Source organism: Micromonospora sp. CNZ280, assembly GCF_011759515.1.
In genome coordinates this window covers 630,055-686,962 of sequence record NZ_JAAOYP010000005.1, presented here as the reverse complement: position 1 = coordinate 686,962, position 56,908 = coordinate 630,055, and the positions used below count along the sequence as shown (strand labels likewise).

The 56,908-nt window shown below is 73.0% G+C and carries 53 protein-coding genes and 1 pseudogene (2 of these 54 running past the window's edge); 35 read left to right on the top strand and 19 right to left on the bottom strand.

Annotated elements, in window-relative coordinates; translation table 11 throughout:
* Positions 1–399, top strand: partial view of a DUF3592 domain-containing protein gene (locus tag FHX32_RS33670; RefSeq protein WP_158289791.1) — the 3' portion only. It extends 135 nt beyond the left edge of the window; the window shows 399 of its 534 coding nt (coding positions 136–534); its start codon lies beyond the left edge, outside the window; it ends in the stop codon at positions 397–399.
* A gap of 38 nt (positions 400–437) precedes the next feature.
* Here FHX32_RS33670 and nhaA read toward each other — a convergent pair whose 3' ends face one another.
* The gene (gene nhaA, locus FHX32_RS33665) at positions 438–1,757 is read right to left on the bottom strand and encodes a Na+/H+ antiporter NhaA (RefSeq protein ID WP_109899279.1); all 1,320 of its coding nucleotides are present in this window, start codon (positions 1,755–1,757) and stop codon (positions 438–440) included.
* Between the two features lie 119 nt (positions 1,758–1,876).
* Positions 1,877–3,094: an FUSC family protein gene (locus FHX32_RS33660; RefSeq protein WP_233257695.1), complete on the bottom strand. Its 1,218-nt coding sequence runs from the start codon at positions 3,092–3,094 to the stop codon at positions 1,877–1,879.
* 64 nt (positions 3,095–3,158) lie between these two features.
* Between FHX32_RS33660 and FHX32_RS33655 the strand changes: the two genes are divergently transcribed.
* Positions 3,159–3,785, top strand: coding sequence for a universal stress protein (locus FHX32_RS33655; protein WP_158289790.1), 627 nt, complete (start codon positions 3,159–3,161; stop codon positions 3,783–3,785).
* A gap of 231 nt (positions 3,786–4,016) precedes the next feature.
* Positions 4,017–5,684 carry a tachylectin-related carbohydrate-binding protein gene (locus tag FHX32_RS33650; RefSeq protein ID WP_167192081.1) on the top strand — a complete coding sequence of 556 codons (1,668 nt, stop codon included), beginning with the start codon at positions 4,017–4,019 and terminating at the stop codon, positions 5,682–5,684.
* A 121-nt stretch (positions 5,685–5,805) separates the two neighbouring features.
* Here FHX32_RS33650 and FHX32_RS33645 read toward each other — a convergent pair whose 3' ends face one another.
* The 3 genes from FHX32_RS33645 to FHX32_RS33635 all read right to left on the bottom strand — a co-directional run bounded on the left by FHX32_RS33645 (position 5,806) and on the right by FHX32_RS33635 (position 9,927).
* Positions 5,806–8,232: a M14 family metallopeptidase gene (locus FHX32_RS33645; protein WP_167192079.1), complete on the bottom strand. Its 2,427-nt coding sequence runs from the start codon at positions 8,230–8,232 to the stop codon at positions 5,806–5,808.
* A 303-nt stretch (positions 8,233–8,535) separates the two neighbouring features.
* Entirely contained in the window at positions 8,536–9,177 is a 642-nt protein-coding gene (locus FHX32_RS33640; protein ID WP_486481462.1) for a LysE family translocator, read from the bottom strand.
* A 3-nt stretch (positions 9,178–9,180) separates the two neighbouring features.
* Positions 9,181–9,927, bottom strand: coding sequence for a metallophosphoesterase (locus FHX32_RS33635; protein WP_167192077.1), 747 nt, complete (start codon positions 9,925–9,927; stop codon positions 9,181–9,183).
* 94 nt (positions 9,928–10,021) lie between these two features.
* Between FHX32_RS33635 and FHX32_RS33630 the strand changes: the two genes are divergently transcribed.
* The 4 genes from FHX32_RS33630 (at position 10,022) to katG (ending at position 14,567) form a co-directional block, all read left to right on the top strand.
* A complete protein-coding gene (locus FHX32_RS33630) occupies positions 10,022–10,627 on the top strand; it encodes a CGNR zinc finger domain-containing protein (RefSeq protein WP_109906233.1) in 606 nt (201 codons plus the stop codon).
* 236 nt (positions 10,628–10,863) lie between these two features.
* The gene (locus FHX32_RS33625; RefSeq protein WP_167192075.1) at positions 10,864–11,889 is read left to right on the top strand and encodes a DUF7507 domain-containing protein; all 1,026 of its coding nucleotides are present in this window, start codon (positions 10,864–10,866) and stop codon (positions 11,887–11,889) included.
* Between the two features lie 169 nt (positions 11,890–12,058).
* Positions 12,059–12,337 carry a hypothetical protein gene (locus tag FHX32_RS33620; protein WP_208419795.1) on the top strand — a complete coding sequence of 93 codons (279 nt, stop codon included), beginning with the start codon at positions 12,059–12,061 and terminating at the stop codon, positions 12,335–12,337.
* A gap of 31 nt (positions 12,338–12,368) precedes the next feature.
* Positions 12,369–14,567, top strand: a complete 2,199-nt coding sequence (gene katG / locus FHX32_RS33615) for a catalase/peroxidase HPI (RefSeq protein WP_167192071.1) — start codon at positions 12,369–12,371, stop codon at positions 14,565–14,567.
* A 57-nt stretch (positions 14,568–14,624) separates the two neighbouring features.
* On the opposite strand, the gene FHX32_RS33610 is transcribed toward katG, so the two are convergent.
* The 3 genes and pseudogenes from FHX32_RS33610 to FHX32_RS33605 form a co-directional block, all read right to left on the bottom strand.
* Positions 14,625–14,786 carry a hypothetical protein gene (locus FHX32_RS33610; protein ID WP_167191115.1) on the bottom strand — a complete coding sequence of 54 codons (162 nt, stop codon included), beginning with the start codon at positions 14,784–14,786 and terminating at the stop codon, positions 14,625–14,627.
* Between the two features lie 62 nt (positions 14,787–14,848).
* Positions 14,849–15,295: pseudogene (locus FHX32_RS35615) on the bottom strand (low temperature requirement protein A); the annotation flags it as partial.
* Positions 15,208–15,669 carry a low temperature requirement protein A gene (locus FHX32_RS33605; protein ID WP_167192069.1) on the bottom strand — a complete coding sequence of 154 codons (462 nt, stop codon included), beginning with the start codon at positions 15,667–15,669 and terminating at the stop codon, positions 15,208–15,210. The pseudogene FHX32_RS35615 and the gene FHX32_RS33605, both read right to left, overlap by 88 nt.
* 298 nt (positions 15,670–15,967) lie before the next feature.
* On the opposite strand from FHX32_RS33605, the gene msrB reads away from it, so the two are divergent.
* A complete protein-coding gene (gene msrB / locus FHX32_RS35610) occupies positions 15,968–16,432 on the top strand; it encodes a peptide-methionine (R)-S-oxide reductase MsrB (RefSeq protein WP_167192067.1) in 465 nt (154 codons plus the stop codon).
* On the top strand, positions 16,429–16,737 hold the full coding sequence (gene msrA, locus FHX32_RS33595) for a peptide-methionine (S)-S-oxide reductase MsrA (RefSeq protein ID WP_199236116.1): 309 nt from the start codon (positions 16,429–16,431) through the stop codon (positions 16,735–16,737). The genes msrB and msrA overlap by 4 nt, the downstream gene beginning before the upstream one ends.
* Positions 16,738–16,786: 49 nt before the next feature.
* Here msrA and tnpA read toward each other — a convergent pair whose 3' ends face one another.
* Entirely contained in the window at positions 16,787–17,203 is a 417-nt protein-coding gene (gene tnpA / locus FHX32_RS33590; protein ID WP_167192065.1) for an IS200/IS605 family transposase, read from the bottom strand.
* 23 nt (positions 17,204–17,226) lie between these two features.
* Here tnpA and FHX32_RS33585 point away from each other — a divergent pair, with 23 nt between their 5' ends.
* The 4 genes from FHX32_RS33585 (at position 17,227) to FHX32_RS33575 (ending at position 20,378) form a co-directional block, all read left to right on the top strand.
* Complete coding sequence (locus tag FHX32_RS33585) at positions 17,227–18,462, top strand: RNA-guided endonuclease InsQ/TnpB family protein (protein WP_167192063.1); 1,236 nt, start codon at positions 17,227–17,229, stop codon at positions 18,460–18,462.
* Positions 18,423–18,719, top strand: a complete 297-nt coding sequence (locus FHX32_RS33580) for a peptide-methionine (S)-S-oxide reductase (protein WP_486481479.1) — start codon at positions 18,423–18,425, stop codon at positions 18,717–18,719. The genes FHX32_RS33585 and FHX32_RS33580 overlap by 40 nt, the downstream gene beginning before the upstream one ends.
* Positions 18,720–18,833: 114 nt before the next feature.
* Positions 18,834–18,968 (top strand): hypothetical protein, encoded by a 135-nt coding sequence (locus tag FHX32_RS35605; protein ID WP_255562308.1) that lies wholly within the window; start codon positions 18,834–18,836, stop codon positions 18,966–18,968.
* Positions 18,969–19,199: 231 nt separating this feature from the next.
* A complete protein-coding gene (locus FHX32_RS33575; protein WP_167192061.1) occupies positions 19,200–20,378 on the top strand; it encodes a low temperature requirement protein A in 1,179 nt (392 codons plus the stop codon).
* A gap of 41 nt (positions 20,379–20,419) precedes the next feature.
* Here the strand turns inward: FHX32_RS33575 and FHX32_RS33570 are convergent, their stop codons facing one another.
* Positions 20,420–21,121, bottom strand: coding sequence for an alpha/beta fold hydrolase (locus FHX32_RS33570; protein ID WP_208419660.1), 702 nt, complete (start codon positions 21,119–21,121; stop codon positions 20,420–20,422).
* 159 nt (positions 21,122–21,280) lie between these two features.
* Between FHX32_RS33570 and FHX32_RS33565 the strand changes: the two genes are divergently transcribed.
* Positions 21,281–22,672, top strand: a complete 1,392-nt coding sequence (locus FHX32_RS33565; protein ID WP_167192057.1) for a hypothetical protein — start codon at positions 21,281–21,283, stop codon at positions 22,670–22,672.
* Between the two features lie 55 nt (positions 22,673–22,727).
* Here the strand turns inward: FHX32_RS33565 and iolD are convergent, their stop codons facing one another.
* The 5 genes from iolD to FHX32_RS33540 form a co-directional block, all read right to left on the bottom strand.
* The gene (gene iolD, locus FHX32_RS33560; protein WP_167192055.1) at positions 22,728–24,572 is read right to left on the bottom strand and encodes a 3D-(3,5/4)-trihydroxycyclohexane-1,2-dione acylhydrolase (decyclizing); all 1,845 of its coding nucleotides are present in this window, start codon (positions 24,570–24,572) and stop codon (positions 22,728–22,730) included.
* Positions 24,572–25,468 carry a 5-deoxy-glucuronate isomerase gene (iolB, locus tag FHX32_RS33555; protein WP_167192053.1) on the bottom strand — a complete coding sequence of 299 codons (897 nt, stop codon included), beginning with the start codon at positions 25,466–25,468 and terminating at the stop codon, positions 24,572–24,574. Before iolB ends, iolD begins: the two co-directional genes overlap by 1 nt.
* A gap of 76 nt (positions 25,469–25,544) precedes the next feature.
* Complete coding sequence (locus FHX32_RS33550) at positions 25,545–26,432, bottom strand: Cgl0159 family (beta/alpha)8-fold protein (RefSeq protein ID WP_167192051.1); 888 nt, start codon at positions 26,430–26,432, stop codon at positions 25,545–25,547.
* Positions 26,429–27,412 (bottom strand): 5-dehydro-2-deoxygluconokinase, encoded by a 984-nt coding sequence (gene iolC, locus FHX32_RS33545; RefSeq protein WP_167192049.1) that lies wholly within the window; start codon positions 27,410–27,412, stop codon positions 26,429–26,431. The genes FHX32_RS33550 and iolC overlap by 4 nt, the downstream gene beginning before the upstream one ends.
* A 228-nt stretch (positions 27,413–27,640) precedes the next feature.
* A complete protein-coding gene (locus FHX32_RS33540) occupies positions 27,641–28,900 on the bottom strand; it encodes an RNA-guided endonuclease InsQ/TnpB family protein (protein ID WP_208419659.1) in 1,260 nt (419 codons plus the stop codon).
* A gap of 42 nt (positions 28,901–28,942) precedes the next feature.
* On the opposite strand from FHX32_RS33540, the gene FHX32_RS33535 reads away from it, so the two are divergent.
* The 13 genes from FHX32_RS33535 to FHX32_RS33475 all read left to right on the top strand — a co-directional run bounded on the left by FHX32_RS33535 (position 28,943) and on the right by FHX32_RS33475 (position 42,661).
* Positions 28,943–29,680, top strand: coding sequence for a GntR family transcriptional regulator (locus FHX32_RS33535; RefSeq protein WP_109900027.1), 738 nt, complete (start codon positions 28,943–28,945; stop codon positions 29,678–29,680).
* Positions 29,681–29,833: 153 nt separating this feature from the next.
* Positions 29,834–31,231: an extracellular solute-binding protein gene (locus FHX32_RS33530; RefSeq protein WP_167192047.1), complete on the top strand. Its 1,398-nt coding sequence runs from the start codon at positions 29,834–29,836 to the stop codon at positions 31,229–31,231.
* The gene (locus FHX32_RS33525) at positions 31,206–32,153 is read left to right on the top strand and encodes a carbohydrate ABC transporter permease (protein WP_208419658.1); all 948 of its coding nucleotides are present in this window, start codon (positions 31,206–31,208) and stop codon (positions 32,151–32,153) included. The genes FHX32_RS33530 and FHX32_RS33525 overlap by 26 nt, the downstream gene beginning before the upstream one ends.
* Positions 32,150–33,031: a carbohydrate ABC transporter permease gene (locus FHX32_RS33520; protein ID WP_208419657.1), complete on the top strand. Its 882-nt coding sequence runs from the start codon at positions 32,150–32,152 to the stop codon at positions 33,029–33,031. The genes FHX32_RS33525 and FHX32_RS33520 overlap by 4 nt, the downstream gene beginning before the upstream one ends.
* Positions 33,031–34,227 carry an ABC transporter ATP-binding protein gene (locus FHX32_RS33515; RefSeq protein ID WP_167192045.1) on the top strand — a complete coding sequence of 399 codons (1,197 nt, stop codon included), beginning with the start codon at positions 33,031–33,033 and terminating at the stop codon, positions 34,225–34,227. Before FHX32_RS33520 ends, FHX32_RS33515 begins: the two co-directional genes overlap by 1 nt.
* Positions 34,228–34,229: 2 nt before the next feature.
* Entirely contained in the window at positions 34,230–35,438 is a 1,209-nt protein-coding gene (locus FHX32_RS33510) for a CehA/McbA family metallohydrolase (protein WP_167192043.1), read from the top strand.
* The gene (locus tag FHX32_RS33505; protein ID WP_208419656.1) at positions 35,429–36,340 is read left to right on the top strand and encodes a TIM barrel protein; all 912 of its coding nucleotides are present in this window, start codon (positions 35,429–35,431) and stop codon (positions 36,338–36,340) included. Before FHX32_RS33510 ends, FHX32_RS33505 begins: the two co-directional genes overlap by 10 nt.
* Positions 36,337–37,482 carry a Gfo/Idh/MocA family protein gene (locus FHX32_RS33500; RefSeq protein WP_167192041.1) on the top strand — a complete coding sequence of 382 codons (1,146 nt, stop codon included), beginning with the start codon at positions 36,337–36,339 and terminating at the stop codon, positions 37,480–37,482. Before FHX32_RS33505 ends, FHX32_RS33500 begins: the two co-directional genes overlap by 4 nt.
* On the top strand, positions 37,482–40,229 hold the full coding sequence (locus FHX32_RS33495; RefSeq protein WP_167192039.1) for a glycoside hydrolase family 38 N-terminal domain-containing protein: 2,748 nt from the start codon (positions 37,482–37,484) through the stop codon (positions 40,227–40,229). Before FHX32_RS33500 ends, FHX32_RS33495 begins: the two co-directional genes overlap by 1 nt.
* Positions 40,230–40,485: 256 nt before the next feature.
* Positions 40,486–40,803, top strand: coding sequence for a hypothetical protein (locus FHX32_RS33490; protein WP_208419655.1), 318 nt, complete (start codon positions 40,486–40,488; stop codon positions 40,801–40,803).
* A 114-nt stretch (positions 40,804–40,917) separates the two neighbouring features.
* Positions 40,918–41,421 carry a winged helix-turn-helix transcriptional regulator gene (locus FHX32_RS33485; protein WP_167192037.1) on the top strand — a complete coding sequence of 168 codons (504 nt, stop codon included), beginning with the start codon at positions 40,918–40,920 and terminating at the stop codon, positions 41,419–41,421.
* A gap of 54 nt (positions 41,422–41,475) precedes the next feature.
* The gene (locus tag FHX32_RS33480; RefSeq protein ID WP_167192035.1) at positions 41,476–42,174 is read left to right on the top strand and encodes an SDR family oxidoreductase; all 699 of its coding nucleotides are present in this window, start codon (positions 41,476–41,478) and stop codon (positions 42,172–42,174) included.
* Between the two features lie 322 nt (positions 42,175–42,496).
* Positions 42,497–42,661: a hypothetical protein gene (locus FHX32_RS33475; RefSeq protein WP_167192033.1), complete on the top strand. Its 165-nt coding sequence runs from the start codon at positions 42,497–42,499 to the stop codon at positions 42,659–42,661.
* Positions 42,662–42,765: 104 nt separating this feature from the next.
* Here FHX32_RS33475 and FHX32_RS33470 read toward each other — a convergent pair whose 3' ends face one another.
* The 3 genes from FHX32_RS33470 to FHX32_RS33460 all read right to left on the bottom strand — a co-directional run bounded on the left by FHX32_RS33470 (position 42,766) and on the right by FHX32_RS33460 (position 45,501).
* On the bottom strand, positions 42,766–43,188 hold the full coding sequence (locus tag FHX32_RS33470; protein ID WP_167192031.1) for an MmcQ/YjbR family DNA-binding protein: 423 nt from the start codon (positions 43,186–43,188) through the stop codon (positions 42,766–42,768).
* A 213-nt stretch (positions 43,189–43,401) separates the two neighbouring features.
* Complete coding sequence (locus tag FHX32_RS33465) at positions 43,402–43,995, bottom strand: hypothetical protein (RefSeq protein WP_167179506.1); 594 nt, start codon at positions 43,993–43,995, stop codon at positions 43,402–43,404.
* A gap of 696 nt (positions 43,996–44,691) precedes the next feature.
* Positions 44,692–45,501 (bottom strand): SAM-dependent methyltransferase, encoded by an 810-nt coding sequence (locus FHX32_RS33460; protein ID WP_167192029.1) that lies wholly within the window; start codon positions 45,499–45,501, stop codon positions 44,692–44,694.
* Between the two features lie 289 nt (positions 45,502–45,790).
* Here FHX32_RS33460 and FHX32_RS33455 point away from each other — a divergent pair, with 289 nt between their 5' ends.
* Positions 45,791–47,017, top strand: a complete 1,227-nt coding sequence (locus FHX32_RS33455) for a helix-turn-helix domain-containing protein (RefSeq protein WP_167192027.1) — start codon at positions 45,791–45,793, stop codon at positions 47,015–47,017.
* 90 nt (positions 47,018–47,107) lie between these two features.
* On the opposite strand, the gene FHX32_RS33450 is transcribed toward FHX32_RS33455, so the two are convergent.
* Positions 47,108–49,021 (bottom strand): Xaa-Pro dipeptidyl-peptidase, encoded by a 1,914-nt coding sequence (locus FHX32_RS33450; RefSeq protein WP_167192025.1) that lies wholly within the window; start codon positions 49,019–49,021, stop codon positions 47,108–47,110.
* A 315-nt stretch (positions 49,022–49,336) separates the two neighbouring features.
* Here FHX32_RS33450 and FHX32_RS33445 point away from each other — a divergent pair, with 315 nt between their 5' ends.
* The 7 genes from FHX32_RS33445 to FHX32_RS33415 form a co-directional block, all read left to right on the top strand.
* Entirely contained in the window at positions 49,337–50,191 is an 855-nt protein-coding gene (locus FHX32_RS33445; RefSeq protein ID WP_167192023.1) for a carbohydrate ABC transporter permease, read from the top strand.
* Positions 50,188–51,486, top strand: coding sequence for an ABC transporter substrate-binding protein (locus tag FHX32_RS33440; RefSeq protein WP_167192021.1), 1,299 nt, complete (start codon positions 50,188–50,190; stop codon positions 51,484–51,486). Before FHX32_RS33445 ends, FHX32_RS33440 begins: the two co-directional genes overlap by 4 nt.
* Entirely contained in the window at positions 51,486–52,496 is a 1,011-nt protein-coding gene (locus FHX32_RS33435; protein ID WP_167192019.1) for an ABC transporter ATP-binding protein, read from the top strand. The genes FHX32_RS33440 and FHX32_RS33435 overlap by 1 nt, the downstream gene beginning before the upstream one ends.
* Entirely contained in the window at positions 52,493–53,374 is an 882-nt protein-coding gene (locus tag FHX32_RS33430; RefSeq protein ID WP_167192017.1) for a carbohydrate ABC transporter permease, read from the top strand. Before FHX32_RS33435 ends, FHX32_RS33430 begins: the two co-directional genes overlap by 4 nt.
* Before the next feature lie 17 nt (positions 53,375–53,391).
* Positions 53,392–53,859: a hypothetical protein gene (locus FHX32_RS33425; RefSeq protein ID WP_167192015.1), complete on the top strand. Its 468-nt coding sequence runs from the start codon at positions 53,392–53,394 to the stop codon at positions 53,857–53,859.
* A gap of 143 nt (positions 53,860–54,002) precedes the next feature.
* Positions 54,003–54,500: a GNAT family N-acetyltransferase gene (locus tag FHX32_RS33420; RefSeq protein WP_167192013.1), complete on the top strand. Its 498-nt coding sequence runs from the start codon at positions 54,003–54,005 to the stop codon at positions 54,498–54,500.
* Between the two features lie 171 nt (positions 54,501–54,671).
* Positions 54,672–56,908: the 5' portion of a sialidase family protein gene (locus FHX32_RS33415; protein ID WP_167192011.1), read on the top strand. The gene runs 151 nt beyond the window's last position; the window shows 2,237 of its 2,388 coding nt (coding positions 1–2,237); its start codon is at positions 54,672–54,674; the stop codon falls past the right edge of the window.

Below are 56,908 nucleotides of genomic sequence, written 5' to 3'. Positions count from 1 at the left end.
TTCGCCGCCGCGCTCGGGGTCGCCCTGGGCGGCGCGCTGCTCGCCGTCGGCATCGACTCCTGGCACGACCATCGGGTGCTCGACGCCCGCGGCGTGGTGACGAGCGGTCAGATCGTGGAGGTCCGCGGCGGAAAGACCACCCACCTGACGGTGCGCTTCACGACGGCCACCGGCGAACGGGTCACGGCCGAGGTCACCGACCCCGGCACGACGACCCGGCAGGAGGTGGGAGCACCGATCAGGCTGCGCTACGACCCGGACGATCCGGCCGGCCGGGTGGCCGACGCCGACGACGGCACCGCACTCGGCACGCGATGGATCCTCGTGGTCGGCGGCGTGGCGCTGCTGGCGGCGACCGGGTGGGCGATGTGGCGACGTCCGCGCCGCGCTGATCGGTGACGGCTGCCGCGTGACGCGGCGACCCGGCCGTCCTCGGCTCAGCGGATGTCGGGCCGGTCCGGGTCCGGGTCGTAGACGTCCGGCACCCCGTCGTGGTCACGGTCGACCGACTCGGCCTCGCACACCTGCCGGTGCACCCGGCTGCGGGCGCGCAGCACCACCGAGGCGAGCAGGGCCGAGAGCAGGGACCCGGCGAGCACGGCGACCTTGACCTGGTCGTCGCGTTCGCTGCCCGCCCCGAACGCCAACTCGCCGACGAGCAGGGAGACGGTGAAACCGATGCCGCCGAGCAGCGAGAGCCCCAGCGCGTCGAGCCAGTTGAGGCCCTCCTCGGGGTCGGCCCGGGTGAACCGGGAGACCAGCCAGGTCGCGCCCAGGATGCCGATCGGCTTGCCGACGACCAGCCCGACCACGATGCCGACCGCTACCCGGTCGGTCAGCGCGGTGGTCAGGCCGGTCAGGCCGCCCACCGCGACCCCGGCGGAGAAGAACGCGAAGACGGGCACCGCGACGCCGGCCGAGATCGGCCGGAACCGGTGCTCGAAGTGCTCGGCCAGCCCCGGACCGGCGGCCGGTCCCCCGGCGGCCTCGCTGCGGATCACCGGAACGGTGAAGGCCAGCAGCACCCCGGCCACGGTGGCGTGCACGCCGGACTCGTGCATCAGCACCCAGGTGGCCGCCGCCAGCGGCAGCAGCAGCCACCAGGACCGGACCCGCCGCTGGACCAGCAGACCGAAAACCACCAGTGGCACCAGCGCACCGAGCAACGGCAGGATCGACAGGTCGGTGGTGTAGAAGACGGCGATGATCACGATGGCGATCAGGTCGTCGACCACCGCGAGGGTGAGCAGGAAGGTCCGCAACGCCGGCGGCAGGAAGCGGCCGACCACGGCCAGCACCGCCAGAGCGAAGGCGATGTCGGTGGCCGTCGGGATCGCCCACCCCCGGCCCGCGTCGGCGCCGGCGATCAGGACGTAGAGCAGGGCCGGCACCAGCACCCCGCCGAAGGCCGCCGCCACCGGCACCGCCGCGCGCCGCGGGTCCCGCAGGTCACCGGCGACGAACTCGCGCTTGAGTTCCAGCCCGGCGACGAAGAAGAAGATCGCCAGCAGACCGTCCGCCGCCCAGGTGCCCAGGCTCAGGTCGAGGTGCAGCGCGGCCGGGCCGAGCCGGAGGTCCCGCAACGCCTGGTACTGCTCCGTCCAGGGCGAGTTCGACCAGATCAGGGCCAGCAGCGCCCCGACGAGCAGGAGCGCGCCGCCCACGGTCTCCCGCCGCAGGATCTCGGAGATGCGGCTGGTCTCGGCCCAGGAACGGCGGGCGAACAGGCTGGTACGGCGCCGAGTGGCGTCGGTCACGAAATCTCCTCGTCGGCAGGGGTCGCGTCATCCATCGCCGACCAGACTTCCCGGCACACCAGAGGCACAACGTTATCCGCTGGCCGAGCGGACGCGTACAGCGGAGGCCCGGCAGTCCGCTAGTACCCGGCGGCGGCCCGCCGAACCATCCGGCGTGCCTCGTCGCGGGGCACCCCGGTGGCGCGCAGCAGGTCGTTGGCGGCGGTCCGCAGCTGGGAGACCACGATGGTGCCGGAGAAACCCAAGCCCTGCCGGCACGCCGCGCCGGCCTGCCGCACCGCCCGCAGCACCCGCTCGCGTGCCCGCACCGGCTCCTCGGCCTCAAGGAACTCGCGGTGCAACACCCGCACGGCCTCGCCGAACCGCTCAACGGCGGCCGGCAGGTCGGCCGGGACGGGCTCCTCGTCGCGCAGGGTGGTGCCGATCCGGCGCACCATGGCCCGGCTGTTGCGCAAGGCCCGGTCCATGTGCACGACACCCCGCCGGTAGGCGGCCAGCGTCCGGCGACGGCGCCAGCGCACCGGAGAGAACCGGACCACCTCCTCGGCGGCGGTCACCGCATCGCTGAGCTGCCGCAGCTGCGGCTCGGCGTCGCGCATCCGGTCCAGGACCAGGTCCACGCCGCGGACGTCGACGCGGGCCAGGGCCTCCGCCGTGGCGGTCATCTGCCGTGCGAAGGCGTCCAGCGCGGGATCCGCGACCCGGCGTACGGTGCGCATCGGGTTGAGGGGAGCGAGCACCAGCACCACCAGCAGGCCCACCCCTCCCCCGACCAGCGCGTTGAGGGTCCGCGGCCACGCCAGGTCGGGCGTGCTGGGGGTGACGGTGGCAACCAGCACCGCGGTACCGCCGGCCTGGGTCATCAGCGCCCCGGGGCCGCGGGCCGCCGCGGCCAGCGCCGCGGCCAGGAAGACGATGACACCGGTCTGCCACGGTCCGGTACCCACGGTCTCGACCAGCAGATCGCCCACGAAGATGCCGAGCACCACCCCGACGACCAGCTCGACGGTGCGCCGGGTCCGGTTGCCCAGCGCGGCGGCGATCACCCCGACCGCGGCGGCCGGGGCGAAGGTCGGATCCTGGTTGCCCAGCACCAGCCGGGCCGCCAACCAGGCCAGCGACGCGGCCAGGCCGGCCTGCACCGCCACGATGAGATAGGTCCGCAGCCGGCGGCGACCCGCCCGGCCCGCGCGCACCGCCCGGCCACGCAGCGCCGTCGGCGCCAGTGCCCCCGCCGCGAACCGCATGGCCGGGCATACCCGGTCCGGACGGTCGCCGAACCCGTCACCGCGGACGCCGGTGTCCACCGTGCCCGACCGCTGCGGTGGCGTAGCCACCGCCGCCGGGGGTAGACACCGGCATGACCACGCCGCCCGCGCCGCCCACCCTGCCGGAGCGGCCATGACTGAGCTGGGCTGGGCCCTGTTGGCGCTGGTGGCCTGGCTGGCGACGGGGCTGGTCACCGCGGCGGTCTTCGTCACCCGCGGCGGGCACCGCAACCTGCTCTGGTATCTCGTCGGTGGGCTGCTCGGCCCGCTCTTCGTGCCGATCGCGGTCGAGCGTGGTCGGGCCGCCCCGCAGCGGATCGACGTCCGCTCCCGTGCCCCGGCACCCACCGGGCCCGGCCTGCGGGTACTGGTCGGCCTGGACGGCTCGCCCGACTCCGACCGGGCGCTGCGCGCCGTCGCGAACGCGCTGACCGGCACCACCAGCGAGCTGGTCCTGGTCACCGTCACCGACCCGGACCTGGTCGACCTCGAGGCGCACGCGGAGCGCCAGCGGGCCCGCCGGATGCTGGACGAGATAGCGAGCGCCCTGCCGGACGGGCTGGCCGACGCGAGCACGGAGGTCGTGGCCGGCCACCCCGCCGACGCCATCCTGGCCGTCGCCGACGCCCGCGACGTGGACCTGCTGGTGATCGGTCGGCGGGGACCCGGGCTCGACGAGAAACTGCTGGGCAGCGTGGCGGCGGAACTGGCGCAGCGCAGCAGCCGTGCCATCCTGCTCGGCAGCCTGCCCGGCCGGTGAGGCGGCGAGCCCGGCGCGGGGGTCGTTTCCGGGCGAGAGGTGCGGGTAACCCGGGTCACCCGCACCCGGCGGAGCCCCGACGGCGGGCGGAGCAGCTGCCGGGACCAGGACCGTCTCCTGGAGGTCTTCGGCTCCCGCGTGCTGCCGCCGCGCCCGGTCCAATCCTCCGCCGGCGGTCCGGTTGCCGACTGAGCCACCGCTCCACCGCCACCGGCGCACTACGCTCTGCGCGTGGCCGTGACACCGTGGGTGGGCGTGCGCCGGATCGCCATCGTTCCGGCGCTGAACCGTCAGGTGGACCGGGAGCCGCCTGCCGACTGGGAGTACCAGGTGCGCAGCCGCGTCTTCTACGACCCGGAGCCGGGCACCGGCAGGGACCGTTCGTTCCAGCACTACCTGCACGCCCTCTCGTACGGCAGGGCACACCTCGACGGCGAGGTGTTCCCGCGGGTGTGGGCCGAGGACGCCGAGGTCAACATCCCGGCGATGCGGTCCCTGCCACCCGGACACGGCTACCAGGCGCTGCTCGCGGTGCTGCCGCACGAGGCCGGCGAGCACCGCGGCGGGCACGCCTTCGGCGGCATCTCCCCGGTGAACGGCATCAAAGGTTGGGCCCGGGTGGCGATGTTCAGCAACCCGTTGCTCCGCGACGACCAGCGCCAGCCGATCGGCGTCTGGGGGCAGGAGCTGTTCCACCTGCTGTGCGATCTCTGGGAGCATCCGGGGCTGCCCGGATACGACCCGATGGACGGCGACGGCGCCCGCCGGAGCACCCACGCCAGCGCCACGACCAAGCGCCTGTTCGGCTGGCTGCCCACTGGCGTCGTCGACCACGCCGAGGGGCGGCTGGACACCAACCTGCACGCGATCGGCCTGGTGCAACCACCGCCGCCGGACCGGGTCACGGCGGTCCGCGTGCCGTCCCGGCGCGCGACCAACCGCTTCTTCTTCGTGGAGGGGCGGCTGCGGACCGATCCGTTCGACGGGATGGTGCCGGCCGAGGGGGTCCTCGTCTACGAGGTCAACGACACCGTCAAAGTCACCCTGCGGACCGGCCCCGCGCTGTCGACGGGACAGACGTACGACGACCCCGACGAGGGGCTGCGGGTGACCGTCACCGACGACCTCACGGGTGGTTTCGCGGTCTCGGTGTTCCACGCCCCCGACCCGACGGTCCCGGGCCGCCTGCTGCGCTACGTCGACGCGTCGCAGACCGGCGGCGGCGACGTGTCCAACCCCCAGGTCATCGGCCTCGGCGGCTGGCAGCAGTTCCGATTCCTCTTCCCCGGCGCCGACAACGTCATCTACGCCGTCGACCAGGCCGGCCGCCTCCTCCGCTACGTCGACGCCTCCCAAACCGGCGGCGGCGACGTCTCCAACCCCCAAGTCATCGGCCAAGGCGGCTGGCAACAGTTCCAGTTCCTCTTCCCCGGCGCCGACAACGTCATCTACGCCGTCGACCAGGCCGGCCGCCTCCTCCGCTACGTCGACGCCTCCCAAACCGGCGGCGGCGACGTCTCCAACCCCCAAGTCATCGGCCAAGGCGGCTGGCAACAGTTCCGATTCCTCTTCCCCGGCGCCGACAACGTCATCTACGCCGTCGACCAGGCCGGCCGCCTCCTCCGCTACGTCGACGCCTCCCAAACCGGCGGCGGCGACGTGTCCAACCCCCAGGTCATCGGCCTCGGCGGCTGGCAGCAGTTCCGATTCCTCTTCCCCGGCGCCGACAACGTCATCTACGCCGTCGACCAGGCCGGCCGCCTCCTCCGCTACGTCGACGCCTCCCAAACCGGCGGCGGCGACGTCTCCAACCCCCAAGTCATCGGCCAAGGCGGCTGGCAACAGTTCCGATTCCTCTTCCCCGGCGCCGACAACGTCATCTACGCCGTGGTTCCCTGATCGGCTCGACTCACCCGCATCGGCGTCCGCGCCGCCCCCGCCGCGCCGACGACGCGGCGGGGGTGTGCGGGGTCGGCAACCCCCGCACACCCCCTGTGCGCGATGTTCGACTGTCCACGGCCTACGGCAGGACCGCGGTGCCCCTGCGGTAGTTCTTCCCGTTGCCGTCCGGCTGGTAGTTGTTCTCGACGTTGCCCGCCGAGTCCACCGAGAACCAGTGCACTTGGGTGCCGGCCGGGACGGTCAGCGTCTCCCCGCCCTCGCGGATGCCGGCGGAGCCGTACAGGGTGGAGGCGTACGTCGGGGCAGCCTGGTCCAGGGTGTAGAAGACCGCCGCCGGTTCACTGGTCTCGAAGGTCACGTTGACCATGCCCGGCGTGGAACTGGGCGCGACCGTCAAGGTGCTCTCCGGCCGCTGCTTGTCCTTGGCGAAGTCCCGGGCCACCCGCATCAGCTCGACCAGCCCGTTGGCGAACTCCATCGCCTCGGCGTGCGCCTCCTCCCACTCCGGCTGGAAGGACGTGCCGACCTCGAAGTTCCACGCGTAGATGCCGTACTTGTACCAGAGCATGTCTCCGGAGTTGCCGGCCGCCGAGTAGAGCACGTCGGAGATCGGGCCGGTGCGCGCCGGGGTGACCGCCATGTTCCGGTGCCGCTTGATGGCGCTCAGGATCCGGGCGGAGGCGCCCCAGAACGCCGACTCCTCGGCGAGCGTCGGCCGCGGCGCCGACACCCGGCCCGGCAGCGCGTACGCACCCGGCGACCACATGAAGTAGTTGCCCGAGGAGTGCAGATTCATCGAGAACCGGATGTTCGGGCGGGCGGCCAGCCAGTCCAGGTTCCGGTTCTCCGGCTCGGACAGCTCGCTCGGGCCCGCGTAGGTGCCGCTGGTGCAGCTCGACGACGCGCCCGAGTAGCCGTCGAAGAGGCTGTACTCGGTGTAGTTGCGGTTGTTGTCCACACCCCACGAGTTGCGGGCCAGGAAGTCCGCCGAGCCGGTCAGCGGGCAGTGGTTGGTCATGTTCTTGCGCTGCAAGTTGAAGTCGTAGAACGAGTAGTGCCCGCCGTCCGGATTGATCGACGGCGCGATCCAGATGTCGAGGTTGTTCAACAGCTGCTTGGTCTGCCCGTCGTGGCCGTAGTTGCGCAGCAGCCGCTCGGCGGTCTCGATGGTGACCAGCGGCGGCACCCACTCCCGGGCGTGCTCCTGGGCGTAGGCCAGCACGCCGAGCTTGGATCCGTCGCGGTGCTTGCCGATCCGGATCGCGTACACCGGGTGCGGCTCCCGGGAGACGCTGGCCGGCGCGCTCAACCCGTCGGTGAGCTGGGTCCGCGCGGCCGGCGCGACCACCCCGGTGCCCGGGCTGCCCCGATAGGTGTACGCCCGCAGCAGCGAACCGGCGCCGGCGTTGAGCGCCGCCACCACCTGCGTGGCGGTGCTGGTCACCGCGCCGGCGGAGTCGGTGCCCAGGGTCACCCGCACCGCCGAGCCGGTGACGCTCACCGACAGCGGCGTGTTCGGCGCCCCCGGGTCGGCGAGCTCCACCGAGACGGCGTTGCCGCCCTCGTGCCCCCAGGCCAGCGAGTCGACCGCGACCCGGCTGGCGGTGGCGGTGCCGAGCACCGCCTGCGCGTGCCGCCGGTAGCCGTTGGTCTTGTACGGCAGCTCGACGATCTCGGCCAGGTCCGGGAACTCGGCGGCCAGCTGGTGGATCCGCGCGTACAGCTCGGTGGGGGTCAGGTAGCTGGTGACGAAGTCCTTCTGGTAGCCGGGCCCCTCCGGGCCGTCGCCCGGGGTCGGCAGCCACTCCTTGACGGTGGCGATGGCCACCTCCCCGGTCGGGCTGGTGATCCGGATGCGGTCCGGCCGGGTGGTCACCGTCGCGGCGCCGCGGTGATACAGGTAGACACCGGCGTCGACGAAGCGGGAGATGGTCTGCGTACCGCCGGAGCCGAACGCGGTGCCCGGGCCGCTGTCCCGCTCGACGGTGAGCGGCGTGCTGGCCATCTGGCCCTGCGCCCACTTCGCCTCCACGGACAGGATCTGGCTGGTGCCGGAGGTGTAGTAGTCCGCCCGGATGATCTTGACGTCGGAAACGTCCGGCGCGGTCGGGTCGGACGCGGCGGCGGCGAACTGCCGGTTGTCCGCGGCGTGCTCGGCGATGATCGCCGCCCGCTCGGCCACCCGGGCCTGGGCGTCGGCGGGCCGGTGCAGCACCTCGCCGAGCCGGAACCCGGCGGCGGTCAGCGCCGCGCCCTCGCTGGCCGTGACGACCGCGTGCGCGACCACGCCGTCCTCGGTGCGGGCGACATGGTGGTCGAGGTCGACGCCGGTCGCGACGAGCGCGTCCAGCTGGTCGGTGTCGGCAAGCAGCACCTCGACGACATTCGCCTCCTCGTCGCCGACCCGGACCAGGTCGACCGAGGGAGCGGCCGGCGGCGCGGTGGCCGAGGCCGGGCTGACCAGCAGCACCACGGCCATGGCCCCGGCCAGCGCGGCGGGGAGCGGAAGGCGGCGTCGCCACCGGGGACCTAGAGGATCACGCATCTGTCGACCCTTCTGTTTCTCGGCACGGGTGACCGAAATGAGCTGGCCGAGGGGCCCCGCCCGGGGTACGCGGCTCCGCCCCGTCGGTCGCGCGCCGCGCCCGCGGCGTCACGACCCGGTGAAAGGAAGGTGATGGTGTCCGGTTGCGGCGGACCGACGCTGCCCGCATCGCCGAGTTGCGGAAGCGCCGTCGATCTGGTGGACGAGTGGCTGTTCCGGTCGCAGTCGGTGGACTGAGGCAATCCTCAGTGTCGACAAAGTGGTCTGTCAATCCTCCGGTTAAGGTCCGGCGCCGGGTACCGGTCAGTTCAGCGCGGACCGTACGCCCAGCCCGACGAGGACGACGCCGGTGACCCGGTCCAGCGCGCGGCGCACCCGTTCGGTACGCAGCAGCCGCGCGGCCGCGCCGGTGACCGCCGTCCAGCCGGCCAGCCAACCGGTGTGCAGCACGGCGTGCGCGGTGGCCAGCAGCAGCATCGGCACCAGCACCGGCCGCGACGGGTCGAGGAACTGCGGGGCCAGCGTCAGGTAGACGGCCGCCGCCTTCGGATTCAGCACGTTGCCGAGCAGGCCCTGCAGGTACGGATGGCGGACCCGGCCGGCGAGCCGACGCCATCCGGCCCGCGTGGTCGGCGGTTCGGGCGCGGCGGGCCGCCGGCGGGCGGCGGAGACCAGCAGCCAGCAGCCCAGCCCGACGAGATAGCCGGCGCCGGCCAGCTTGACGACCCAGAACGCCTGCGACGAGCGCAGCACCAGCGCCGCCAGCCCGGCCGCGGCCAGCGCCGCGTGCAGGTAGATCCCGGTCACCGTACCGAGGATCACCCACCAGCCCTGGCGCCGGCCGCCGGCGCCCACCCGCGAGACGACCAGCGCGAAGCTGGTGCCGGGGGTGAGCGTGATCGGCGCGACGGCGAGCGCGAAGCCCAGCATGGCCACCCCGGTCACCGGTCAGACCACCACCCGGTAGTGGGTCGTCAGCAGCCCGGTGTCGTCGTACACGTGGAAGGCGATCCCGGGCGGTTGGAGCTGGTCGGTCAGCCTCCCCTCGCCCTCCCACGGCATCCGCAGGGTGGAGACCACCCCGGGCGCGATCCGCAGCGGGCGGCCGGCGAAGGTGCTCGCCGCGGCCGTGTGGAAGTGGCCGGTCAGCACGGCGACGATCTGCGGATGGGCGGCCACCAGCTCGGCGAGCGGGTCCGCGGGCAGCAGCCGCATGTCGTCGATGACCGGGTGGTGCAGCGCGACCGGCGGGTGGTGGAAGGCGAGGAAGACCGGGACGTCGGCCGCCACCGAGGCGAGCTGCTCGCGCAGCCAGCCCATGGTCTCCTCGTCCAGGTGGCCGTCGTCGCGGCCGGGGATGCTGGAGTCGGCGAGCAGGAAGGTGGCGCCGCCGACGTCGTGCCGGCTGTTGATCGGCCCGTCGCCGCCGTCGGCCTCGCCCAGCAGTCCCCTGCGGTACGCGTCGCGCACGTCGTGGTTTCCCGGGCAGACCAGCACCGGTCGCGGCGAGGCGAAGAGCTTGGCGGCCAGCTCGTACTCGGACACCTGCCCGTGGTCGGCGATGTCCCCGGTGATCAGGATGGCGTCCACCGGACGGGCCAGATTGTGCAGGTGGTCCATGACCCGGGCGGTCCGCTCCGCCGAGCGCGGGTGGTCGTCGAGGTGGGTGTCGCTGAGGTGCGCGATGGTCAGCACGATGCCCCCTAATGGGTTGCGGCGCTCTTGGCGTTAGGGACGCTACACTGGCCCTCTGAAGATCCACAAGACGGCACGCGACGACGGAGGTTCGATGTCTGTCCAGCTCACGCTCGCCCTGGCCGGCACCATCCGGCACGACGGCAACGGCGGCGTGACCGACGACCTCGCCGAGACCGCCGGGCTCGCCCGCTGGCTACGCGACCAGGCCGAACCGCTGCGCGGCTACGACCACGACCTGGCGCCGCCGGCCGACCTGCCCGACGAGCAGACCCGGCTCGACGTGGTCGCGCTGCGCCGGGCCGTCCGCACGCTGCTCGCCCGGGCGGTCGCGCCGGAACCGCCCAGCCGGGCCGACCGCGCCTCGCTGCTCACGCCGGCCGAGGCGGTGCGCGAGCTCAACGCCGCCGCCGGCCGGCTGCCCACCAGCCCCCGACTGCACTGGCCGGACGACGCGGCGCCGACGCTCACCCGGCACTCGGGCCCGGCCGAGCCACGGCTGCGGCTCACCGCGACCCTGGCCCGCGCCGCCATCGACTTCCTCGCCGGGCCCGAGCGGGCACAGTTGCGCGCCTGCCCGGCCCCGCGCTGCGTGCGGTACTTCGTCAAGGAGCACGCACGCCAGCAGTGGTGCAAGCCGTCCTGCGGCAACCGCGCCCGGGTCGCCCGCCACTACCAGCGCCAGCAGGCCGGACGGTAGCCGCGGGCCGACCCACCGGAGGTCACCGCGGCGGGGCGCTGACTGACCGCTTACTCCGCGCACCGTACCGGCGAATCCCCTGTCGGGTGCGGGATTCGGCGCATCACTGAGTCCGTGGACAGCTGTCCAGGGCGGGTCCGTCCACCATGCGAGGGATTCCCGCCCGCTCGACGTGACGGGTCCCGGCAGCGTTCGTTGCCCCCGGTACCAACCATCCACGTACACGGGGGATCTACATGAGCACGACATCTGCGTCGCGCAGACGGATGGGCATCGGCACGCAACTGGGCGCCGTCGCGGTGCTGGCCGGCGGCCTGCTGCTCACGGCCGGCTCGCCCGCGGTCGCCGGGCCGAAGCCGGAACCGAAGCCGAAGTTGGAGCTGACCAAGACCGGAACGCCGGCCAAGGACCTGGAGGCCGGCGACAAGGTCACCTACACCTACACGGTGACGAACAAGAGCACCGGCACGGACCACCCGATCACCGGCATCACCGTCGCCGACGACACGGTCACCGGCATCGTCTGCAAGGGTCACTCCGGGCCGGCGGCCGAGGACGCGAAGCGCCTCGACCTCGAGCCGGGCGAGAGCGCCACCTGCACCGGCTGGTACACGGTCACGAAGAAGGACGTCAAGGCCGGCAAGGTGGTCAACACCGCCTGGGCGAAGGGGTGGTTCCACCGGAAGAAGGTGATGTCCAACAAGGCCGACTTCACCGTCAAGACGAAGGACGAGCGGGAGAAGGCCCGCCTGTGGCTGGACAAGAAGGCCCGCGTCGAGTCGGACTGCCGCAGCAAATGCGAGAAGGACGGCTACGCCGCCAAGGGTGACAAGATCTTCTACAGCTACCGAGTGACCAACACCGGCACGGTGACCATCAAGGAGATCGCCGTCCACGACAAGAAGGCCGGACCGGTGGTCTGCAAGAAGACCTGGCTGCACCCGGGCGCGAGCACCGACTGCCACGCCGTCGAGCCGCACGTGGTCACCTGGGAGGACGTCAAGGCCGGCAAGATCGTCAACACCGCCTACGCGACCGGCGAGCACGACAAGAAGAAGGTCGTCTCCAACCCGGCGACCGCCACCGTCTGCATCCGGGGCGGCAAGTTCGACCACCGGCACGACGGCAAGGACGACCCGGAGCTGCCGGTCACCGGCGACGACAGCACCGGCGTCCTGTCCCTGGGCGGCGGTCTGCTGGCCGCCGGCGCTCTCCTGCTCGGGGTCAGCCGGCTGCGCCGCACGGCACGCGACCAGGCCTGACCGACGGAGCGACGACCTCCGGGCACCGCGTGCGGTGCCCGGAGGTCGTCGTATCCGGAACGGCGGCGCGCCGCGCCCGTCATCCGGCTTCTGGATGCAGTCAAGTAAGAAGTCGGGCATACTGCGCACCGTGGCCACCTCGGACGTCGAGCGCGTGCGACGCGGGGCCATGCTGCGCCGGACCCGTCCGCGGCTGGCCGTGCTGTCCGCGGTGCGCGCGCATCCGCACGCCGCCGGCGTCCCGATCTTCGTGTCGAGGTCACGGGTCGGCGACGACCACCACCACATCGTGTGCCGGTCGCGCGTCGTCTTCGCCGACGTCGACTGCGCCGTCGGCGGGGCACCCTGGCCGACCGCGTCCGACCACCTGGGCTGCTCGGCCGACCAGGCCGGGGTCACCGACCGCGAGGTCTGCGCGTCCCGGGTCGCGGCGCCAGCAACCAGTTGACCGAAACGCAACCGACAGGAGAAGGACCGACGTGCCTGAGCGCGGCAGCGAGAGCGAGAACCCGGCAATCCCCTCCCCCACCCCGAAGCCGAGTCGGCCGAGGGCCAACCAGGACTGGTGGCCGAACCAGCTGAACCTGCAGGTTCTCCACCAGCACTCACCCCGGGCCAACCCGCTGGGCGAGTCATTCACCTACGCGGAGGAGTTCAAGACCCTCGACGTCGAGGCGCTCAAGCGGGACGTCTTCGAGGTGATGACGACGTCGCAGGACTGGTGGCCGGCGGACTACGGCCACTACGGGCCGCTGTTCATCCGGATGAGCTGGCACTCCGCCGGCACCTACCGCATCGAGGACGGCCGCGGCGGTGGCGGCGACGGTGCCCAGCGCTTCGCCCCGCTCAACAGCTGGCCGGACAACGCGAACCTCGACAAGGCACGCAGACTGCTCTGGCCGGTCAAGCAGAAGTACGGGCAGAAGATCTCCTGGGCCGACCTGCTCGTCTTCGCCGGCAACTGCGCGCTGGAGTCGATGGGGTTCAAGACGTTCGGCTTCGGCTTCGGGCGCGAGGACGTCTGGGAGCCCGAGGAGATCTTCTGGGGGCCCGAGGACACCTGGCTCGGCGACGAGCGCTACAGCGGCGACCGGGAACTCGCCGCTCCGCTGGGCGCCGTCCAGATGGGGCTGATCTACGTCAACCCGGAGGGGCCCAACGGCACCCCGGATCCCCTCGCCGCCGCCCGGGACATCCGGGAGACCTTCCGCCGGATGGCGATGAACGACGAGGAGACCGTCGCACTCATCGCCGGCGGCCACACCTTCGGCAAGACCCACGGCGCCGCCCGCGCCGACCAGTACGTCGGCCCGGAGCCCGAAGCCGCCCCGCTGGAGGCGCAGGGCCTGGGCTGGAAGAACAGCTACGGCAGCGGCAAGGGCCCCGACACGATCACCAGCGGCCTCGAAGGCGCCTGGACGCCCACCCCGATCACCTGGGACAACAGCTTCTTCGAGACGCTGTTCGGGTTCGAGTGGGAGGTCTGCGAGAGCCCCGCCGGCGCCAAGCAGTGGCGGCCGAAGGACGGCGCCGGGTCGGACGCCGTGCCCGCCGCGCACGACCCCTCCGTCCGGTACGCCCCGATGATGGCGACGACCGACATCGCGCTGCGCGTCGACCCGACCTACGAGCCGATCTCGCGGCGCTTCCTGGAGAACCCGGACCAGTTCGCGGACGCGTTCGCCCGGGCCTGGTACAAGCTGCTGCACCGCGACATGGGACCGGTCTCGCGCTACCTCGGTCCGTGGGTGCCGGAGCCGCAGCTGTGGCAGGACCCGGTACCGGCGGTCGACCACGAGCTGATCGCGGGCGCGGACATCGCGGCCCTCAAGAGCACGATCCTCGCCTCCGGACTGTCCATCCCCCAGCTCGTCCGGACCGCGTGGGCGTCGGCGGCGAGCTTCCGCGGCACCGACATGCGCGGCGGCGCGAACGGGGCCCGGATCCGCCTCGAGCCGCAGCGGAACTGGGAGGTCAACGATCCGGCCGAGCTGGCCACGGTGCTGCCGGTCCTGGAGCGGATCCAGCAGGACTTCAACGGCGCCCAGTCCGGCGGGAAGCGGGTCTCGCTGGCCGACCTGATCGTCCTGGCCGGCTGCGCGGCCGTCGAGCAGGCCGCCCGGAACGCCGGGCACGACGTGACGGTGCCGTTCTCGCCCGGGCGTACCGACGCCTCCCAGGAGCAGACCGACGTCGAGTCGTTCACCGTGCTGGAACCGAGGGCGGACGGGTTCCGCAACTACCTGCGCGCCGGGCAGAAGCTGTCGCCGGAGACCCTGCTGCTGGACCGAGCCAACCTACTGACGCTGACCGCGCCCGAGATGACCGTCCTGATCGGCGGCATGCGGGTCCTCAACGCCAACGCGGGACAAGCCCCGCACGGCGTCCTCACCGACCAGCCGGAGACGTTGACGACCGACTTCTTCCGCAACCTGCTCGACACCGGCACGGAGTGGAAGGTCTCCAGCGAGACCGAGAACGTGTTCGAGGGCCGGGACCGCGCCACCGGCGAGGTCCGGTGGACCGCCACCGCCGTCGACCTCGTCTTCGGCGCGAACTCCCAACTCCGCGCCATCGCCGAGGTGTACGCCGGCGCGGACGGGCAGGAGAGGTTCATCCGGGACTTCATCGCGGCGTGGGTCAAGGTGATGAACCTGGACCGGTTCGACCTCACCTGATCCGCCACGGGCCCCGGTCTTCGCTGACCGGGGCCCGCCCGTCGCCCCGGGGCGGAATCAACCGGGGTGCCCGCACAGCGCCGGCCGAGTCCACCGCTCGCCCAGCACGTCCCCGACCACCACCGCGGCCAACACCAGCAGAGCGAGGCTGCTGACCAGGACCGGTGGCCAGCCACCCACCCACGGTGCCGCGACGGCCAGCACCAGCAGCCCGAGCACCCGGTGCCCGCCAGCATCACCAGATGGGTGTACGGCGCCAGCCGGGTCGCCCGCCGCAGCAGGTGGGCGGCGAGCGTCCGCAGGATGGCACCGGACCCCAGCACGTAGATCTGCCAGAGCAGCAGCATGGTGAGGAAGGCGACGAGGAACGCGGCCAGCCGGGCGGGGGTGAACTCCGCGGTGCTGATCTTCAGGGTCGGCGCCAGGATGATGTCGCCGAGCGCCAGGATGACGAACTGCTGGTACCGCTCGCCCAGGTGCGCGGTCGTCTGCTCGTACTGCCCGAGCGGTACCCGGCCGAGCCAGGGTGTGGGGTAACGCGCCGCGGCCGAGACGTAGTCGATCGCCACCGCGATGGTCCAGAACTCCCAGCGCGGCGCGCCGGGCAGCAGCGCCCCGACGATCCAGCAGACGCCGGAGATCAGAAACCAGAAGACGAAGCGCGCCGCGCGTCCCTTGGCCTGATGCCGGTGCCGGTGCCGGCGCTGGTGCTGGTGCTGGTGCAGCACCCCACCAGGACCAGGCCCCGGACCACGTGGGGAGTCACGTATCCGACGGCGAAGACCAACGCGTGCGCGGCGGAGCCGAGCGCCGCCGCCGTCACCACGGCACCGAGCGCCGTCACCATGAGGATGGCCTGGATCGGGCGCTGGTCCGGGTCGTAGAAGTCGGTGGTGGTCGAGGTGATCGACCAGGTCCACCAGATCGCCATCAGCATCAGCACGACCGGCCCGACGCCGGCCCACGAGTCCCGCTCGGCGATCAGCATCGAGATCAGCGCCAGGGCGGCCACGAAGACCACGTCGAAGAGCAGTTCCAGCAGGGTGGCCCGGTTCGACGCGTTCGGCCGGCGCACCAACTCGGTGCTGCCCCCGGTCGTCATGCCCGGCCTCCCCGCCGCCCGTCCCACCCGGTCGCGGGCGATGCCGGCGCCGCGGTGCGCGCCGGACCGCCGGCCGGACGTACGGCCAGCCGGGCGCCGCGCCCGGGAGGATTATCGGCGCCGCCGGGACGGCCCGTCTCAGGAACGGAAATTCCGGACATCGGCCTCGCCCCGCTCAACCCGGCGGCCGCGGGCGGGACGGCGGTTAGTCGACCGCAGGCGGGGTACGCGTCGGAGCGCGCGTGCAGGCCCGTTGACCCGGCACTTCCTGCCGACGACCGATCCGAGAGGAACGACGGTGTCCGAGTACCGCAAGAGCGCCGAGGCGATCTCCCGGCTGTCGCCGGACCAGTACCGGGTCACTCAGGAAGCCGGCACGGAGCCGGCCTTCGACAACGCGTACTGGGACAACAAGGAGCCGGGCATCTACGTCGACGTGGTGTCCGGGGAACCGCTGTTCACCTCAGTGGACAAGTACGACAGCGGCACCGGCTGGCCGACCTTCAGCAAACCGATCGATCGGCGGAACGTGGTCGAGGTGCAGGACTCCAGCCTCGGCATGTTCCGCATCGAGGTTCGGTCGGCGCACGGGGACAGTCACCTCGGGCACGTCTTCGACGACGGTCCCGTGGAGACCGGCGGGTTGCGGTACTGCATGAACTCGGCGGCCCTCCGGTTCATCCCGCGCGACGACCTGGAGCGCGAGGGCTACGGCGAGTACCGCACGTTGTTCGATCACCCGGACGGGGAGCGGAAGCGATGACTGAGACCACCGAGAAGGCGATCCTGGCCGGCGGCTGCTTCTGGGGCATGCAGGACCTCATCCGCAAACGCCCCGGCGTGCTGGACACCAGGGTCGGATACACCGGCGGGGACGTGCCGAACGCGACCTACCGCAACCACGGAACCCACGCCGAGGCGATCGAGATCGCCTACGACCCGGCGAAGCTCTCCTACCGGGACCTGCTCGAGTTCTTCTTCCAGGTCCACGACCCGACCACGAAGAACCGTCAGGGCAACGACGTGGGCCTCAGCTACCGAGATGCGGGCCAGTGTTCCGCCCTTTAGGGCGGGGGTGAAGGCCGGCGCGGGAGGGCCGCCTAGGCCCGAGCGTGCTCTAGGTTGGCTTGTTCTGCTGCTCGATGTATTGGCGCAGATCGGTCAGGGGGGCACCGTCGAGGGACCCGGCGAAGTACGAGGCGGACCACAGCCTGTTGGTCTGGTAGTAGTGGGGTACCAGGTCGGGGAACTCCTGCCGTATCCGTCGTGAGGACACACCCTTGAGACTGTTGACCAGCTTCGACAAGGCGACCTTCGGCGGGAAGTTGACCAGTAGGTGCACGTGCTCGCCCTCGCCGGTGAACTCGACCAGGTCGCACTCGAAGTCGGCGCACACCGCCCGCATGATTTCTTCTAGGCGGGTCAGGTGCTGGTCGGTGAACACCCTGTGCCGGAACTTCGTCACGAAGACCAAGTGGGCGTGCAGGACGAAGACGCAGTGTCTACCGGTGCGAACATCCAGGGAGCCAGCCATAGACCAAGGGTAGACTGTCCGATGTGCAGCTTCGTTACAACTTCCGCGTCTACCCGACGCCGGGCCAGCAGATCGAGCTGGCTCGGGCGTTCGGGTGTGCGCGGGTGGTGTTCAACGACGGGCTGCGTCTGCGCCAGCAGGCACGCGAGCAGGGCGAGAGGTACATCTGCGACGCCGAGCTGTCCCGACGGCTGATCACCGAGGCCAAGCTGACCCCGCAGCGGGCATGGCTGGGCGAGGTCTCGGCCGTGGTGTTGCAGCAGGCACTCGCGGACTTGAACACCGCGTACCGGAACTTCTTCAACTCCCTGTCTGGGAAACGCAGGGGCCGCACGGTCGCGCCGCCGCGGTTCCGGTCGCGCAAGGACAACCGGCAGGCCATCCGGTTCACCAAGAACTCCCGGTTCAAGGTCCTCGACAATGGCCGCCTGCGCCTACCGAAGGTCGGCGACCTGCCCGTGCGCTGGTCACGCAACCTTCCGGCGGACCCGTCGTCCGTGGCGATTATCCGGGACGCATCTGGGCGGTACTTCGCGTCGTTCGTCGTGCAGACCACCGACGAACCGCTGCCGCCGGTCGACTCCGAGGTGGGTATCGACCTGGGGCTGACGCACTTCGCGGTCCTCTCGGACGGCACGAAGGTCACGGCACCGACGTTTCTGCGCCGTGCGGCCCGCAAGCTCAAGCGGTTGCAGCAGGATCTGTCCCGCAAGCAGCGGGGCAGCAGCAACCGCAAGAAGGCCGTCAAGAAAGTGGCGCGGGCGCACGCCCGGGTGGCCGACACCCGGCGGGACTGGCAGCACAAGCTGTCCACGGCGATCATCCGCGACAACCAAGCGGTGTACGTCGAGGACCTGTGCGTGGCTGGTCTCGGCCGTACCCGGCTGGCGAAGTCCGTGTACGACGCCGGGTGGGCCAGCTTCACCGCAATGCTGGAATACAAGGCCGCCCGCGCCGGGCGGAGGTTCGCAAAGGTCAACCGTTTCGCACCCACGTCGCAGACCTGCTCAGCGTGCGGCCGGATCGACGGACCCAAGCCGCTCAACGTCCGGTCATGGACCTGCCCATGCGGGGCGACCCATGACCGGGACGTGAACGCGGCGATCAACGTGTTGGCCCAGGGACGCTGGGACAACTCAAACGCCTGTGGAGCGCAGGTAAGACCGGCATCCGTGCCGGCACCGCGCCGTGAAACAGGAATCCGCCCGAGCGCCACGCGCTGTTCCACGCGCAACGCGGAGGGAATCCCCGCCCTTTAGGGCGGGGAGAACGTCAACGGTCCGCCATCTTCTACACCGACGAGCAGCAGCGGCGGGTCGCGGAGGACACCATCGCCGACGTTGACGCCTCCGGCCTGTGGCCGGGAAAGGTGGTCACCGAGGTCAGCCCCGCCGGGCCCTTCTGGGAGGCCGAGCCGGAGCATCAGGACTACCTGGAGCGCAATCCCGGCGGATACACCTGTCACTTCGTCCGGCCGGAGTGGAAGCTGCCCCGGCGCGGGGAGAGCGCCGGCTGACGCGGCCGGCCGCGGCCGGTCACCGCCACCCCCAGGTCAGCCCAGGTGTAGCGGGCACGTCAGGTGGTATCCGGGGGCGCGAGACCAACATCGCGGCACTGGAAGGGTGGCCCCATGGCGGTCAAGACCGAAGCGCGGGTGGACGCAGCCGGAATACGGCGGTTTACGGTGGAGATCCCCGAGGTGGACCTGCAGGCGCTGCGGACCCGCACCGCGGGGCTGCGCACCGCCTTCCCATCGGTGCGCTGAGCGCGCCCGACCAGTCGCACCGGTCCTCGTACCGATGAACCGTCCCTCGGCGCGTCGGAGCACCCGGCGTGGGCGCGACCACCGCGCCCCCGGCCGGCGCTCCGGCTCGCCGGCCGGCCCGCCGTACGCTGCACCGCGCCGGTCGCTCTCCCCCCGCCTAGCAGTTCCGCGTCCGCCGGGACCGCGTACGGATGCCGCACGTGCGACGATGCCGGCAGAACGGGCGGGCCGGTGACGACGGGCGGGGCCAGGCTGCTGCGAGGGCCCCGGGGGCCGCGCCGGGCGATCTTCCTTGAGCTCTTCTTCGACCTGGTGTTCGTCGCCACGCTCGTGCAGCTCTCGCGGGGCCTGATGCGGGACCTCAGCTGGGGCGGGGCTTTCCAGACGCTGGTGCTGCTGCTGGCCATGTGGTGGACCTGGAGCATCACCACCTGGACGACCAACCTGTACGACCCGCAACGCATGGAGATCCAGTTCCTGGTCACCGCGACCATGCTGGGCAGCCTGCTGATGGTGGCCGCGCTGCCCGACGCGTTCGGGGCCCGCGGGCTGGTCTTCGCCGGGGCGTACGTGGCCATCCATGTCGGCCGCCAGGTCTACTTCGTCCTCGCCCTGCGCGGTCACCAGTTGCAGCGCAGAAGCCTGCGACTGCTGTTCTGGTTCGGTGTGTCGGCGGTGCCGTGGTTCGCCGGCGCGCTCATGGCGGGTCCCGCGCGGCCGGTCCTCTGGACGCTGGCGGTCGCGGTCGATTACACCGGCGGGATCCTCCGCTTCCCCACGCCGGGGCTGGGCCGCTCGCCCGAATCGGACTTCCCGGTCCTGGCCGAGCATCTGGCCGAGCGGTACCGGCAGCTCTTCATCATCGCGCTCGGCGAGTTGATCCTGGTCACCTCGTTGACCCTGGGCGGTACCGGCTTCGCGGCCGACCGGATCGTGGCGTTCGTGGTGGCGTTCGCCGGCACTGTGCTGTTCTGGCGGATCTACGTCTACCGGGCCGGTGACCTGCTGCCCGCCGCCATCGCCGCGGCCCGCAAGCCGGACAGCCTGGCCCGGTGGGCCGCGCTCGCTCACCTGGTCATGCTGGCCGGCATCGTGGCCACCGCGGTCGGCGACGAGATCATCATCAAGCATCCGCTCGGGCATTCGCAGCCGGCCTGGGTCGCCGCCCTCCTCGGCGGACCCGCGCTGTTCCTGGCCGGCCGGGCCGGCTTCGAGTACGCCGTCTTCGCCCGGACGCCCCGCGCCTGGCTGATCGGCATCCTCGTGCTGGCCGCCCTGGCGCCGCCGCTGCTGCACGCACCGCCGCTGCTGGTCGCCGCGGCGGCCCTCGCGGTCCTCGTCGGGGCCGCCGCCGCCGACGCGGCCCGCGCCCGTCGGCATCCGCCCGCGCTGCCGGCACCGCCCGGGTAGCCGCAGGCGCCAACCGGTCGGCGGGCCCCGTCAGATGAGGATCAGCCGACGCTGGTCGCGAAGCGGCGGATCGGCTCCGACCACGCTTTCGGGTCCCGCCAGGGGAAGGTGTGGGCGCCGGCGACTTCGACGTACTCGCCCGCAGGCGGTAGAGCAGCCAGCCGGCGACCCCACCGGGACGTGCCGATCACGTCGTCGCGACCCCGGATGACCAGCAGCGGAACCTCGAGACGGGCCACCGGTTCCTCGATCGGGTGGTCGAGGTGCGCGCGTGCCAGGTGCAGCATGCGGCCCAGCCCGGCCCGCTTCCATTCGGGGCGGTGCGACTCGGTCAGCCCCGGTGGCTCGCGGCGTCCGTCCAGCCGCCAGCGGACGAACAGCCGCAGTGGGCTGCGAGCGGCAGGGTCCACCGTCGGGCTGGCAAGGACGACGCCGTGCACGTCGGGCCGGCCCACCGCGGCCTGCGCGGCGACCTGGGTGCCGCTGGAATGGCCGGCGAGCACCACCGGGCCGAGTCGTCGGGCGGTGAGCCACTCGCCGACGGCACGACCGAACTCCGGCACGGTGAGCTCGTGCGGCGGGTCGCCGCTGCCGGCAAAGCCGGGCAACTCGACGAGGTGTGCCCGGGTCCACTCGCCGAGGGCGCCAAGGCCCGGCATCAGGTAGTCGGCCACTCCCATGCCCTGGACGAGCACCAGCTCGGGCAGGTCGGATCGCGGCTCGCCGACCGCCCGGCTGCGCATCCGACCCAGCGGACCGTCGTGGTACGACGTCGCGACGTTTGTCGGGAACGGTGGCGCGTACGGCTGAGGCTTGCTCCGCATACCCGGGGTTACCCGACAGCTGCGGACGGAATCGGGCGTACCGGGCGACTTTCGGGGTACCCGCCCGCGGGAGGTGAGATGAAACTACCCCGTGCGGTGGCCACCTTCGACTCCGCTTCCGCAATGGTCATGTCGACTGCCCGCTTCCTGCGCGATCGCGACACGCCACCGATGGGCCGGCCGACCGGCCGTTTGCTGCGCCCGGTGGCCGCCACGGCGACCCGGCTTCCGGTCCGGCTGCGGGAGACGATCTACAGCCTCGCCAGCGGTGCCGAGGGGCGGCCGGCGGCGCGGATGGCCACCCTCGACATCGAGGACGTCGCCGCCCGGATCGTGGATCTCTACCCGCCGCGCCGATATCCGGCGGTCGTGGTCGGCTCGTCCAACGGCGCGCTCGTCCATCTCTGCGCGGCCCTCGGTATCGCGTGGTTGCCCCAGACGCTGCTGCTGCCGCTCCGACAACGGCAGGTGCCCCCGGATGATCCGATGCGCGCCGTGCACGCCTTCGACACCACCGCCCAGGCGCTGTTGGCCCGCAACCCCGACTTCGTCCTGCACCACTTGCATGATCCGAACCAGGATCGGCTGACGTCACGGCGGATGGCCTACTTCCGGGTCAAACGCACCCGGCTCGGCCCGGCGTACGAGCGATTCCTGAACCGGACGCTCGATGCCGGCGGTGTGCTGCTGCTCGCCGAGTGCACCCGGCGATGGCCGACGACCCGCGTCGGCGAGCGGCACGTCTTCCAGTTCGGTGCCGTCGGCGGGCTGGAGCCCTCGCAATACCACGAAGGCGATCGCCGAACGGCCGCGTACCTGCGCCGCTACGGAGCCGGGCGGACCCGGTGGGAGGCGCCGACGCCCGACGGCGAGAGCCCGGAGGCGGAGTGGGGGTTCGAACCGGCGCTCCGGGACGACGCGATCGCGTTCGCGCGCCGGCACGGCTACCAGGTACGGCGGCTCGTCTTCGACGATCCCGAGGACCTCAGCCCACTCGTCGCCGACCTGTACCGCTGGTGGTACCGCCAACGCGGCCTGCCGGCCGATCGACTGCTGGTGGAGTCGTTCATCCTGATCGACCCCTGGTGGGCGCTGCGGACCGGTTGCGTGCCCTACTGGAGCACCTTCCCCGTCCAGTCCTCCGCCGACGCCCTCGCCCGCCACCTCGATCAGTCGGACACCTACGACCACCTCCACCTCGCGCTGTTCTGTCACGGGGTGGAATCCGTGGGACTGGCACCCGTCGACCGGTGGCACGCACTGCTGCGACGCGCGGCAGTGGCGGGCTCGTTCGCCGGAGTGGATCCTCGTCGCTACCCGAGTGACCTGTCGACCTTCTTCCGCTTCCAGTCGGCCCTGCGGGCCATACCCGCCCGGTACCCGATCCCCGAGCCGCTCTCGCTGAGCCAGTTCGATCGGTTCTTCGCGCAGCATCGCCACCGCTACCCAGCCGTGCGGCTGGACGGCTGAGCAACGGGCGGCCGGGCGATCCCGGCGCGTACGTCCGACGCCGCGGCGGCCGGAGTCAGGCGGGCCGCAGGTGGGTGTGCCGGCCCTTACGCCCCGTCTCGTACGCCGTCCGGGCGGCCCGCCCCTGCTCCGTCGTCGACACCTCGGCGACCGGGACGTCCCACCAGGCGCCGGCGTCCGGACCGGCCTCGAACCGGTCGGTGGTCACGTGCACCACGGTGGTACGCGTCGCCGCCGTCGCCGCGGTCAGGGCGGCGCGCAGCTCCGCCATTGTCGACACCCGGATCAGCTCCGCGCCGAGGCTGGCCGCGTTGGCGCCGAGGTCGACCGGCAGCGGCGCTCCGGCCCGGTCGAGGTAGGCGGTGCCGAGCCGGTGCGCGCCGACGCTCTCGGACAGCCGCCCGATGGAGGCGAAGCCGGAGTTGTCGACCAGCACCACGACCAGCTTGACGCCTTCGGCGACCGCGGTGGCCAGCTCGCTCGGCAGCATCAGGTAGGACCCGTCGCCGACGAGCACGAACACCTCGCGCTCCGGCGCCGCGAGCTTCACCCCGATGCCGCCGGGGATCTCGTAGCCCATGCACGAGTAGCCGTACTCGACGTGGTAGCTCTTCGGGTCGGCGCTGCGCCACAGCCGGTGCAGGTCGCCGGGCATCGACCCGGCCGCGCAGACCACCACGCCCCGGTCGCCGGCGGCGTCGTTGACCGCGCCGATCACCGCGGTCTGGGTCGGCGCCGCGTCCGGGGCGGCGTGCCGGGCGGTGTCCGCCACCGCCGCCCACCGCTCGCGCAGCCGGGTCACCTGCTCCCGGTACTCCGGCGGGGTCTCCCAGCCGGCGCAGGCCGCGTCCAGCGCGGCGAGGCTCTCCCGGGCGTCGCCGACCACCTGCGTGCCGGAGAGCTTCGCCGCGTCGAAGCCGGTGATGTTCAGGTTGACGAAGCGCACGTCGGCGCCGAACAGGGTGCCGGAGGCGGTGGTGAAGTCGCTGTAGCGGGTGCCCACGCCGAGCACCACGTCCGCGCCGGCGGCGATCTCGTTGGCCGCGGTGGTCCCGGTGACGCCGACCGCGCCGAGGGCGAGCGGGTGGTCGTGCGGCATCGCACCGGTGCCGGCCTGGGTCTCGGCCACCGGCACCCCGTGCTCCTCGGCGAACCAGCGCAGCGCCTCGGTGGCCCCGCTGTAGATCGCCCCGCCGCCGGCCACCACCAGCGGCCGGCGGGCGGCCCGGACGATCCCGGCCGCCCGGGCCAGCGCCGCGATGTCCGGTAGCGGCCGGGGCACGTGCCAGACCCGCTCGGCGAACAGCTCGTCGGGCCAGTCGTACGCCTCGGCCTGCACGTCCTGCGGCAGGGCGAGGGTGACCGCGCCGGTCTCCGCCGGGTCGGTCAGCACCCGCATCGCGGCCAGCAGCGCGGCCGGCAGCTGCTCCGGCCGGTTGATCCGGTCCCAGTAGCGGGAGACCGGCCGCAGCGCGTCGGTGACGCTGACATCGTAGGAGCGCGGGTCCTCCAACTCCTGGAGCACCGGGTTGGCCACCCGGGTGGCGAAGATGTCGCCGGGCAGCAGCAGCACCGGCAGCCGATTGATGGTGGCGCCCGCCGCGCCGGTGACCAGGTTCGTCGCTCCCGGCCCGATCGACGTGGTACAGGCCAGGGTGCTCATCCGGTCGGTCATCCGGGCGTACGCCGCGGCGGTGTGCACCATGCCCTGCTCGGTGCGGCACAGATGGTACGGCAGGTCGGCCCCGGCGGTGGCCAGGGCCTCGCCGACGCCGGCGACGTTGCCGTGGCCGAAGATGCCGAAGCAGGCCGGGATGAGCCGTTGCCGCCGCCCGTCGCGTTCGGACCACTGCCGGGCGAGGAACGTCACGACCGCCTGCGCCACCGTCAACCTGGGCATCACGCCTCTTTCGTTCCGGGCCGGGTCAGCGGCAGCCGCGCGTCGACCGGCTGGTCGGCCCAGCTGCTCCGGATCCAGCCGTGCCGAGGATCGTCCACACAGGCCATTGTCCGCGCCGCGCCCGGCCCGGCCAGCACGTTGAGGTAGTACAGGTCGTAGCCGGGCGCGGCCATCGACGGCCCGTGGTAGCCGTACGGGACGAGCACCACGTCGCCGGTGCGCACCTCGGCCAGCACGTCGATCGGCCGTTCGGCGGTGCCGTAGACCCGCTGGTAGCCGACCGGCCCGTCGCCGGGAGCGCCGCCGGCCACCTCGAAGTAGTAGATCTCCTCCAGCGCCGCCTCCACCCGCCCGTCGGCGTGGGTGCGGTCCTCCTCATGCTTGTGTGGCGGGTACGACGACCAGTTCCCGCCGGGGGTGAGCACCTCGACGGCGACCAGCCGGTCGCAGTCGAAGGCGTCCGGCGCGCAGAAGTTGTTGACCTGCCGGCTGGCCGACCCGGCGCCGCGCAGTTCCACCGGCACGTCCCGGGCCGCGCCGTAGCGGGGCGACAACCGGCGGGTGGCCCGCGCCGAGGGCAAGGCGAAGCGGCCCGCGCCGCGGATCGTCGCGGTGGCGTCCCGGGGCAGGTAGGCGAAGTCGGTGATTGCGGCGAACACCGACTCGCGGCCGGCCAGGTCGAGCCGCAGCCCGTCGCAGTGCACGGTGGCCGCGCCGGCCAGCGGCAGGACCAGCATCTCCTCGTCACCGGTGGCGAAGCTGACCTCGCCGCCGGCGGGCAGGGTGAGCACCCGCAGGCCGGCGTACCGCCAGCCGGCCCGCTCCGGGGTGACCTCCAGCGCCCACGGGTCGCGGGCGGTGCCGCCCCAGGGCAGGTGGGCGTCGGCCGTCCTCATGCCCGCCCTCGCTTCGCTGCGGGCGGGCATGAGGCTGTACGCCAGCGGTAATGATGATTCGCTCGCTGCCGCACGCTCACGCGTCCTGTCCAGTGGGCAGCAGCGAGCCGGCCAGGTCGACCGCGGCGGCCACGTCGTCGTCCGGCGGGTAGAGCAGCGCCCGACCGACCACCAGGCCGCGCACGCCGGGCAGCCGCAGCGCCCGCTGCCAGCGCGCGTACACCACGTCCGGCGCCTCCACCGGGTCGCCGCCGAGCAGCAGGACCGGCAGCGTGGTCGCCGCCATGACCGCCTCCATCTCGTCGATGGCCGGCAGCTTCAGCCAGGTGTACGCGCTGGTCGCGCCGAGCGCCTGCCCGACGCTGACGCCCTTGATGACCGCCTCCGGGCGCAGGTCGGCGCTGACCCGGCCGTTGGTGCGGGCCACCCAGAGCGGCTCGACCAGGGCGACGGTTCGGTGGGCGGCCAGCGCGGTGACCGCCTGGGCGCAGGCCTGCAGTGTGGAGGCGGTGCCCGGGTCGCCCGGGTCGATGCGGCAGAGCATCTTGCCGCCGTCGTAGCGCATCGCGGCGATGCTGTCGGCGTCGTACGCGGTGAACCGGTCGTCGAGTTCGAAGCTGGCGCCGGAGAGGCCGCCGCGGTTCATCGAGCCGATGGCCAGCCGGTTCTCCAGCGCGCCGAGCAGCAGCAGGTCCTCCAGGATGTCCGGGGTGCCGAGCACGCCGTCGACGCCGGGCCGGGACAGCGCCAGGCGCAGCCGGTCGAGCAGGTCGGCGCGGCCGGCCATGGCCATCGGCCGGTCCCGTACCCCGAGGGCGCCCCGGGCCGGGTGGTCGGCGGCGATGACGAACAGCGGGCGGCCGGGCTCGGGCCAGGGCCGGCGGGTACGGCGGGCGGCGGCTTCGGCGATCGCCTGTGGCCGGTGCGCGCGGGTGCGGGTCAGCGCGGCGTACTCGGTGCTCACCGGTCTTCTCCTGTCAGGACGACGGTCGACGGCGCGGGCGGCGGCGTGACGTCCCCGGCCAGCGCCGCGGTCTCGGCGTAGTCGGGCATGGCGGCGGAGCAGGCCAGCCGGGAGGCGACGATGGCACCGGCGGCGTTGGCGAAGCGCAGGGTCCGCTCCAGCGGCCAGCCGCGCAGCAGCCCGAGGCAGAGCGCCCCGCCGAAGGCGTCGCCGGCGCCGAGCCCGTTGACCACGTCCACCGGCACCGGCGGCACCCGTACGCTCTGCTGCCCGGTGCGGGCGAGCACCCCGGCGGGCCCGAGCTTGACCACGGCGAGCCGGGGCCCGCGGGCCAGCAGCAGGTCAGCGGCCCGGTCCGGGTCGCGGGTGCCGACCGCGACCTCCACCTCGTCGAGGTTGCCGACGGCGACGGTGACCCGGGGCAGCACCTCGGCGACGGCCGCGGCCGCGGCGGCCGGGTCGGGCCAGAACATCGGCCGGTAGTCGAGGTCCAGCACGGTGTGCGGGCGGCAGTCCCGGGCGGCCAGCGCGGCGGCGTGCGCGGCGCGGCTGGGTTGCTGGCACAGGCCGGTGCCGGTGAGCCAGAAGACGCGAGCGGCCACGATCGCGTCGAGGTCCAGCTCGTCGGGGTGGATCTGCAGGTCCGGCGCGGTGGGGGTGCGGTAGAACCAGAGCGGGAAGTGGTCCGGCGGGAAGATCTCGCAGAAGGTGATCGGGGTGGGCATCCCGTCGACCGGGTGGACCTGGCTGTCGTCCACCCCGTACTCGCGCAGCGCCCGGTGCACGTAGTCGGCGAAGGCGTCGGCGCCGGTGCGGGTGATCACCCCCGCGTGCAGCCCCTGCCGGCTGGCCGCGACGGCCACGTTGGTGGGGCTGCCGCCGAGGAACCGGCCGAACCTCTCGACCTCGGCCAGCGGGGTGCCGACCTGCAACGGATAGATGTCCACCCCGACCCGGCCGATGGTGAGCACATCGAGCATGCGGCGCCCTCCGTCCCGGCCGGCGTCGGCGTACCCGCCGGCTCGTTGCCGTCCCTGATTGGTAACAGTGCCGTGTGAGTTGTGTCAATGTGTTGTCATGACATCCGCGCTCTGCGCTCGGTGACCGCTTCGGTACAGTGGCGCCCATCATGCGCCCCGATCCCGCTCAGACCCCGCGCAGCCGCCGCGCCGCCGCAGCGAGGAGGTTTCCTTGACTTTCTCCCCCGCCTAAAGGTGAGGGATTCCCGGGCTCGCGCCCGCGAGTTCCTGGTTCACCGCAGACAGCACGGAAGGAGAAACCTCGTGTCTGACGTCCGCTCCGCAGGCGTTTTTCGTCTCCACCAGCCCGGCGGCGACGGCGATGTTCTTAGCGGCGTTGATGTCCCGGTCGTGCCGGGTGCCGCAACTCGGGCACGACCAGCGTCGTGTGCCGAGGGTAAGCGTGGCGAGCAGGTGTCCGCACGCCGAGCAGGTCTTGCTGGACGGGTACCAGCGGTCGACCACGGCGAGGTGCCGGCCGTCGCGGTGCGCCTTGTACGTCAGCAGGGTTCGGAACTCGGCCCAGCCGCAGCGGGAGATCGCCTTGGCGAGGCTGCGGTTGCGCACCATGTTCGCCACGGCCAGATCCTCGACGGCAATGGCGTCGAACCGGCGGACCAGTTCGGTCGAGGCCTTGTGGAGGAAGTCGCGTCGCGCATCCCGGACTCGGGAGTGGGCGCGGGCCACTTTCCGCTTGGCCTTGGCGCGGTTCGCGGAGCCCTTCTTCTTGCGAGCCATCATCCGCTGGTACCGCTTCAGCCGTCGTTCGCGGCGTTCCATGTGCTTCGGGTGCGGGATGCGCTGCCCGGTGGACAGGACCGCGAAGTCGGTCAGCCCCAGGTCGACACCGACGGCCCGATCGGTCGGCTCGGGTGTAGCCGGAGCCTGCACATCGACGGCGAGCGTGATGAACCAGCGGCCGTCCGGGTCGCGGGACACCGTGACTGTGGTCGGGTTGAGTGTGGTCACGTTGACGTCCGGCCAGGACCAGACGAAGGCGAGGGTGCCGGGGGTTTTGCCGAGGCTGAGGACGCCGCCGCGCATCCGGAAGGCGGAACGGGTGAAGCTGGCGGACTGGCGGCCGTGGCGGGACTTGAACCGCGGGTAGCGGGCGCGCTTGGCGAAGAAGGCGGTCATGGCGTTGTGCTGGTGGCGCAGCGTCTGCTGCAGCGGCACCGACGACACCTCGTTGAGGAACGCCAGGTCCGGCAGCTTCTTTATCTGCGTCAGCGCCCGGTCTGTCTCCGCGTAGGAGGTGGACTTGCGTTCGGTGTGCCAGCGGGCGTGTCGCGCCGCGAGGGCGCGGTTCCAGACGATGCGCACACAGCCAAACGTGCGGTTCAGCACCGCAGCCTGCTCGGGCGTCGGGTACGCCCGACACTTGTAGGCCGTCCTCACGCCACAAATCTTACCAAAGGAAACGATCGTGGCTAAAAGTGCATCTGCCATTCCTCCCCGCCCTGAACGGCAGGACATCCTGGCGGCACTCCGGTGACCGGCCCCGAGATCGCGGTCGACCGCAGCAGCCCGGTCCCGCTCTACTTCCAGGTCGCCGAGCAGTTCGCCGCGGCGATCCAGCGCGGTGACCTGGCCCCTGGTGACCGCCTGGACAGCGAGTTGCAGCTGGCCGACCGGTTGGGCCTGTCCCGGCCCACCGTGCGGCAGGCCATCCAGCATCTGGTCGACAAGGGACTGATCGTCCGCCGCCGCGGCGTGGGCACTCAGGTGGTGCGCGGCGAGGTACGCCGGGCGGTGGAGCTGACCAGCCTGCACGACGACCTGGTCCGGGCCGGCCAGCGCCCGTCCACCTCGGTGCTGGAGTTGGCCGTCGTGCCCTGCCCGCCGGCGGTCGCCGCCGCGCTCGGCCTACCGCCCGGCGGCGAGGTGCAGCACCTGCGCCGGCTGCGGTTCTCCGACGGCGAGCCCCTCGCGGTGATGGAGAACTGGCTCCCGGTCGACCTGCCCAAGCTGACCATGGAGGCGCTGCAGGCCGACGGCCTGTACGCGATCCTGCGCAGTGGCGGCCGGCGGATCCGCGGCGCCCACCAGCGGATCGGTGCCCGGGCCGCCACCGCCGCCGAGGCGCAGATGCTCGGCGAACGGCGTGGCGCGCCGCTGCTCACCATGACCCGCACCGCGTACGACGACCAGGGTCGTTACGTCGAGCACGGCGCGCACATCTACCGGGCCAGCCGGTACTCGCTGGAGGTGACGGTCGCCGAGCGGTGACGGTCAGTGTTTCGCGCTCATTTCAGTGACAGGTATTTACGTCGTCAAGCTGTCATGACATTGTGGCCGCAAGCACCGCCGGCGCCGGACGTGCGGCCCGGCGGGCGACCCGCGAGTCTCTTCGAAGTCTCTCCTTGCGAAGGGAAGCAGCCCATGTCAGCCAAGCCGAGACACGCAGCAGGCGTGCTCGCCGCGCTCACCGCCGTCGCTCTCACCGCCACGGCCTGCGGCGGCTCGGACGAGCCCGCCGGCAAGGACGCCAAGAACATCACCCTCACCATCTCCGCCAACGCGATCGCCGGCGGCAAGAACGCCGCCGGTGCGGAGTGGATCCAGAACTGGGTCATCCCCAAGTTCGTCGAGGCGCAGAAGGCCAAGGGCGTCACCGCGAAGGTGACGTTCGTGCCCAGCGGCGTCGACGACGAGCAGTACAAGACCAAGCTGGCCCTGGACCTGCGCTCCAAGGGCGGCGCCGACGTGATCGCCGTGGACGGCATCTGGGTGGGCGAGTTCGTCCAGGCCGGCTACCTCAAGCCGCTGTCCGAGGTGGCCGGTGACCAGGTGGACTCCTGGGAGGGCTGGTCGCAGATCCCGGACACCGTGCAGGGCCTCGGCTCGTTCGAGGACAAGCGCTACGGCATCCCGCTCGGCACCGACGGGCGGGTCCTCTACTACAACAAGAAGCTCTTCGCCCAGGCCGGCCTGCCCGCCGACTGGCAACCCAGGAGCTGGCAGGAGATCCTCGACGCCGGCGCCAAGCTCAAGGCGTTGCCCGGGGTGACCCCGATCCAGATCAATGCCGGCACCGCGATGGGCGAGGCTACCTCGATGCAGGGCGCGCTGCCGTTGCTGGTCGGCGCCGGCGGCGAGATCTACGCGGGCGGCAAGTGGGCCGGCGCCAGCCAGCCGGTCAAGGACATGCTCGACTTCTACGCCAAGGTCTACGGCGGCGGGCTGGGCGACCCGAAGCTGCAGCAGGAGGCGAAGGGCCGGGACAAGTCCTTCGCGGAGTTCGCCGCCGGCAAGATCGGCATCCTGGCCGAGGGCGACTACTTCTGGCGCAGCGTGGTCAACCCGAAGGACGGCATCGCCAAGATGGCCGACCGGGACACCACCGTCGGCTACGCGATGATCCCGGCCAAGCAGCCCGGCGCGGGCATCCGCGGCCAGGACTTCGTCAGCATGTCCGGCGGCGGCGTGCGGGTGCTCAACCCCAACTCGAAGTTCCCGTCGCAGGCGTGGGAGCTGCTGTCGTTCATGCACTCGGCGGAGGCGGTCAAGGCCGAACTGGCCGGCGCCGCCCGGATCACCGCCCGCACCGACGTGAACAAGGAGGTGCTCGCGGCCGACCCGATGCTGAACTTCGTCGCGGAGAAGGTGCTGCCGATCACCGCGTACCGGCCGCCGCTGGCGGTCTACCCGCAGGTCTCGGTGGCGCTGCAGGAGGCGACCGCCGAGGTCACGGCGGGCAAGAGCGTGGACGAGGCGGCCAGCGCGTACCAGAAGAAGGTCGAAGGGTTCGTCGGTGGTCCAGGTAACGTCACCTCCTGACGAGGTGGTCGAGGGAGCGCGCCCGGCGACGGGCGCCTCCGCGGCCCCCGACGCCGCCGGGCTGGGCCGGGCCCGGGCCACCGGGTTCCTCGTCCCCGCCATGGTGCTGATCCTGGTCTTCCTGGTGGTGCCGGCGGCGTGGACGATCTACCTGGGCGTCACCAACTACCGGCTGACCGGCCTGGCCGCCGCCAACCCGGAGATCGTCGGCCTGGACAACTACACCCAGGCGCTGGGCGATGAGCGGTTCCGCACCTCGCTGCTGCTGACCCTCCAGTTCGTCCTCGGCTCGGCGGTCATCGGCCAGGCCGGGCTCGGCTTCGCCATCGCGTTCGCGCTGCGCGACCGGCGCGGCCCGCTGCGCCGGCTGGTCGAGGGGCTGGTCCTGCTCTCCTGGATCCTGCCCAGCTCGGTGGTCGCGTTCCTGTGGATCGCCCTGCTCGACCGGGACGCCGGCACGCTCAACGCGCTGCTCGGCATCCCCGGGATGGCCTGGCTGCTCGACTACCCGATGCTGTCGATCATCATCTTCAACACCTGGCGCGGCACCGCGTTCTCGATGATGCTCTACGCCGCCGCGCTGGAGAACGTCCCCCGCTCGCACCTGGAGACCGCCCGGCTGGCCGGCGCGTCGACCTGGCAGCAGTTGCGCGACGTGGTCTTCCCCCGCATCCGCGGGCACGTGCTGACCAACCTGCTGCTGATCAGCCTCTGGACGTTCAACGACTTCGCGCCGTTCCTGATCACCGCCGGCGGCCCCGAGCAGCGCTCGGAGATCCTGCCGGTCTACGTGTACAAGGTGGCGCTCTCCGGCGGCGAACTCGGCTTCGGCGCCGCCATCTCGTTCCTCATGCTGCTGATCAACCTGGTCATCGCGCTGGTCTACCTGCGCATGCTGGGCCGGCGGAAGGAGCCGGCGTGACCACCACCACCGCACCGTCCGCCCCCACCACCGAGCCGACCGGCGACGGCCCGACCATCGCCATACGGCACGTGCTCGCCCGGATCGGCCGCTACACGTTCCTCTGCGTCGTGCTCGGGTTCTTCGCGCTGCCGCTGCTGTGGCTGGCCACCGCCCCGTTCGACGACACCCCGACGATCACCGCGTCGCTGCCGCAGTTCACCCTGGACAACTTCCGCGCCCTGCTGGACAACCCGTACGCGCTCAGCTCGCTGCTCAACTCGGTCTACCTGGCCGGCGGCACCGCGGCGCTGGTGGTGGTCTTCGCCGCGCTCGCCGCGTACGCGCTGAGCCGGGTCCGGGTGCCCGGCCGCGACGCCCTGCTCTACGGGCTGCTGCTGCTGTCCTCGATCGTCACCGGCACCGCCACCATGGTGCCGCTGTTCGAGCTGGCCTTCCGGCTCAACCTGATCGACTCCCGGCTCGGGGTGATCCTGATCCTCAGTGGCGGGCTGCTGCCCGCGGCCATCTTCATCCTCAAGGACTTCATGGACTCCACCCCGACGTCCTACGAGGAGTCGGCCCGGGTCTTCGGCGCCAGCCCGTTGCAGATCATGCGGCACATCGTGGTGCCGGTGGTCCGCCCCGGCCTGGCCACCGTCGGGGTGTGGGCGGTGGCCAACGTCTGGGGCAACTTCCTGGTGCCGTTCCTGCTGCTGCGCGGCCCGGACAAGGCCCCCGCCGCGGTGATCATGTACACCCTCTACACCGAGGGCGGCCAGGCCGACCTGCGGCTGCTCTCCACCTTCTCGCTGCTCTACTCGCTGCCGGTGGCGCTCATGTTCGTCTTCGTCAGCAGCCGGTACGGATTCCGCTTCCACGGAGGGATCAAGCGCTGATGTCCGCCATCACCATGCGCGAACTGACCAAGGTCTACCCCAACGGGGTACGCGCCCTGGACGCCCTCGACCTGGAGATCGCCGACGGCGAGTTCTTCGCCCTGCTCGGCCCGTCCGGCTGCGGCAAGACCACGCTGCTGCGCACCATCGCCGGGTTGGAGGTCGCCTCCGGCGGCAGCGTGCACATCGGCGAGCGCAACGTCACCAACCTGCCCCCGGGCAAGCGGGACGTGGCCATGGTCTTCCAGGACTACGCCCTCTTCCCGCACATGACGGTGCAGGAGAACATCGCCTACCCGCTGCGGATCAAGAAGGTCGACCGGCGCGCCCGCGCCGACAAGGCCGCCGAGACCGCCGACGAGCTCGGCCTGTCCGGGCTGCTGGCGCGCCGTCCGGGGCAACTCTCCGGCGGCCAGCAGCAGCGGGTGGCGCTGGCCCGGGCGATGGCCTGCCACCCGCAGGTGTTCCTGCTCGACGAGCCACTGTCCAACCTCGACGCCCGGCTCCGGCTGGAGGCGCGCACCTTCCTCAAGCGGCTGCAACGCGAACTCGGCGTCACCACCGTCTTCGTCACCCACGACCAGGCCGAGGCACTCGCCCTGGCCGACCGGATAGCGGTCATGGAGGGCGGCCGGATCCGCCAGGTCGGCACCCCCACCGAGGTGTTCCGCCGCCCCGCCAACACCTTCGTCGCCGGCTTCATCGGCTCCACCCCGATGAACCTCGTCGACGCCCGGGTGGACGGCGACGAACTGGCCGTGGGCCGGGCCCGGCTGCCGCTGCCCGACGACGCCCGCGGCCAGGTCACCGACGGCGAGCGGCTGGTGTACGGGGTGCGGCCCGAATACCTCGACTACTCCCCCAGCCCGGTCCCCGGCGCGCTGACCGGGCAGGTCGTGGTGGTGGAGAACCTGGGCAGCGTCTCCCTGGTCTCGCTGGACGTGCCCAGCGACGACGCCGCCGACGCGACCGCCGACGCCGGCACGGCCGGCGACGGCGGCACGGCCGGGGACGGCGGCGGGCGGACCAGCGTGCAGGTGGTGGTCGCCGAGGGCGGCGAACCCGAACCGGGCGACACCGGCTGGGTGGTGCCCCGACCCGGCCGGTCACTGCTCTACCGCGACGGCGACCTGGTCACCGCCGGCGAGGCGGCCACCGTGCCGGCCCCACGCGCCGGCGCCGGCGTACAGGGCTGAACATGGTCACGCACCGGGGCAGGTGGACCCTCCAGGACCGGGCCGACAACGTGCTGCGGTCCCTGCCGGTCACCGTCGCGCCCGGCACCGCCGCGCTCACCGTCCGGCTGGACTACCCGCGCGCGGCCGGGGTGCTCGACCTCGGCTGCGTCGGCCCGGCCGGCTTCCGCGGCTGGTCCGGCGGCGCCCGGGACGGCTACACGATCACCGCCGACTGGGCCACCCCCGGATACCTCCCCGGCGAACTGGAACCCGGCGAGTGGCAGGTGCTGCTACGGCTGCACCGCATCCCGCCCGACGGGCTGGCGTACGAGGTCACCGCCACCACCAGCAGCACCGCGCCACCGGAACCCGAGCCGCCGGCCGCGCCGCCGCGCCCGGACCGGCCGCCCCGCCGGGACCTGCCCGGCGTCGACGGCCGGCACTGGCTCGCCGGTGACCTGCACGCGCACACCGTGCACAGCGACGGCGCGCAGACCATCGACGAACTCGCCGCGCTCGCCGCCTCCCGCGGCCTGGACTTCCTCGCCGTCACCGACCACAACACCGTCAGCCACCACCCCTGGCTGCCGGCCGCCTCCACCCGCTACGGCATCACCCTGCTGCCCGGCCAGGAGGTGACCACCGACCGGGGGCACGCCAACGTCTTCGGCCCGGTGGACTGGGTCGACTTCCGCCGGCCACCGGACGAGTGGCTCGCCACCGCCCGGCGCGACGGCGGGCTGATGTCGGTCAACCACCCGCTCGGCGGCGACTGCGCCTGGCGGCAGCCGCTGGCCGACCGCACCCCGCTGGTCGAGGTGTGGCACTCCGGCTGGTGGGACCGCACCTGGGGCGCCCCGCTGGCCTGGGCGCGGGCGTGGCGGACGGACGTCGTACCGGTCGGCGGCAGCGACTACCACCGCCCCGGCGCCGACGCGCTGCCCGGCTCCCCCACCACCTGGGTGCTCGCCGACCGCGACGCGGCACCCGAGGACGCCGTGCTGGACGCGCTGCGCGGCGGCCGTACCGCCATCTCCGCCGACCCGGACGGGCCGCTGCTGCTACGCCTCGGCGACGAGCTGCTGGTGCTCGACGCCGACGGCGCGCTGCTGGCCTACCCGGACGGGCGGCACCGGCTGGTCCGCGGCGACCGGTGCCTGCTGCCGGCCGGCGACGGGCTGCACGTCCTGGAGTCCCACCGCATGGAGGTGATCGCACTGTGCAGCTGACCGGACGCACACGGGTGGCCGGCGCCCCCGTCAACTACGGCATCTACCAGCCCACCGGCGCACCCGTCGGCCCCGACGACCTGCTCGCGGCGCTGGCCGACGACGGCTACACCGGGATCGACTCCGGCCCGATCGGCTACCTCGGCACCGGCGAGACCCTCGCCCGCCGGCTGGACACGACCGGCATCGCGCTCGCCGGCGGCTGGGTCGACCTGCGCTTCACCGACCCGGCCGGCTTCGCCGAGGACCTGGCCCAGCTCGACGCGGCGCTCGACGTGTTCACCGCCGCGCCGGCCGGCGACCCCCGGTTCGCGCCCCGGCCGACCCTGGCCTGCCCCGGCAACCCGGCCCGGATGGCCCGCCCCGGCACCCCGACCGACCTGGCGTCGGCGCTACCCGCCGCCGCCTGGCCGGACTTCGCCGCCCGGGTGCAGCAGGCCGCCGACCGGTGCCGCGACCGCGGCCTGGAACCGGTGTTCCACTACCACCTCGGCACCGACGTGGAGACCGAGGCGGAGGCCGACCGGCTGCTCGACCTCACCGACATCGCCGTCTGCCTGGACACCGGGCACCTGGCGCTGGCCGGCGGCGACCCGGTGGCCGCGGTACGCCGCTGGGCCGGGCGGATCGGCCAGGTGCACCTGAAGGACGCCGACCTGGCCGCGCACGCCCGGGTCCGGGCGGCCGGCGGCGGGCTGATGGACGTGGTCGCCGCCGGCGGCTTCTGCGCCCTGGGCCGCGGCGACGTCGACCTCGCCGGGGTGCTCGCCGGCCTCGACGCCACCGGCTACACCGGCTGGCTGGTCATCGAGCAGGACGCCCCCGCGGACGGCCGGGACCTCGACCGGATCCGCGCCGACCAGCACGCCAACCTCCGCTGGCTGCGGGAGGCGCTGGGATGACCGAGCCGGGCAAGCGGATCCGGATCGCGGTGGCCGGGCTGGGCATCATCGCCCGCACCGTGCACCTGCCGCTGCTGCAACGCCGGGGCGACCTGTTCGAGATCGTCGCGTTGGCCGACCTGTCCCCGAGCCGGGTCGCCGAGCTGGGCGAGCGGTACGGCGTGGAACCGGCCCGCCGGTACACCGACGCGACCCGGATGGTGACCGACGGCGGCTGCGACGCGGTGCTGCTGGCCACCTCCGGCTCGCACGGCGAGCTGGCCGCGCTGGCGCTGCGCGCCGGGCTGCCGGTGCTCTGCGAGAAGCCGCTGGCGTACACGCTCGCCGAGACCGACCGGCTGGCCGAGCTGGCCGGCGGCGGCACCGCCCTGATGGTCGGCTACATGAAGCAGTACGACCCGGCGGTGGCCGAGGCCGCGCGGCTGCTGGCCGAGCTGGGCGGCGCGGAACGGGTGCACGCGGTGGAGGTGACCGTGCTGCACGCCGGCGGCGACCGGCAGCTGCGCTTCGCCAACCTGCCCCCGGCCCCCGGCGACGTGCCGGCCGAGGAGGCGGCCCGGTTCAGCGCCGCCGACCGGGCGCTGCTGGACGCCGCCGTCGGCACGGACCCGGACGCCCGCACCCTCTACCAGATCCTGATCAACAGCATCTCGCACGACCTGTCCCTGCTGCGGCTCTTCACCGGCGCACCGGCCAGCGTGGAGCAGGTGGCCACCTGGCCGCTCACCCCGGCCGGCCCGGCCGAGCCGTCGGTGGAGATCAGCGGGCGGCTGCCCGGCGGGGCCCGCTACGGCATCCGGTGGCTCAACCTGCCGGACTACCCGGCCTACCGGGAGACGGTCACCCTGCACCACGCCCGCGGCTCGCTGGAGCTGGTGTTCCCCTCGCCGTACCTGCTCAACGCGCCCACCACGCTGACCGTGGTGGACGAGCACGGCGGCGGCGAGCGGCGGGCCACGTTCCGGTCGGTGACCGAGGCGTTCGAGCAGGAGCTGGTCGCGTTCCACGCGATGGTCACCGGGGGCACCGCGCCGCTGACCGGCATCGCCGAGGGCGCGACCGACGTACGGACCAGCCAGCAGGTGGTACGCCGCTACGGGGAGCTGACCGGGGCGGCGATCGGCGGAGAGGCGGCGAGCTGATGACGCGACCGACCGAGATCATCGTGGTGCCACACACCCACTGGGACCGGGAGTGGTACGAGCCGTTCCAGCGGTTCCGGCTGCGGCTGGTGGCGCTGCTCGACGAGGTGTTCGACCGGATGGAGCGCGACCCGCGGCAGCGGTTCACCCTGGACGGGCAGCTCGCCGCGGTCGACGACTACCTGGAGGTCCGCCCGGAACGGCGGGAGCAGGTGATCGCCCTGGTCCGCGCCGGCCGGCTGGCGGTGGGCCCGTGGCAGATCCTGCTGGACGAGTTCCTCTGCTCCGGCGAGAACATCGTCCGCAACCTGGAACGCGGACTGGCCCGCAGCGCCGAGCTCGGCGGCGCCATGCCGGTCGGCTACCTGCCCGACATGTTCGGCCACATCGCCCAGATGCCGCAGCTGCTGGCCGGCGCGGGGCTGGCCCACGCCTGCGTGTTCCGCGGCGTGCCGGAGCGGATGCACCGCCACGCGTTCGCCTGGCAGGCGCCCGACGGCACCACCGTGCGCACCGAGTACCTGCCCGGCGGCTACGGCAACGCGGCCGGGCTGATGGAGGACCCCGCGCAGATCACCCGCCGGGCCGCCGACCTGGCCGGCAAGCTCGCCGACTGGCGGTTCGACGGCGAGGACACCCCGGCGCTGGCGATGTACGGCACCGACCACGCCGCCCCGGCGCCGGACGCGCCCGACCTGCTCGCCGCGGCCGACCTCGCCGACACCCGGCTGCGGCTGGGCACCCTCGCCGAGTACTTCGCCACCCAACCGACCACCGTGGACGGCCTGCCCGTCGTCCGGGGCGAGCTGCGCTCGCACGCCCGGGCCAACATCCTGCCCGGGGTGATCTCGGTCCGGGCCCACCTGAAGCGGGCGATGAACCGCGCCGAGCGGCGGGTCGAGCGGTACGCCGAACCGCTCGCCGCGCTCACCCACGACGCCTCCGTGCAGCGCTTTCTCGACATGGCCTGGACCCGGCTGATCGACGCCAGCTGCCACGACTCGGTGACCGGCTGCGGGTGCGACGAGACCGCCGAGCAGGTCGCCGCCCGCCTCGCCGAGGCCGACCAGCTCGGCCGGGCGGTCTGCGACCTGGTCGGCGCGCGGCTGGCCGCGACCGTGCCCCGGGACGGCTACCTGGTGTTCAACCCCACCCCGGCGGCCCGCACCGCGCTGGTCTTCCTGGACGTGGCGGCGCCGGCCGACGCCACCGTGGCGGTGGCCGGCGCCGGCGGCCGCGGCGTCGCCGCCCAGGTGCTCGACCGGGGCCGGACGCTGCTCGCCGACGACGTGGTGCCGGCGGCCGACCTGCCGGCCGTGCTCACCCGGGTGCACGGCCGCGAGCTGTACGGCCAGGAGGTCGCCGCCTGGTCGGTGTCGCCGGACGACGCCACCCTGACCTTCCAGGTGGCCCGGCACGGCGACCCGGCCTTCGACGTGGCGGACGTGCGGCTGGCGCTGGCGGCGGCCGGGCGGCACGACCGGTGGCGGGTACGCATCCTCGCCGCGCCCCGGGCCACCGTCGCCGCCCTGGTCGAGGTGCCGCCGCTCGGGCGGGCGGCGGTGCGGCCGGTGCCGCTGCCGGCGACGGCGGAGCCGCGCTTCGCCCCGGTGACCGTCGCCGGCCGCAGCGTCGACAACGGGCTGCTGCGGGTCGACATCGCCGAGGACGGCACGCTGGCGCTGACCACCCCGGACGGCGTGACGGTGGACGGCGTCGGCCGGGTGGTCGACGGCGGCGACGTGGGTGACAGCTACAACTACGCCCCGCCGGCCGCCGACGAGGTCATCGACAAGCCGCGCGCGGTGCGCACGGTGGTCCGCCACGACGGGCCGCTGGTCGCCGTCCTGGACGTGGTGCGGGAGTACCGCTGGCCGGTGGCGGCGGACGTCGACGCCGGTTCCCGCGCGGTGGACCACGAGGCGGTCACCGTCACCACCCGGGTGGAGCTGCGCTGCGGTGAGCCGTTCGCCCGGCTGCGCGTCGAGTTCGACAACCGCTGCGACGACCACCGGGTCCGGCTGCACCTGCCGCTGCCGGCCCCGGCCGACACCTCGTCCGCCGAGGGTCAGTTCGCCGTGGTCGAGCGGGGGCTGACCGCGGAGGGCGGCGGCGGTGAGGTGCCGCTGCCCACCTTCCCGGCCAACGGGTTCGTCGCCGCCGGCGGGCCGGACGGCGCGCTCGCGGTGCTGCTCACCCAGCCCACCGAGTACGAGCTGACCGACTCCGGTCGGGAACTGGCGGTCACCCTGCTGCGGTCGATCGGCATGCTGTCGCGTAACCGGCACGCGCTGCGCGACGAGCCGGCCGGTCCACAGCTGCCCACGCCCGAGGCGCAGTGCCGCGGCCTGCGCACGGTCGAGCTGGCGGTGCTGCCGTACCGGGGCGATTGGCACTCCGCCGGGGTGCTGGCGGCTGCCGAGGCGTACCGGCACGAGCTGCTGGCCTTCCCCGGCACGGCCGACCCGGCCACCGACCTGCCGGCGCCGGCGGTCGGGCTCGCCGTGGACGGCCCCGGCGTGGCGCTGACCAGCGTGCGGGACCGCGCCGGCCGCACCGAGGTGCGGCTGGTGGCGCAGACGCCGGCGGACACCATCGCCGTGCTCGGCGGCGCGGCCTTCCGCGCGGCGTGCCGGGCCGACCTGCTCGGCCGGCCGGGAAAGCCGCTGGAGGTCGACGGTGACGGGCTGGTCCGGGTGCCGATGCGGGCGTGGGAGATCGCCACGGTGCAGCTCGACCTGAGCTGATCCGGCGGGCCCTGCCTCGGCCGGGCCCGCCTCGGGTTCGGTGGCCTGACGGCCGAGCCGGTGTGGTCCGGACGACCCCGGTGCGGCTGCCCGGGCGGACAGCGACCGCCGGCTGTCCGGACCAGACTCTCGTCGGACAGCAGGACTTTCGGGCGAAAACAGCCTCATAACCGGCGCGGCGTAACGGTAGGAGGTTTCACCCGCGCGGAAACTGGTGAAGGTGGGCCCAGCACCTGCGCCCAAGGGGGGATCATTCGTGTCCGAAACCAGCCTCGACCGGTCCGATCAGCAGGCCGACCGTCCCGAAGAGGTGACCGACCCGCTGCTGTGGAAGTTGGCTCTGGAGGTGGCCGACGCCCACGAGCCGGACGGCGACGGCGGCTGCCGCAACCTGCTCTGCGCCGGCCAGCCCTGGCCCTGCGCGGCCTGGAACAACGCCCAGCACGCGCTGAGCGTGGCGCGGGCCGACGGCGCCCCGGCGGCGCCCGCCGGCGCGGAGGACCGCGAGCCGGCCACCGGCTGGTCCACCACGCCGCCCGCCCAGCGCCGGCCGGCCTCCCGGGTCGCCGCCTAACCGCGACGGAACCGATGCCGACCACCTGACCGGTGGTCGGCGTCGTCGTGTCCGGGCCTCCCGTGGCCTAGCTGGCTTTGGTTTATCTAAGTCAGCTACGGTAGCGTCGCTGGCATGACCGACGACCTGCTCGCCGACCGGGACTCCTGGCTGACCAGCACCTGCTCGATCGCCCGCGCCCTGGACGTGGTCGGCAACCGCACCACCCTCCTGCTGCTGCGGGAGGCGTCGCTGGGCACCCGCCGCTTCGACGCGTTCGCCCGCCGGGCCGGCGTCAGCGAGCCGGTCGCCGCCGCGCGGCTCCGGCAGCTCGTGGCCGACGGCCTGCTGGAGCGGTACCCCTACCGGGAGCCGGGCCAGCGCACCCGCGACGAGTACCACCTCACCCGCAAGGGCGCCGAGCTGCTGCCGGTGCTCACCGCGCTGCGCCAGTGGGGCGACGCCTGGGCCGCCGACGAGGCCGGGCCCGCCATCCGCCTCGAACACCACGACTGCGGCGCCGCCGTGCACGCGCGGCTGCGCTGCGACGCCGGCCACGACGTCGCCGCCGACGAGATCGCCGTACGCCCGGGGCCCGGCCTGCGCCGCGGCGACCCGGCCGCGCCGACGGCGCCCTGAACCCCCATCCCCGTCGCGTGAGAGCCACGCGCCGAAACAGCCAGGAGTACGCCCATGAAGATCGCCGGAACCACCGCCCTCGTCACCGGCGCCAACCGGGGCTTCGGCCGACACCTCGCCGCCGAGCTGCTCGCCCGCGGCGCCACCGTGTACGCCGGCGCCCGCAACCCGGACCGGGTCGACCTGCCCGGCGTCACGCCGGTGCGGCTGGACATCACCGACCCCGCCTCGGTCGCCGCCGCGGCCGACCTCGCCCGGGACGTCACGCTGCTGGTCAACAACGCCGGCTCGGGCACCGGGGCGGACCTGCTCGACGCCGACCTCGACCGGATCCGGCTGGAGATGGACACCCACTACTTCGGCACGCTGTCGGTGGTGCGGGCGTTCACCCCGGTGATCGCCGGCAACGGCGGCGGGTCCATCCTCAACATCCTGTCCGCGCTGTCCTGGGTGGCCTTCCCGCACGTCGGCGCGTACAGCGCCGCGAAGTCCGCCGAGTGGTCGATGACCAACACGCTGCGCGTCCAGCTCGCCGACCGCGGCATCCGGGTCGCCGGCCTGCACGTCGGGTACATGGACACCGACATGGCCGCCGGGGTCACCGGGCCGAAGTCCGACCCGGCCGACATCGCCCGGATCGCTGTCGACGGCATCGAGGCCGACGCGTACGAGATCCTCGCCGACGACGTCAGCCGGCAGGTGCGGGCCGGGCTCGCCGGCGGCGTGGCCGCGCTCTACCCGCAGCTGCCGTGACCGGACCTGGTGGGGTGGCCCACGCGCCACCCCACCCGGCCGGCTCACCGCACGTGGTTGCACTCCGGCAGGCTGTCCAGGTTGTTCGGCGAGGCGTCGTCGGCAGGTACGGCCGGCCCGTTCGCGGCCGGACCACCCGGATGGCGGCCCGCCCCGTGCCCGGCTCCTGCACGAAGAACGCGAACCGGCCGCTGCCGATCAACTCGATCGCCTCCGGCACCGGGATCAGGGAATGGCTCTCGTCGCCGTTGCGCCCGCCCAGCCCGACCGTCGTCCCGTTCACCGTCCGCACGCAGCTCACCCGCACCGGCACCGCCGCGTCGTGGTACTCGGTGTCGGCGACCAGCGCCACCTGCAACCAGCCCTCGCTGGTCACCGACGGCTGGAGGCACGGCAGCGGATGCTGTCCATCCTCCCGCCGGACGGCGGGAAGATCACCGGAGTGCACTTCGGGCCGCAACCGCCGGCACCGGTGCCGCAGCGGTGACCGTCGGGTGGCCCGCCGCTGCCGCACCGCCCGCCGCCGGGCGGCGCCGCACCCGAGCGGACCGCCTGGTCAGTACCGTCACCGATCCGCCAGTCAGCGCGGCGTCACCGGTCCGCCGGGGTGGGGCGGGGCACCTGCACGGCCAGCTTCTTGGGGGCGAGCCGGCAGTAGCTCTCGGTGAGCAGCTCGCCGACCTCGTCCCAGTCGACGCCATCGTCGAGGACCATGCCCAGCACGTCGGCGGCCCAGTCGGGCTTGTAGAACGGGTGGCCGCCGGCGACCAGGGCATGCACCTCGTCGACCGGCGCCCGGAACGTCAGCACGCACGTCGGCTCGTCGGTGGCCACGGCCCGCGCGTACTCCATCTGGTGGTCGGGGTCGACGGTGAGCACATGGGCGAAGGTGCGCCTGCGAACCCTCCACCGGATGCCCACCCAGGCCGGTTCCTCGTAGGCCTCCGGTAGGCCGCGGCAGATCGGTCGCAACCGGTCGAGGAACTCGGGCGGGACGTCGGCGGGAGCACTCACCCCGGCACGCTAACCCGACCCCCCGACACTCCCCGTACTCAAAGCAGGTGTCGTGTCGTGCCCGCTCGGGCGCGGAGTCCTGGCGGACGAGACGCCACTGGCCGGCGCCCGGTGGTGGGTGCCGGCCCTGCCGATGGTTGGTAATGCTGCTGGCCGGCACCCACGGGTGCCGGCCAGCAGTCCCCCTGTGAGGAAAGTGTTTGTTCGGTTGGGTCAGCTGTTCCAGTGCTCGGCGACGAGGTCGGCGGCCTGCTGTTCCCACTGGGCGTAGTGGTCCGGGTAGGCCGACACCTGCACGGTCTGCGCGGCCTTGGTCAGGGGCATGTCCTGCCACCCGTCGACCTGCTTGAGGCCCTTCAGGAACGCCGTGGTCGAGTACTCGGGGTCGGTGATCTGCTCCACCGTGCCCCACCCGCTCGACGGGCGCTGCTGGAACAGGCCCTGCGAGTCGTGGTCGTTGCGCTCGCCCAGGTGACCCAGGTTCTCCAGCTTCGACTCCTGCAGGCTGGTGGCGATGGCCACCACGGCGGCGCGCTCGTCCATGTCGGACGTCTTCGTCGCCGCGATGATCGCCTTCACATTCGCGACCTGCTCGTCGTTGAGGTCGATGCGCGACTGCTCACCCTGCACACCGTGCGGGATCAGCTTGCCCATGTCCGGCTTGTCAGCCTGCACCGCAACCGCAGCGACCGGCTTGACGGCCTCGACCGGGCCGGTGTCGGCGTGGGTGGCGGGGCCAGCGGCGATGCCACCGGCGAAAGCCAGACCAGCAATACCCAGAACGCTCTTCCGCATGATCGTGTTCATCACACAGCTCCTTCCGGGGGATAACGCCACCAGCCCAAGGGGGGCAGGCCGATAGGGCGCAAGCACCATCAGGCGCTCAGAAAGACTCGAGAGAAAACGTGGCACTCTGACCGGGCGGGGGGATACCCGTGGCGCCGGGTGCCCGGCCGACCTGCGGGGCAGGGGGTCGCCCTTCGCGGTGCCGGACTGTGTGCAACGACCGGCCGCCCACCATCATTCTGCGAACCCAGGACCCCGGGCCGGCCCTGCCGGCCGCGTGCCCCTGCTCGATCGTCCGCATGATGTAACGCCCCCGACCAGGCCCCGATTCCACCACCCGGATGCCACCGATCACACCCACAAACCCGACAAACACCCCACCGACCGCATCCCAGCAAACGCCCACCCCGGAGGCTGGGCAAGGTGATCAACTCCGGGTCAGCGGGGAGGGGGCCACCGAGGAACGAGCGGGATACCTCAGCGGCATATCGATGACTCAGAGGTATCACCCTCCCGGACAACACGCCTGGCCCCCGACGACACCGTGACGGCACGAACGGAGCTGGGCCACACTCCCAAACCGCAACCACCCACCCACCGCAAACGAACGAGGCGCCACCCCAATCGCAAGCGAACCGGGGCGCAGGGACCAAGCCCGACCCACGCCCAGCCGGGCACGACAGGCCAAACCCCGGGCCGAGCAACCGGCCGGAGCGTTCAGCCCTTGCGGGCGACCGCGCTGTACTCCGAGGTGGGCGTGGTGTCGTTGCCGTCCGGGCGCCACCGCGAGCAGGTGACCAGCCCCGGTTCGAGCAGGTCCAGCCCGTCGAAGAACCGGAGGATCTGCTCCGGGGTACGGACGCACATGGGGGCGGCGCCGCCGCTGTTCCACATCTCCACCGCCCGGTCCACGGCCTCCGGGCTGACCTCCCGGGTCGGGTGGGAGATGACCAGGTAGCTGCCGGCGGGCACCGCGTCCACCAGGCGCCGGACGATCGCGGCCGCCGCGGCGTCGTCGACCACGAAGTTCAGGATGCCCAGCAGCATGATCGCCACCGGCCGGGTGAGGTCGAGGGTGCGCCGGGCCTGCTCGAGGATGGTCTCCGGGTCGCGCAGGTCGGCCTCGATGTAGTCGGTCGCGCCCTCGGGACTGCTGGTCAGCAGCGCTCGGGCGTGCACCAGCACCATCGGGTCGTTGTCGACGTAGACGACCCGGGAGGTGGGGGCGACGGCCTGGGCGACCTGGTGGGTGTTGTTCGCCGTCGGCAGGCCGGTGCCGATGTCGAGGAACTGCCGGACGCCGGCCTCGCCGGCGAGGTGGCGCACCGCGCGGCCGAGGAACTCCCGGTTGAAGCGGGCGGACTGCACCAGCTCCGGCAGGAAGGCGAGCACCTGCTCGGCGGCCTCCCGGTCGGCGGCGAAGTTGTCCTTGCCGCCGAGCAGGTAGTTCCACAGCCGGGCCGAGTGCGGGACGCTGGTGTCCAGGGCGCTCGTCGCACCGCCGCTGGGGTTCGACACGTCGGTCACCGGGGCTCCTCGAAGTCGTCACTGCCGGGATGGCACAGCCTAGGTCCGTCCATCCCGGACTTCAACGCCGGGCCGCGGCACGTGGTCAGACCCCGGCCCTGTCGTCCCGCGGATTGGACGGCGCGTAACACGACCGATGCCCGGGCACGCTCACCGGACAAGGGCATGATCAGCTTTGGTCACCGTCCGAGCGGGGAGGAAGAGATCCGAGACAGCAGGCAGGACGCACGAGCCGGCCACCCGCCCGTCCGGGAGGCGGGCGACGCGGTCCGGGCGACCGGAGGAGCACATGCAGGGTGAGCTGCAACGCATCGTCGACGCACTCGCCGCCCACGCCGGCCGGCCGGCGTTGATCGAGGACCGGCGGCAGCGGGTCGTGGTCTACAGCGAGCACACCGGCGTGATGGACGACGTACGCAAGGCGTCCATCCTGCGCCGGCAGACCACGCCCGAGGTGATGGCCTGGTTCCGTGACGTCGGCATCATGGAGGCCCGGGAGCCGGTGCGCACCCCGGCGTCGGCGGAACTCGACCTGCTGCCCCGGGTCTGCGTGCCCATCCGTCACCAGGACCTGCTGCTCGGCTTCGTCTGGTTCATCGACCCGGACGGCACCATGGCCGACGCCGACCTCGAGGCGACCGGCCTGGTCAGCGAGCTGTCCCTGGCGCTGTACCGGGAGAACCTGCTCGGCGAGCTGGCCTCGCAGCGGGAGACCGAGGCGGCGCGTACCCTGCTCGCCGACAGCGCGGCGACCCGCGACCGGTCGGTACGGGCGCTGCGGGAGGCCGGCCTGATCGCCGGTGACGGCCCGGCCACCGCGCTCGTCGCGCAGCTGGTGACCGCCGGCCAGCCGCCCGACGAGGTTGCCCGGCTGGCGTTGGAGCAGGCGCTGGTGACCACCCGCCGCTGGATCGGCACCCGGGAGGCGCTGCACGTGGTGCGTGACGACCACGGGGTGCTGCTGCTCTGCGGTGGCCGGTTCGCCGGGCGCCCCTCCCCCGAGGCCGCCGCCAAGCTCCTCGACGACAACCTGCGGCAGGCCACCCGCGGGCTGAGCGCCGTCGAGCGCACGGTGGTGGGGATCGGCCAGGCCCGCGCCGGGCTGGTCGACGCCGTCGGGTCGTACGGGGAGGCGCTGCGCTCGGCCCGGGTGGGCGTACGCCTGCCCGCGCTGGGCCGGGTGGTGTCCTGGTCCGGGCTGGGCATCTACCGGGTGCTGTCCCGGCTGGACGGCCAACAGCCGGACATCTCCGACGTGCACCCCGGGCTGGACCGGCTGCTGCGCGAGCAGTCGAATCCGGTGCTGCTGGAGACCCTGGAGCGGTACCTGGACCTGGCCGGTAACGCGCACGCCACCGCGGAGCAGCTGCGGCTGCACCGTACGACCCTCTACTACCGGTTGCAGCGGATCGAGGAGCTCGCCGAGACCGACCTGAAGGACGGCAACGAGCGACTCTGCCTGCACCTGGCGCTGAAGCTCGGCCGGCTCACCGGCCGCTACCGGCCCGACGGCTGACCAGCCCCGCCCGTCGCGCGCCGGCCGACCGCCGGCCGCCGAGCGCGGCGCGGGCGGGGCGCCGGTGTCGACGCCCCGCCCGCGGACCAGCTACAGCCCCGCGGCGACCGCGGCGGTGCGGCCGCCGACCACCGGCAGCTCGATCCGGCTGCGGTCGAAGTGCACGGTGATCTCGGCCTGGTTCTGCTTGGCCCGGCTGCTGTAGCCGGAGTACGAGCCGAGCAGCACCACGCCGATCTGGTGGCCGGCCTCGAAGACGTAGTCCTCCGGCAGCAGCCGCACGTCGACGGCGTTCTTCTCGCCCGGCACCAGTGGCGTCGACACGCTCAGCGAGTCGAGGTTGAGCCCGTCGAGGATGCCCTTGGTGACCAGTTCCTGCGGGTTGCTGGCCACCGTCTTCTCGGTCTGCCGGTAGCAGGCCTCCTCGGCGTGCCCGCCCCAGGTGGCCGTGCCGCCCCAGCAGTCCTCGGCGGCGAGGGTGCGGATGCCGTCGCCGGAGGTGCTGAACCGGGCTCGGGTCCCGTAGTCGACGAGCAGCCCGGCGAAGCTGGTGTCCACGTCGTCCACCGAAGCGTTGATCTTGACGATCGGCGGGCCGGAGACGTGCAGCGGCGCCAGCAGCGGCCGGGACAGGAACACCAGCCGGTTCTCGGTGTTCGCCTGCGGGTCCGACGGGTGCCGGATGGCATTGGTCTGGCTCATCGACGGGGTGTCGCGGAAGCTGACCCGTGCGTTGCCAAGGTACGGGAGCACCGACAGCCCGCCGGCCGCCCCGTCCGTGCCGGGCTGGAGGAACACCTGGGTCGGCCGGGCCGCGGGCAGCGGCCAGTCGGAGTGCGTCTCCCAGACGTCCGGCGCCCGCTCGATGTCGACCATCGGCTCGGCCATGATGCCGTTGTCGATGCCGTGCAGCCAGTGGTCGAACCACCGGTGCAGGGTGTCCACCCAGGCGCCCCGACGGAAGTCGAACGGGTCGACGTGTCCGGTGCCGGTCAGCCACAGCTTGCGCGGCACGTTCCGCTCGGCCAGCGCGTTCCACCAGGTGCTGAAGTGGTCCGGCCGGACGTTGTTGTCGTTGATGCCGTGCACCACGAAGACGCTGGCGCGCACCTGGCCGGCGTGCGGGACGTAGTCCCGCTCGGCCCAGAAGTCGTTGTAGTCGCCGGTGGCGTCGTCGACCTGCTCGCCGAGGCGCTCCCGCACCGGCGCGCAGTACGCCCGGCGGGCCGGGTTGGTGACCGTGTTGGCCAGGCTGCCGGAGTAGTTGTTGGCCCGGGTGACCAGGCCGTTGCTGCGCGAGTAGTCGTACCAGCTGGAGATGGCGGAGATCGGCACGATGGTGCTCAGCCCGGCGACGCCGCTGGCGGCGGCCGCGTTCGCGAGGGTGCCGTCGTACGACTTGCCGATCATGCCGGTGCGGCCGTTGTGCCAGTCGGCGACGACCTCGCGCCCGGCGGCGTCCCGGCCCGGCCGGCGGCCGTTGAGCCAGTCGATCGCGGTCGGCGCGCTGATGTTGTCGGCGTGTCCGCCGGTGACCGGGCAGCCGGTCGAGTTGTTGGTGCCGATCATGTCCAGCAGCACCACCGCGTACCCGCGCGGCACGAAGTAGTTGTCGTAGAAGAGCGGCCACCGGTCGTTCAGGCCGTCCCCGTCGAGATCGCCCTTGCACTCCCCCTCGTTGCCCCGGCAGACCGTGGAGTAGTACGGGCTGGCGTCCATCACCACCGGGACGCGCAGGCCGTCGTCGCTGGCCCGGGGCCGGATGATGTCCATCGCCACCACGTCGGCCGCGCCGTCGGCGTCGGTGTCCACGTCGGAGGTGACGAAGACCCGCTCGCGGATCGCGTCGTCGTACCCGAACACCGGCTGGGTCACCCCATCCTCGACGACCGGCCCGAGGCGCTCGGCCGCCGGCTGCGCCGTCGCGGTGGCCGCGGGCAGGCCGACGGCGGTGGTCGCCACGACCACCACCGCCGCCCGCCACCAGGTTCTCCTGCTTCGCATCGTGCTCCTCCCTGTCGGCACCGGCCGTGGGCCGCCACGCCCGGTCCGGACGCGGTCACCGTGAGCACGGTGCTGTGATCGAACCCTACGAATGGGCGCGGTGCCGGTCATCGGACACGTGTGGGAGGTGCCGGTCGGCGACTCCTACGTCTGTCGCAGGCGATGCCGCCCCGGCACCCGGCCCGACGGCCGGTGGCACCGGCGCCGGCGGCGTCCGCGCGGTTCCGGCCGGTACGACAGGCGTAGGAGGCGACGGGGCCCGATTCCAACAGGTGCCCGATGATTCGCCGGCCCGACGGTCATAGGTTCGGCGGCGTGCGGTTGCCGGGTCGGGCCACGATCCCGCGGATCATCGGGCGTTTCGTGGTGCCGGCCCTGTTCGCGGCGCTGTTCGCCGCCCCGCTGTGGTTCATGGTGGTCGGCTCGCTGCGCCCCGCCGGCCTGCCCCCGCCGCGGACGCTCGAGGTCCTCCCGCCCGAGCCGACGCTGGCCGCGTACGCCCGGCTGCCCGAGCTGATCCCGCTCTTCCGCTACCTGGCGAACTCGGCGCTGGTGGTGGCGCTGGCCGTGCCGCTGACCGTGGCCGTCGCCTCGCTGACCGGGTTCGGGCTGCGGCTGCTCACCCCGACCGCCCGCCGGCGGGTGGTGCTCGGCCTGCTCGCGGTGCTGCTGGTGCCGGTCACCGCGGTGTGGGCCACCCGCTTCGAGCTGTTCCGGCTCGCCGGCGTGGTCGACACGTACCTGCCGCTGCTGGCCCCGGCGGCGCTGGCCGGCAGCCCGTTCCTGGTGCTGCTCTACGCCTGGAGCTTCGGCGGGGTGCCGGACAGCCAGTTGTGGGCGGCCCGGCTGGAGGGGGCCGGCTGGCTGACGGTGTGGCGGCGGGTGGCCCTGCCCCAGGTCCGTCCGGCGACCCTGGCGGTGGCTGTGCTCGCCTTCACCTTCCACTGGGCCAACTTCATCGACCCGCTGCTGTACCTGCATCGCGGCGACCGCTACACCTACCCGCTCGGCCTGCAGTTCCTGCGCCTGCTGAACCCCACGGACTGGCCGCTGCTGATGGCCGGCTGCGTCGTCGCGACGGTGCCGTGCGTGCTGGTGTTCCTGCTGGCGCAGCGGGTGCTGCTGAACGATGATCCACTGGCCGCACTGAGATCTGGAGGACGCAGGTGACGAACACTCGGGCGCGACGGTGGCTGGGCCTGGTCATGGCCACCCTGCTGGTCGGCTACGCCGCCGGCTGCGGCGGCGACGACCGCGCCGGGGACGCGTCGGGCATCACGGTGGTGCTCTTCGGCGACGCCGAGGAGATCTCCGGCTACCGCACCATGGTCACCGCCTTCGAGCAGGCCAACCCGGACGTCGACGTCAACCTCTCCCCGGTGGCCGGCCAGGACGAGCTGATGGCCCGGCTGACCACCGCGTTCGCCGGCGGCAGGCCGCCGGACGTGTTCCTGCTCAACTACCGCCGGTACGGCCAGTTCGCCGCCCAGGGGGCGATCGAACCGGCCCAGTCCTACCTGGAGCGCAGCGCGGTGCTCAAGGAGAGCGACTTCAGCCCGCGGGCGCTGGACGCCTTCCGGTACGACGGCAAGGCGCTGACCTGCCTGCCACAGAACCTCTCCTCACTGGTCGTCTACTACAACGCCGACCTGTTCGCCGCCGCCGGTGTGCCGCCGCCCAGGGCCGGCTGGACCTGGGACGACTTCCTCGCCACCGCCCGCGCGCTGACCCGGGACGGCCGCTACGGGCTGGGCGTGGAGCCGTCCGTGCCCCGGCTCGCGCCGTTCGTCTGGTCCAACCGGGGCGAGCTGGTCGACGACCCGGCCCGCCCCACCGCGCTGACGCTGCGCGGTGACCCGGCCACCCGGACGGCCGTCGACTGGTTCCTCGACCTGCAACTGAAACACCGGGTGGTGCCTTCGGACGCCGAGGAGCAGAGCGAGTCCAGCGAGGCCCGGTTCCTGCGCGGCACGCTGGGCATGTACCTGAACAGCCGGGTGGCCGTGCCGACGCTGCGCACCATCGAGGGCTTCACCTGGGACGTGGCGCCGCTGCCGGTCGCACCGGGCGGCGTGCCGGCATCGATCCTGCACAGCGACGCGTACTGCATGAGCGCCGGGCTGCCCGAGCACGGCGACGCCTGGCGGTTCATCGAGTTCGCGATGGGCCCGCAGGGGCAGAAGATCCTCGCCGAGTCCGGCCGCACCGTCCCGTCCCGGCTCGACGTGGCCAACTCCCCCGTCTTCCTCGACCCGGCCGCGCCGCCGAAGTCGGCGCGGGTCTACCTCGACGCCGAGCCGCACCTGCGGGCCACCCCACGCACCGCCACCTGGTCGCGGGTGGAGAAGGAGACCGGCACCCTGCTGGCGGAGCTGTTCTACGGCCGGATCCACCGGGAGGAGGGGCTGCGCCGGCTGGAGGAGCAGAGCCGGCAACTGTTCGCCCTGCCGGTCGGAGGGGGCTGATGAGCGGGCGCGGCGCGATCCGGCTGGAGGAGCTGACCAAGTCGTACGGGCGGACCACCGCCGTCGACGGCCTCGATCTGGAGGTACGCGCCGGTGAGCTGCTCACCCTGGTCGGGCCGTCCGGCTCCGGGAAGTCGACGGTGCTGCGGCTGATCGCCGGCCTGGACCGGCCGGACGGCGGCCGGGTCCTGGTCGACGGTCAGGACGTGGCCCGGGTGCCGCCGCACCGGCGGGCCGTGGCGATGGTCTTTCAGGACTACGCGCTCTATCCGCACCTGACAGTGCTCGGCAACCTGACCTTCGGGCTGCGGGTGCGCCGGGTCCCCCGCGCCGAGGCCGACCGGCGGGCCCGCGCGGCGGCCGACCGGCTCGGCATCGCCGACCTGCTCGACCGCCACCCGGACGAGATGTCCGGCGGGCAGCGGCAGCGGGTCGCGCTGGCCCGCGCCCTGCTCCGCGAACCCAGTGTCTACCTGCTCGACGAGCCGCTGGCCAGCCTGGACGCGCCGCTGCGCTTCGCCACCCGCGCCGACCTGCTCGCCCTGCACCGCGACCTGGGCACCACCACCGTCCACGTCACCCACGACCAGGCGGAGGCGATGACCCTCGGCGACCGGGTGGCGGTGCTGGACCGGGGCCGGGTCCGCCAGGTCGGGCCGCCGCAGCAGGTCTACGACGAGCCGGCGGACACCTTCGTCGCCGGCTTCCTGGGCAGCCCGCCGATGAACCTGGTGCCCGGCGGCGGGGTGCTCGGCGGCGCCGCCGGGCTGACCCTCGGCCTCCGGCCGGAGGACCTGGCGCTCGACCCGGACGGGCCGGTCGAGGCCACCGTCGACGCGGTGGAGGCGCTGGGCAGCGAGGCGGTGCTGCTGACCCGGTGCGCCGACGGCACCCGGTTGACCGTCCGCACCGGACCGCGTCCCGGCGTGCGCGCGGGCGACCGGGTCCGGCTGCGCCCCGACCCGGGCCGGATCCACCGGTTCGACGCCGACACCGGGCGACGCCGGTGAGCGGCGGCCGGAGTCGCCGGCCGCTGACCGGCTGGGCGTTCCTCGCCCCGTACGCGGTGGCGGTCGCGCTGCTGGTGGCGCTGCCGGCGCTGCTCAACGCCGGCTACGCGTTCACCGACCACACCGGGCTCACCCGGGACCCGCGGTTCGTCGGCCTGGCCAACGTGCGCCGGCTGCTCGACGACCCGTTCCTGCTGGACAGCCTGCGGGCCTCCCTGCTGCACGTGGCGCTGGCGGTGCCGGTGCGGCTGCTCGCCGCGGTGGGGCTGGCGCTGCTGCTCGCCGCGCCCCGCCCGGGCGGGCGCTGGTTCCGGGTCGCGGTCTACCTGCCGACCGTCGTGCCGGACGTGGCGCTGGCGGTGCTCTTCCTCTGGGTGCTCAACCCGTTGTACGGCCCGCTGAACCAACTGCTGGGCCTGTTCGGCCACCCCGGCTTCACCTGGCTCGCCGACCCGGGCACCGCCCGGCTGGCGGTGGTGCTGATGCTGGCCTTCCCGATCGGCGAGGGGTTCATCGTCGTGCTGGCCGCCCGCCGGCTGCTCGACGGCCGGCTGTACGAGGCGGCGGCGCTGGAGGGCTGCGGGCCGTTCGGGCAACTGCGCCGGCTCACCCTGCCGCTGCTGGCCCCGGTGCTGGTGCTGCTGGCCGTCCGGGACACCATCCTCACCCTCCAGGTGAACTTCGTCCCGGCGTACGTGCTGACCGACGGCCGGCCCGCCAACGCCACGCTCTACCTGCCGGTCTACATCTTCGACCAGGCGTTCGAGTTCTCCGGCTTCGCCTACGGCGCGCTCATCTCGATGGTGCTGATGGCGGTCACCGGCGTCATCATCACCGCGCTGCTGCTGATGGTCCGCCGCTGGCGGGTGCTGCGGTGAGGTGGCATCCTGCTGCGGTGAGACTCCGGGTCCTCGCGGTCGCCGCCATGGTTCCGCTGCTCGTCGCCTGCGGCGGACCGGACGCCCCGCAGGCGACCGGCCGGGGCCCCGGGATGCTGGCGAACCTGCCCAGCTGCGACCGGGTGGCGCTGGACACCGAGCCGGAGGTCGACGGCCGGGTCACCGGCCTGGTGCTGCCCGACGGCGCGCGGGTCACCTCGGTGGTGGAGCAGGGGGCCCTGACGACGGTCGAGGCCACCGTCCGGATGACCCCGCTGGACGTACGCGCCCACTACGAGGGCCGCGCCGACCTCGAACTGCTGCGCGTCGAGGACGAGGTCTTCGAGACCGAGGTGCTGACCCGGGCGCAGCAGCGGCGGATGTACCTGCGGGCCGCCGCGCTCTGCGCCGACGGCACCACGCTGACCGCGGTGGTGGGGCCGGACTCGGAGGACGCGGGGCTGCCGGAGTTCCAGAGCGGCTAGGACCCGCCTGCCGGATCACCTGGCCCGCAGGACGACCGCTGTGATGTGCAGGGGCGGCTCGGCGGAGGCGGGTCCTGTCGAGGCCCGTGGTCGCGCCGGTCCGCATGATCAACCCGCGCCGGTCCACGGTAGCCTCGGCTGTCATGAGCTGGCTACCTGACGACTTCGTTCACCCGGTCCACGTACCCGTGCCCGACACCGCGCTTCACCTGCGGCCGATTCGGGAGGCGGACGCCGCGCTCGACTACCCCGCCGTAATGGGCTCCCGGGAGCGCCTGTGGAAGATCTTCGGTCCGGCCTGGGGTTGGCCCACGGAGACGATGACCTACGACGAGAACCGCGTCGACCTGTTGCGGCACGAGAAGGAGATAGCCGCGCACCAGTCGTTCAACTACGCGCTGCTGGACGAGGATGAGACGGCGATCCTCGGCTGCGTCTACATCGACCCACCGGAGCGCACCGGCGCCGACGGCGAGGTCTCCTGGTGGGTGGTCGACGACCTGGTCGGCGGCGAGGTGGAGCGCGCGCTCGACGCGCTGGTGCCGCAGTGGATCGCCGCCGACTGGCCCTTCCGGCAGCCCCGTTGCCTGGGCCGCGACATCACCTGGCAGGACTGGCTCGCGCTGCCGCGCAGCTCCTGACGAGCGCGGGCGCCTGGCAGGGCCACGGGCACCGGCGGCCCGGCTCGACAGGTGTCCTAACCCGACCGCCGGAATCCCAACAGTTGCCTGGTGACGTGGCTCACCCCGCCCTCTAGCGTGCGACAGACGACTGACACCGGTCGTACCCGCACGTGGACAGGGAGATGCCGTATGAGTCCCAGCCTCGTCCGAGGTAGACGCATCCTGCCGGTGGCGGCGGTCCTCGCACTGCTGACCGCGGCCGCGTTGACCACCTCCGCACCGTCGGCGAGCGGCGAGCAGTCGCTGGCCACCAGCACCCCCACCGGCCCGATGGAGCTGCCCGCCGAGTGGATGACCGCGCAGCGGCTCAGCGACGGCGGCACCGACCTGTCCGCCGCCAAGTACGCCCGGGCGCGGGGCGAGGCGAACCAGCTCGCCGCGCACACCCGCAGCGTCTACCGGCACCTCGCCGAGCAGGAGTGGAACTTCTCCGGCCCGAGCAACATCGGCGGCCGGGTGGTGGACATCGCCGTCGACCCGCAGGTGCCCGACCAGGTCTTCATCGCCGCCGCGTCCGGCGGCCTCTGGCGCTCCGCCAACGCGGGGGCCACCTTCGAGCCCGCCTGGCCGGACACCTGGCAGCAGAGCATGGGCGCGGTCGCGATGACCACCGACGGCGTGCTCTTCGCCGGGACCGGCGAGGCGCAGCCCGGCGGCGGCTCGATCACCTTCGGCGGCGACGGGATCTACCGCTCCCGGGACCGCGGCAAGACCTGGCAGCACGTCGGCCTGGCCGACAGCCACGCCATCGCCCGGTTCGCCATCGACCCGAGCGACCAGGACCGGATCTTCGCCGCGGCCGCCGGCAACCTCTTCGTCCCCGGCGGCGAGCGGGGCGTCTACCTCTCCGACGACGGCGGCGACAGCTGGCGGCAGGTGCTCGCCCCGCCGAACCCGACCACCGGCGCCACCGAGGTGCTCATCGACCCGAGCAACCCCGCCCGCGTGTACGCGGCGATGTGGGACCACCGGCGCGAGCCGCACCAGCGCACCTACGGCGGCCCCGGCTCCAGCCTGTGGCGCTCCGACGACGGCGGTCAGACCTGGCAGCGGCTGACCAACGGCCTGCCCACCGACGCCGACCAGGGCCGCTGGGGCATCGCCCTCGCGCCGAGCGACCCCGACCGGCTGTACGCGTACGTCGGCACCGCGCTGGGCCCGTTCCGCGCCTTCTACCGCTCCGACGACGGCGGTGACTCCTGGACGCAGACCCCGGTCAACGCCAGCCAGGCGTCCCAGTCCACCTTCAGCTGGTGGTTCGGCAAGCTGTGGGTCGACCCCGCCGACGCCGAGCACGTCTTCCTCGCGGGGGTGAACCTGCGCCGGTCCACCGACGGCGGGCAGAGCTTCGGCAACGTCGGCGGCGTGCACGCCGACCAGCACGTGATGCGCTGGGACCCGAAGGTCCCGGGCCGGGCCTACCTGGGCAACGACGGCGGCTTCTACCGCTCGGAGAACAACGGGGTCAGCAACTGGGTCAAGTCGACCTACGAGCCGTACACCCAGTTCTACACGGTGGACGTGGCGCAGACCGACCCGGCGCTCAAGGTCGGCGGCGCCCAGGACAACGGCTGCAACCGCGGCTACAACGGCCCGGGCGGCCCGTGGAACCCCATCGGCTGCGGCGACGGCCTGCAGGTGATCATCCACCCGGAGAACCCGAACATCGTCTTCGGGTGCAGCCAGTACGGCTCCTGCTACCGGTCGGAGACCGCCGGCGGCAGCCCGCGCCAGTCGATCGGCGCGGGTCAGACCACCTCGGACCGGCGCAACTGGCAGACTCCGCTGCAGTTCGACCCGAGCGACCCGGACGTCATGTACTACGCCGGGAACATCGTCAACCGGTCCACCGACAACGGCCGCACCTGGACGGCGATCAGCCCGGACCTCACCGGTGGCGGTCCGAACGACCCGAACGGCTACCCGTGGGGCACCATCACCACGATCGCGGCCGCGCCCACCGACGGCGACAAGCTGTACGTCGGCACCGACGACGGCAAGCTGTGGTGGACCGACAACCTCGGGCAGACCTGGAACGAGGTCGACCCGGGTCAGCTGCCCGGCACCTGGGTGACCCGGGTGGCGGTGCACCCGAAGGACGCCGACATCGCGTACGCCACCTTCTCGGCGTTCCGCTCCGGCAGCGACCGCCCGCACGTGATGGTGACCCGCGACGGTGGCCGTACCTGGACCGACATCGGCCGGGGCCTACCCGACGCGCCGGTCAACTCGGTGGTGCCGACCTCGGACGGGCTGCTGCTGGTCGGCACCGACGTCGGGGTGTTCGTCTCGGCGTGGAACGGCGGCGGCTGGGCCGCGCTCGGCGCGGACCTGCCGGAGGCGGCCGTGATGTACCTGCGCTACCA

Coding starts and splice junctions, on each gene's coding strand:
- FHX32_RS33655 (WP_158289790.1), top strand. CDS start 3,159: ATGACTGAGCTGGGCTGGGCCCTGTTGGCGCTGGTGGCCTGGCTGGCG.
- FHX32_RS33645 (WP_167192079.1), bottom strand. CDS start 8,232: ATGCGTGATCCTCTAGGTCCCCGGTGGCGACGCCGCCTTCCGCTCCCC.
- FHX32_RS33630 (WP_109906233.1), top strand. CDS start 10,022: ATGTCTGTCCAGCTCACGCTCGCCCTGGCCGGCACCATCCGGCACGAC.
- FHX32_RS33625 (WP_167192075.1), top strand. CDS start 10,864: ATGAGCACGACATCTGCGTCGCGCAGACGGATGGGCATCGGCACGCAA.
- FHX32_RS33620 (WP_208419795.1), top strand. CDS start 12,059: ATGCTGCGCCGGACCCGTCCGCGGCTGGCCGTGCTGTCCGCGGTGCGC.
- FHX32_RS33605 (WP_167192069.1), bottom strand. CDS start 15,669: ATGACGACCGGGGGCAGCACCGAGTTGGTGCGCCGGCCGAACGCGTCG.
- msrA (WP_199236116.1), top strand. CDS start 16,429: ATGACTGAGACCACCGAGAAGGCGATCCTGGCCGGCGGCTGCTTCTGG.
- tnpA (WP_167192065.1), bottom strand. CDS start 17,203: ATGGCTGGCTCCCTGGATGTTCGCACCGGTAGACACTGCGTCTTCGTC.
- FHX32_RS35605 (WP_255562308.1), top strand. CDS start 18,834: ATGGCGGTCAAGACCGAAGCGCGGGTGGACGCAGCCGGAATACGGCGG.
- FHX32_RS33570 (WP_208419660.1), bottom strand. CDS start 21,121: ATGCGCAGCCGGGCGGTCGGCGAGCCGCGATCCGACCTGCCCGAGCTG.
- FHX32_RS33565 (WP_167192057.1), top strand. CDS start 21,281: ATGAAACTACCCCGTGCGGTGGCCACCTTCGACTCCGCTTCCGCAATG.
- iolD (WP_167192055.1), bottom strand. CDS start 24,572: ATGCCCAGGTTGACGGTGGCGCAGGCGGTCGTGACGTTCCTCGCCCGG.
- iolB (WP_167192053.1), bottom strand. CDS start 25,468: ATGAGGACGGCCGACGCCCACCTGCCCTGGGGCGGCACCGCCCGCGAC.
- iolC (WP_167192049.1), bottom strand. CDS start 27,412: ATGCTCGATGTGCTCACCATCGGCCGGGTCGGGGTGGACATCTATCCG.
- FHX32_RS33540 (WP_208419659.1), bottom strand. CDS start 28,900: ATGGCAGATGCACTTTTAGCCACGATCGTTTCCTTTGGTAAGATTTGT.
- FHX32_RS33530 (WP_167192047.1), top strand. CDS start 29,834: ATGTCAGCCAAGCCGAGACACGCAGCAGGCGTGCTCGCCGCGCTCACC.
- FHX32_RS33515 (WP_167192045.1), top strand. CDS start 33,031: ATGTCCGCCATCACCATGCGCGAACTGACCAAGGTCTACCCCAACGGG.
- FHX32_RS33510 (WP_167192043.1), top strand. CDS start 34,230: ATGGTCACGCACCGGGGCAGGTGGACCCTCCAGGACCGGGCCGACAAC.
- FHX32_RS33500 (WP_167192041.1), top strand. CDS start 36,337: ATGACCGAGCCGGGCAAGCGGATCCGGATCGCGGTGGCCGGGCTGGGC.
- FHX32_RS33495 (WP_167192039.1), top strand. CDS start 37,482: ATGACGCGACCGACCGAGATCATCGTGGTGCCACACACCCACTGGGAC.
- FHX32_RS33485 (WP_167192037.1), top strand. CDS start 40,918: ATGACCGACGACCTGCTCGCCGACCGGGACTCCTGGCTGACCAGCACC.
- FHX32_RS33480 (WP_167192035.1), top strand. CDS start 41,476: ATGAAGATCGCCGGAACCACCGCCCTCGTCACCGGCGCCAACCGGGGC.
- FHX32_RS33465 (WP_167179506.1), bottom strand. CDS start 43,995: ATGAACACGATCATGCGGAAGAGCGTTCTGGGTATTGCTGGTCTGGCT.
- FHX32_RS33455 (WP_167192027.1), top strand. CDS start 45,791: ATGCAGGGTGAGCTGCAACGCATCGTCGACGCACTCGCCGCCCACGCC.
- FHX32_RS33450 (WP_167192025.1), bottom strand. CDS start 49,021: ATGCGAAGCAGGAGAACCTGGTGGCGGGCGGCGGTGGTGGTCGTGGCG.
- FHX32_RS33435 (WP_167192019.1), top strand. CDS start 51,486: ATGAGCGGGCGCGGCGCGATCCGGCTGGAGGAGCTGACCAAGTCGTAC.
- FHX32_RS33420 (WP_167192013.1), top strand. CDS start 54,003: ATGAGCTGGCTACCTGACGACTTCGTTCACCCGGTCCACGTACCCGTG.